This is a genomic window from Candidatus Omnitrophota bacterium (assembly GCA_016929445.1).
Classification (GTDB): Bacteria; Omnitrophota; Gorgyraeia; order JAFGIU01; family JAFGIU01; genus JAFGIU01.
The window spans coordinates 1-57,671 of the sequence record JAFGIU010000055.1; the positions used below are offsets into that span (position 1 = coordinate 1).

Below are 57,671 nucleotides of genomic sequence, written 5' to 3' on the forward strand. Positions count from 1 at the left end.
ACCCAAGGCCGCCTCGTATACCGAATCCATGTAAAGGAAGACGAAAACCTCTTTGTATCCGGCCGCTCCTACGCAGGCGGGGGCTTGGTTCCCAATCTGGAGGGCCAATGGGATCTGATTGCCCATGGAACCCGGGTGCCTTTGGACTCACGCACACGCTGGCTGGACAAGCGCGACTTCCTGATCAAACTGCCCAAAGCGCTGGACGGCGAACTCCAGTTGGAATTCCGGGCGTCTAACAATACCGGTCAAACCCTGCTGACTCTGAACTGGCTGGAAATCCAAAGCGTGCAAGCTTCCAGCGTGCTTGGCTCAGCCTTTGTGACTCCCTCACTTTGGAGAGTCGCCCTCAGCACAGCCGCTTTGCTGGCCCTGCCTTGGCTGCTCTCACCCGTATGGGCGCGGCGCGTACCCTGGGAACTCGGCCTCATTCTGTGGATCGGTTTGCTTTTGCGCTACCAAAATCTCACCCACCTGATCTTCTTGGGTCTGGAAACAGATCCGTGGAAATGGAAGCAGTTCGCGGACCGGATGGACCTCTTCAGTTCCGGCGCGGGATTCTTTTCAAACAGCTTCGGGTATCGCGAACCGCTATTCCCTTTAATTTGCCATCTTTTCTTTCTGGTCTCGGGAAGTTCCGAAACACATATCCGCCTTGTCTCCGCATTGCTGTCCCTGGGTGTGATTGTGTTGAGCTATCCCCTGGCCCGGCGCTTTCTCGGCAGAACCTGGGCCGCAATCATTACCGCTGTGGTGGCGCTCAACCCCACTCTGATTTATGAAAGCGGGCGCGGAAACCGGCTGGAGCTGTTAACCCTGCTCACCCTGGGGCTGGTCTGGATCCTGAGCGCTCCCGGGCCGGCCCGATTCAGAAGAGTTGCCGGCGCCGGGGCCTGGAACGCACTCTCGTCTCTCGCCCTGTTTTCTAACTTGCCTGCAAGCCTGGGCACCACCGCACTGGGGCTCTGGAGGGAAATCTCTTGGCGCAAGGCTGTTCTTTTCTTTACCGGAAGCGCGGCAGTGACGGGACTGCTCCTGAGCCCGCTTGCCTTAGGTCTTTCCCGGAACAACAGCGGGGTGCCCGCCAAATATGTGTATGCCATGGTGAAGTGGGAGCTTAGCGGCGCGCAGCGCTGGCCGTTCTCCAGACAAATCAAGATGAAGAACGCGCCTTTGGAGATGCTTGAAACCTCTTATAGCGACTACGAGAAGAGCATCGAGGAGGATCCCTCTAGAGAAATTTCCTACAAAGACTATGTCTTCGGAATGCACCGTCTGCCCACGGTCCTCGAATATACGGCCAAGGGATTTTTGCTGAGCACTTTGCTCCAAGGGATTTCCATCACGCAAAGCGATTTATTCCGTTGGCAGGTTCAGCCGAGCCCACTCCGGCGATTCGCCATCCTTTGGCCCAAGCTCCTGCATCTGTTTTTCAATCTCCTGGGGCTCTGGGGGCTGGGACTCTGCCTTCTCAGCCCGCAGAGACGCCTCCTGCCTGCGGCGATTCTCCTGTCGCTCTTTCCGATTACCTTTAGCTTGGGCTGGCGCGCCTTCGAGTACCCGCGTTACATCCTGCAGGTTTATCCCCTATACTTGATTTGTACTGCAATTGCCCTGAGCAAAATTTGGAGCCTGCGGCACAGGACAGGTGAATGAAGTTACCTACACTGCTATGGATTCTGATCCCGAGCCTCCTTCTGACTGCCCTTGCCCATGCGGGCAGCCTGCGCAGCAATGAACCGGGTGAGTTAATCGAACCGAGCAAAACTACTGAGCCCGGCGAAGCCGGCGAGTCCGGTGAATCCGCCAAAACAGATGCCCCGGCAGCGGGCATTACTTTGGTCATCGATACCTCCAAACTTAAGGAAGCGAAGAAAACCTACTTTGTGCCGGGAAAAGGCCTCGTACACCCTTCTGTTTATCTGGAATACAAGGAGGCCGAATACCAGGAGCTGCTGACCCAAAACACAGCCCACTTTGCGGCCTTTGGGACCATTGACCGCAGGCTCACCGAATATCAACTTTGGAATGAAGAAGACAAGATGAAAGCGCTTCGAGCCGAAATCGCCGAACAGATCCGTATTTACGACTTGCTCGAGGCAAAATCCGTGCAGGACCGCTCCCAACCCTCCTTGTTGCTCTCTGCTGATGGAGAGGAAGCGGTCATCGCCCCTCCGCCTGAGGTCAAAAAAGTGCCCAAGACCGGAAATGAAGAGTCCCTGGTGTCCACTGAGGACGATCCGTATCCGGAACCTTACAACAAAGAGTGGGATAAGTACTGGAGTTGGTAGAGAGCACAGCAGACTCGCCGGGCGGGCTATCTTTCCAGTTTCTTGAGGTGCTGCCACCAGGTCTGGCTGTCCCAATCCCGGAGGGCGCGGCCGAGCTTCTTGGCTGATTCGGTCTTGAGCAGCGCATAGGGACGCAGCATCCACTCGTCGGCCTTCTTGTAACCGCGATCCACATACTCCTTGCCCTGCAGCATGCATTCCAGAAGATCAGCGTCCCGGGCCACGACCGCCTCGGGGCTATTTTGTTCCTGCAGGTTCTTTTCCCAGGTTTCAAAGTCTGAGGCAAGATCTTCGGGGAGGAGTTCGCGCTGCTCTTTGGCTGCCGCGCGCTCCGCAGACTTGAAATCAATATAACGGTGGCCCACCTTGTGTAAATCATTGATGCGGGATTCGTGTAAATCATTGGTTAAACACATCATCACCGTAGGCAAGAGCTCAACGCCCTCGAGTTTTGCCAGCACAAAGCCGATAAGCGCAGTGCGGAACGAATGCTCGGCCACACTTTCGCCGTCTTTGATGCCCAAAAGCCACCAGCCGCTGCGGCGAACATTCTTGAGCGCACCGGCTTCTGCGAAAAAATTGAGTAAGGAGTCTGTGTTCATTGCGAGTACCTTCTTTATCGTCCTGAGTTTACCGAGTCTAGCCCGAAGCAGGGACGGTTCTCGCCAACCCATTGCACTGCATTAAGTTCCGTGAGAACCGTCCCTTCTGCCCAGTTGCCTGCAGACTTCATAACAGACGATGGCCGCAGCCACCGCCACATTCAAGGAAAGCCCTGCCCCTGCCATGGGGATGCTGAAGCAATAGTCCAAATGCTTTTCCAGACCCGGACGAATGCCCCGGCCTTCCGAGCCAAACACGATGGCCGCGGGTGAGAGAATCCCTGTTTGGTCCAGGCTCTGCCCGCCGGCTGTCGCAGCGCCGCCGATCCAGTACCCGGCCTTCTTTGCCAGTTCCACGCTTTGCACCAAATTGGTCACAAGCGCCACAGGCACATAGTTCTCCCCGCCATTGGCCACCCGCAAAACCGCCTCGGTGACTTCCACTGAATCGTGCTTGGGTAAGACCACGGCAAAACCCCCGAAGCACGCTGTTGTGCGCAGAATCGCGCCCAAGTTTTGCGGATCCGTGATCCGGTCCAAAAACACGAGACAGAGTTTAGGATCCGCGTTGAGCAGCGCCTCATAATCCGCGTACTTGAAGGAGGCCACTTGGGCAAGCACACCCTGGGAATGCACACCCGCCTCCAGCTTCTCAAACTCCCTGACAGGAAGTTCGGAAATCCGGAGCCCTTGGTCCTGTGCCGCTTTTAAAAGCTCCGGCAACTTAGCCCCGGCTCGCACATAAATTTCTTGGAGGGATTGAGGATTGGCTCGAATGCGTTCGAGGATGGGGTTCTTGCCGTAAAGCAACATGGGGGGCCAGTCGTTCCAATGGGGACGGTTCTCGCGTAACTTCAAGTACTGCAAAGAGTAATTGAGAACCGTCCCTGGTTAATGTGTCTTCAGGTGGAGTCGGCCGTCCCGGAGCTCGACCTTGGACTTCAGGTATTCCACAAAATCCGCATGACGCGGGCCATTGCTCGCAAACGTGGGATGGGCGTGATTATAGACCCCATTCATAGAAAAATCCAAGGCACTGCCGTCGTAGGAGGTGAACTCCCCGCCCGCCTCCTGCATCAAAACCAGAGGCGCGCAAGTGTCCCAGTAGTGCACTCCGTGATGATTGAGATAAAGCTCACCTTTCTGGGTTGCCAGCAAAGCCACCTTAATCCCCACGCTGTTGATCGGAGGCAGGACCTCAAAACCCATCTCCCCTACCACGCTTTCCAACAAGGCCTCAGGGAAGCCTGTGGACACGACCAAACGCATGGTGTCCCATTCGCTCCGGTCCGTCACTCTAATCTTACGGCGCTCTCCGTTTTGTATCGCATCACAACCCTGGCCTTTGACAGCTTGGTAAAGGCACTGCTCTACGGGATCAAACACCACACCCAGGACCGGGACGCCGTTTTCGAGCAACCCCACCATCACGCTAAAACCGTGCTCTCCCCGCGCATAGGCACGCGTTCCATCCAAAGGATCGACCACCCAAATATACCTGGACCCTTCGGGCCCGGCCAACCCGGATTCCTCGGTAAGCACCCGGTGATCGGGAAAAGCCGCACTCAAACCATCCCGCAAAATCTGATCCGCGGCAAAATCCGCCACAGTCACAGGCGAGCGATCAGCTTTGATTTGTTTTTCCGGAAGGTCTTCGAGGAGTTCCATGATTCGGCGTCCGGCTTTAAGAGAGAGCCGGCTCGCCACACGGACAAAGGATTGGTAGGGTTCTGAAAATTCCGAGGGACTCATGAAGCCCCGGGCTCCGGGTAAGGCAGGTGCAGTCCGCATTCCTTCTTGTCGTCCGCAACGCTTTGATTAAACCAACGCCAACGCCCGGCGCGGCGCGGCTCCCCCGGGCCGATGGGTGTCGTACAAATCACACAGCCCAGGGATTCATAACGCCAACCGTTCTGCTCCCACTCGAGTAAGGGATGCAAAGGCACATTGTGTTCTTCGAGATAGGCCCGAACCTGAGCCTCGGTCCAATCGGCCAAAGGACACACTTTGAGCAAAGAACGGCTGCCCTCTGGAAAATCCAATGAAATCATTTCCAAGCGCCTGACCCCGGCACGGTGCTCCGACTGATCTGCCCGCAAACCCGTAACCCAGGCATCGAGGGTCGCCAAAGCCTCTAGATTGGGTTCCACCTTGCGCAAACGGCAACAGAGTTCCTGCTTTTCTTTGGAATCAAAGAAGAGATTTTCTCCGTGCCGGGCAATCATCTGATCCAGATTAGCTTTATTCGGAGTGAAACGCTCGATCCGGAGCCCGTATCTCTTTTCCAGGGTCTGAAAATACTCGAGGGTTTCGGGGAAAAGGCGGCCGGTATCCAGGGTGTAGACGCGGGGATGCAAGCCGGCTCCCACGGCCATATCCAGGATGGCGCTTCCGGCCAGTTGGCCGCTGGTGCCGAGGGCCGCACGATCGCCCAAGAGCCCGAAGACCTCAACAAGGAGGTCTTCGGGAGCGGCTTTGGATTCGATTTGCTTGAGTAAAGTCGGGGTCACTTCCATTGTTTAGATAATACCGCGCTCAGCAAGCAACTCAATGACACGGCGCGTGCTCTGCTCCAAACTCTCTTTACCGCTGTCCAAAACAAGCTCGGCGCTCTCAGGCTCCTCATAGGGCGCTGAAATACCCGTAAACTGCGGGATCTCTCCCGCGCGCGCCTTCTTGTACAAACCTTTGGGATCCCGTTCCTCGCAAACCTCCAAAGACGCGTCACAAAATACCTCCAAGAAATCTCCAGCAGGAAGGAGCGCCCGCACCTGGTCCCGGTCTTCTCTATACGGAGAGATAAAAGCCGTAAGCACCACCACATTGGATTGAGCAAAAAGCTTGGCCACCTCCCCGATGCGGCGGATATTTTCCGTGCGGTCCTCAGGCGAAAAACCCAGGTTGCTGTTGAGACCATGCCGGATATTGTCGCCATCCAGCACAAAGGCGTTGATGCCGTTCTCCACTAAAGCCAGCTCCACCTCGCGGGCCACCGTGGACTTGCCCGACCCGGACAGCCCCGTGAACCAGACCACCGCACCCCGCTGGCCCAGTTTTTCAAGCCTCTGTTCTGTGGTGAGATTCCCGTGGTGCCAGCTGATATTCTCACTCACCGGGGAATTCTTGTTTGCGTTCATAAAATTCTCCTTTGATGTAAACGGAAGGCAAAATTTTTATGATTTATCTCATAAGGACGGCTCAAATCCGGTATTCTACCGCAAAGCGCCCGGTTATGATATCCTTTTAGCTCTTTAAGTTCAGAATTCCTGGAGCACGGAGCAATCCTCATGGGTGAAAGTCTCTTTAACAAAGTTTGGAATGCCCACACAGTCCGCGAAATGCCTGACGGGCAAACCCAGCTCTTCATCGGGCTGCACCTCATTCACGAGGTCACCAGTCCCCAGGCCTTTGGCATGCTGCGTCAACTGGATCTGCCCGTGGCTTTTCCGGAGCGCACCTTTGCCACGGTGGACCACATCATCCCCACCGATACCCTGGAACGCCCCTTTCAAGACGCCCTGGCCGAAAACATGATTGTGGCCCTCAAGAAGAATTGCGCCGAGCACGGCATCACCTATTTTGATGTGTCCAGCGGGCTCCAAGGCATTGTGCATGTGGTGGGACCTGAGTTGGGTCTGACCCAGCCGGGTGTAACAGCGGTTTGCGGGGATTCCCACACAGCCACACATGGAGCCTTCGGGGCCATTGCCATGGGGATCGGCACCAGCCAGGTGCGCGATGTGCTGGCCACCCAAACCCTGCGCATGGGCAAACTCAAGGTGCGGCGGATCAATGTCACAGGTTCCTTGAAGCCCGGAGTTTACGCCAAAGATGTCATCCTGCATATTATCCGCATTCTGGGGGTGAATGGCGGGTTGGGACATGCCTATGAATACGGCGGGAACGTGATCGAAAACATGAGCATGGAAGAGCGCATGACCTTATGCAATATGTCTATTGAGGGAGGCGCGCGCGTAGGCTACGTCAACCCGGATGAAACCACCTTTGAATATCTGAAGGGCCGGCGCTACGCTCCCAAGGGCGCGGCCTGGGACAAAGCACTCTCCTATTGGAAGAGCATTGCATCAGATCCGGATGCCGTATACGACGATGTCTTGGAAATCCGCGGTGAAGAGATTCCGCCCACCGTGACTTGGGGCATCAATCCCGGCCAGGCCATTTCGGTTAAGGAGAACGTGCCCAGCGTGAACTCTGCGCCCGAAGCAGAACGCGCCTCAATAGCAGAGGCTCTGGAATACATGAAGCTCAAACCCGGAGCGCCGATTGAGGGTACACCGATCAATGTGGCCTTTATCGGCAGCTGCACGAACGGCCGTATTTCCGACCTCCGCGAGGTTGCCAAGCATGTGCAGGGCCACAAAGTTCTCCAGGGTGTGAAGGCGTTGGTTGTGCCCGGGTCCATGAGTGTGGCCCAGCAGGCCGAAGAAGAAGGGCTGGACAAGATTTTCACAGAGGCCGGATTTGAATGGCGAGAGCCCGGCTGTTCGATGTGCCTGGCAATGAACCCGGACAAGCTCATCGGCGATCAGATCTGCGCTTCCTCCAGTAATCGAAACTTCAAGGGGCGCCAGGGCAGCCCCTCGGGACGCACTCTCTTGATGAGCCCCGTAATGGTGGCCGCCGCGGCGATTCGCGGTGAAGTCGCAGACGCACGTGAAGTCTTTGGGACGGAGTAAAGAAATATGGCATTGGCAAAAATCAAACAACTAAGAGGCACCGGGGTTTATGTGCCCGGCGATGACCTGGATACGGACCGCATTATTCCGGCCCGTTTCATGAAATGCGTGACCTTTGACGGGCTCGGCGAGTACGCGTTCTATGACGCGCGCTTTGATGAGGACGGCAACTCCAAAGGACACCCGCTGGATGCTCCCTCCCACAAAGGGGCCTCTATCTTGATTTCCGGCAAGAATTTTGGCTGCGGCTCTTCGCGAGAGCACGCTCCGCAGTCCCTGTACCACTTTGGGCTGCGTGCGGTCCTTGCCGAATCCTTTGCCGAAATCTTTTTCGGGAATTGCACCACCTTGGGAATCCCCTGCGCAGTCCTGAGCGCTACAGATCGCGAAGCTCTGGCCCAGGCGGTCGACGCAAATCCCAAGCTGGAAATTGAAATTGATTTGGAGAAAAGTGAGGTCCGTTTCGGCGAACGGAAAATGCAATTTAATATGCCGGAATCGGCGCGAGCTGCTTTAGCGGGAGGCCAGTGGGATCCGCTGAGTCAGCTGCTGGAGGCTAAGGAACAAGTCGCAGCCGTAGAATCCGCTCTCCCTTACCGCTTCGCGTAGCGGTCATCCCCGCAACATCTCAATCACTTCCTGATGGATCGCCCCGGCCGTAGCTACGGCACTGTCGGCCTGCACAGGATCTCCACCCTCGTAGTCTGTGATCTTACCGCCCGCACCGCGCACAATCGGAATCAAGGGCTGAATATCCCAGGCATTGACGATGGGATCCACCATGATATCCGCGTATCCCGTGGCCAAAAGATAGTATCCGAAGCAGTCGCCCCAACCTCGGAAAAGCTTTACGCGCTGAACCAGCGAATGAAAGGCTATCGGATCCTTGTGCTGCTCAATGGAGCGCACTGAAGTCGTCAGAAGAGTGGCACGGGAAAGGTGTTCACAAGAACGCACTCTGACCGGAATGCCGTTGAGCGTACACGATTCATCTGTACCCAAAAGGAGCTCGCCCAATACCGGCAAGTGCATGGCACCGGCCAGGGGCACTCCCGCCTCCAGATAACCGATCAAGGTGCCGAATAGCGGAGTCCCGCTGATAAAACTCTTGGTGCCGTCAATGGGATCCAGAATCCACTGGCGTTCAGCGTCAGGCCGGCTGTGACCGTACTCTTCCCCCAGGATCCCGCAGTCCGGGTATTCCTCTTCCAAGACCTTGCGGATCGCAGCCTCGGCCTCGCGGTCAGCGACGGTAACCGGAGACTGATCCTGTTTTTCTTCGAATTCCATAGGCCGGCGAAAGTACCGGGTGATGAGCGGCCCGCTGATTTGAGTGAGCCGGGACATGGTTTTCAGGATAGGAGCCAGATCAGCCATCGGATTCTTTAGCCTCTCCATCCGTCGCCAGACCAAAATCCGTCAGGACCGCCTCATACTTCAGGAGTCCTGCGGAACGGAATTTCAGCGGCAAACGCCGCGCGTCATCGCTTGCCCAAAGGCGAAACTCGTTGGGGTTGCCTGTAAAGGCCAGGGCCTCAAAGTCCCCGGCAGGGACCTCAACATTTTCGGACCCGGAAAATTTCAGGTCAAAGTCCACGGTCGGCAAAAACACATTGAGATTCCAGTCCGGAGCAAAAGACTCGGTCTGCCGCACAAGATAAATCAAACAGATCACGTTGTGCAAGGGACCTGCCCGCTCGATTACCGTGGGCTCGCGGTCCGCGCCCTCCTGGGTCACGGTGACGCGCTTGTTCAGCTGATCGTAGTCCTCAACAATCTTCTTGCGTGCACCCATCTGGCGGATATCGCGGAAAATCTTTACAGGCAGGAAATTGTCGGGGGAAAGATAGATCTCCTCCCGGTCGTCGAAGGTCGCGGTATCCAACGCGACCACGATCTTATGCAGCCTCTGTCCCTCAAAATCAACATTCGGATAAAAGGTCATGACTGCCGAACCGATGCGTACACGCTTCCAATAAATCTTGAAGCGCATCTGTTCCCCTTCCGCAAAGGGAGCCAGAGTCTCCAGCGGCTTCACAAATTGCTCGGGCAGACGAGCCAGCTGAGTCAGCTGGTAAATGCCGAAACCCAAGCAAAGCGCCGCGCCCACGGCAAAGAGGCTGATTAGGAATGAACGGAGGAGTCGCTTCATAAAAGTGGATAACTCAAGTGGAAACAGAAGTTAATTTGTTTATTAATATCCTTACTAACATTGACTCTGTGCCCTTGGGCGCGTATAATTGGTGCTTAGTATAACAAGATTAGTCAGTTAGCGCTACGGCGGGCCCACCCCCTGGGAAAGCATCCATGAACTCATCCAAGGTCGACATTCTCTTTGTGAACCAGCCCTCGCCGGACAAGGACTGGATCATCCGTGATATCAACCGCTCCGGCCGCAAGACGCGGGAACACATGATCTGGCCCCAGACCAATTTAGCCTGGGAAGCCGCAGTCATGCGGGATGCCGGATTCACCGTGCAAATTATTGATTCCGTGGCTTCGCGTCTGAGTTGGGAGGAGCTGGAGCTCCGTGTCCAGGACCTCAAACCCCGCTACGTGGTTGCGAATGTAATCTCCACCACACTCAATAACGACATGCGGCTTTTCTTTTACGCCAAGGCCCAGGGCTCAATCACCATTGCCCACGGCCCCCATATCACGGACAAACCGCTTGAGTCTCTCCGGGACTTCCCCTGCGTGGATTACTGCGTGATGAACGAGGCGGAGGAAGCTCTGCGCGAACTCATTCTGGAAATTGAAAAAGGAACCGGGGATTTGGGCCATATTCTAGGCATTGCCTGGCGGCGCGGAACCGAACCGGTACGGAACGGAAAGCGCCCGTTTATTGCAGACCTGGATTCCCTTCCCTCCCCGGCCTATGAGCTGCTTCCCTTGGACAAATACTATATGCCCTTTTTCGGCAACTATGTCTTTATTGAGGGAGGCCGCGGTTGCCCTTACCGGTGTATCTATTGCAGGCAGACTGTCATGTGGGAAAGCCGCGTGCGCAACCGCAGCGCTGAAATCCTCTTTAAAGAGGTCAAGCAACTCCACGACCTGGGTATGAAGCATGTGATGTTCCACCACGACACCTTTACCGCGGACCGGCGCATGGTGATGCGGCTCTGCGAACTCATTATCGAGAGCGGACTCAAAATCAAGTGGTGCTGTAACACCCATGTGGCGCGGGTGGACGAGGAGTTGGTGGGAATGATGAAGAAGGCCGGATGCTGGATGATCGCGCCGGGTTTTGAGACCGCTGACCAGACAATCCTTGACAATGTCCAAAAGCGGGCCACGGTTGAACAGAATATCCGGGCCGCTCACATGATTCACAATGCGGGCATCGAGGTGTGGGGTTACTTCATGTTCGGCAATCCCGGCGAAACGCACGAAACGATCCGGCGCACCATTGATATGGCCAAGGAACTGCCGATCACCATCGCCAATTTCGCCATTGCCAGTCCTTATCCCGGGACGGAATTCCATCGCCAGGCCGAAGCCAACGGCTGGCTGGTCAAACAAGCGGCCTGGGAAGATTACGATCAGAACTATTCTCCTGTGGTAGACTACGGTCATCTTAAGCCCGAGGATATTTATCAAGCTCTTAAGACTGCAAACCGCGAATTCTTTTTCAGGCCCAAGCCGCTCCTGCGCATTGCCAAGGAAATGAAAAGCTGGCCCATGATTAAGTCGTTATTCGGAATTACGCTGAGTTATCTCAAGTTGTTCTTGGGCAAGGAAACTGTCCAGAAGAAAGTACGCGAGCGCGCCGCTTAGCTGGCGGATAGACCAAGGGACATATCTCCGAAGGAGATCTGTCCCTTAATGAGAGAACCACAAATGTCTGATCTGTCTCATGTAAAGCGCATTGACATCGGTTGCGGCCTCCCGGACCAGAAGTACCCCGAGTGCTTTGGGATGGACGTTAATCCCAAATACAATCCCGACCTATTGCACAACTGCGATGACGGCGTCCCCTTTGCAGACAACCAACTCAGTTTTATCAATAGTGACAACTCCCTGGAACACGTCAAAAATCCCTACTTTGTCCTCAAGGAATGCTACCGCTGCCTCGAACCCGGCGGCACCATGCGCCTGGTAGTTCCCAACTGCCAGTGGTTCCCTCTCGTGCTACTCAACTTGGTGATCGATCTGGACTGGTTCTGGCACAAGTGGATGAATCTGTCCTTCAAAAAGGAGCGCGGCATTCACTGGACGCTCTATACGCCCTTCCTCATCACCAAAGTCGTCAAGGATGTGGGGTTTAAAGTGGAGAGCCGGAAGGGATTCCTGTATTCCAAGGAAATTGAGCTCTTCCTGCGCAAGTAGCTTATAGGGAGGTTCTTACGGCCCGTGGAGTTCAGCAGACGCTAAGAACCGTCCCTGACTCAGCCTGCAAGTCAAACCGCAAGGCCAAGATTCTTCAGCACAACTTCAACAGATCCCGACTTATTCAACGAGTAGAAATGCAGGCCCGGGCATCCAAAATCGAGGAGACCTTGCGCCTGTTCGGTGGCAAGTTCGATTCCGTATTCCGTGGCAGCCGCCTCATCCTCCTTGAGTCTCTCGAGCCGGGCTGAGACCTTGTCCGGAATCGTGGATTTACAGATAGCTGTGAATCGCTGCACTTGATCCCGGGAAAGAATGGGCAAAATCCCAGGGACAATCGGCACTTTAATGCCGGCCTTGCGCGCGGCATCGTGGAATTCATAAAAGTGGGCGTTATCAAAAAAAAGTTGGGTCACAATCACGCTGGCTCCGGCATCGACCTTTTTCTTAAGATAGGCAATATCGCTCCGGCGGTCCGGGGACTCCGGGTGGAGCTCCGGAAAACCGGCTACGGCGATGGAAAAGTAATGATAGCTCGCAGCAGCCTCAACCAAATCCGCAGCATAGTGAAACCCATCCGCATGCGCACTAAACTCCTTTTCACCTTTGGGAGGATCCCCGCGCAAAGCCATGATATTGGGAATCTCCTTGTCTCTGAGAAACTCCAGGTTCGAATGAATCTCCTCTTTGGACTGGCCCACCACAGTCAGATGACATACGGTCTCTAAAGCCAGGCGATTCTTCAGTTGATCCACCAGATCCAGCGTAAGGTCCCGCGTGCTCCCCGCAGCGCCATAGGTAACAGAAAAGAAGGCCGGGTCAAAAAGACGCAAACGATCCACCTGCTTCCACAAAGCCTCCAGGCCCTGAGGCGTTTTTGGGGGGAAAAGTTCAATGGAGATATCGGGTTTATTGGATTGGTAAAGCTGTTCGAGCTTCATCGCCCTGGCTACTCCGCAGCAGGTTCTTCATCGGCGCCGTAAAGAGATTCCATGAATCCTACCAGCCACTTATGCACATTGTTGCGGCGAATCTCGGAGCGCAAAAGGGTCATGCGTTTAGATTGTTCTTCCGGATCCATAGTGAGGGCCTGATACAAGGCCTCCGCCGTACCCTCCAAGTGATACGGATTGACCGCCAACGCACCCTTAGACAAAGCATCGGCCGCACCGGTGAACTCACTCAAAACAAGCACACCCCGGTTATCCACACGGGCAGCGCAGTATTCCTTGGCCACGAGATTCATGCCATCGCGCAACGGTGTTACCAGGCAAACTTCGCAAGCCAGGTAATGGGCCAAGAGCTCCTCACGATCCAAAGCGCGAAACATGTAGTGGATAGGCACCCAGCCGTGGCGGGCAAACCTGCCGTTAATGCGCCCGGCCAAACCCTCCAGCAAACCCTTTAGATTCTGGTAGCCCGGCACACGGGTACGGCTGGGCACAACCACTTGCAAGAGGGACACTTTACCGTGCAGCTCCGGATGCTGTTCGAGCATCTTCTCAAAAGCATGGTATCTTTCGGGAATGCCCTTTGTGTAATCCAGGCGATCAAGACCCAGAATAAGTTTGCTCGCACTCACTTCCTGCCGGATCTTTTCCGCCCATTCTTTGATCTTGGGTGTGTCTGCGGCATCATTAAACTCCGCAAAATCAATACTGATAGGGTTGTGCCAAGCCCGTGTGATGCGTCCGGCATGGCGAATAATCCGTTGCCTGCCCTTGCGTGTAATCTCAGATCCCGGAACCAGGGCGCCCACACAACGCCGGAAGTTACGCCGGTCCCTCAGAGTCTGGAAGCCGACCACGGAATAGTCCAAGAGAGCGCTCATCAGTTCACGCTTCCACGGCAGACGCGCTATTAAGTCCTGGGAAGGAAACGGAGTGTGGAGAAAAAAACCGATAGGCTGCGTCACTCCAAGTTGTCTCAATTGCCGGCCCACCAAGAGCAGTTGGTAATCGTGAATCCAGACCACATCGTCCGGCCTCAGAGACTCTGCAATCGTTTCGGCAAAATGGCGATTGGCATTGACATACGCATCCCAGGCGTCGCTTTCAAACTTGCACTGCCCCAGCAAATCGTGAAAGAGAGGCCAAAGTGTTTCGTTGGAAAATCCGCGATAAAATTTGCTGGCCTCATCCGGGCTCAGCAAGACCGGACGAATATCGTAGGTTTGTTTCTGGCTGTACTCCTTGAGCAAAGCTTCTACTGGAGCCCCCTCCTCCTCCACACCTGACCAACCAATCCAGAGCCCGCGGTTTGCGGACATGACAGGCACAAGAGCTGTAACCAAACCTCCGGAGCCGGACCGGATCTCCCAGGATTCCCCTTCGCGGGTCACCACAATCGGTAAACGATTCGAGACCACAACAAGCCGCTTCTCTAAAGTTGTCATCGTTTTGCCTCACAGGCTTCCAGCCATTTTCCCAAAAATTCCAGCAGCTCTTCCGGCGGTTTGACCCATAAATCCGCCCGGGTTTCTCTGAATTCAGGCCGGACCAACACACAGAGCCCGCGTTCACCCAGAGCTTGAAAGGCATCTTCGTCCGTCTTGTCGTCGCCAAGGTAGGCCACCGGATCTTTCCCGTCGATCTCCTGCAGGATTGCCTCCACGGCCGTGCCCTTGTTGCGCCCTGCAGCCCGGATCTCCAAGCCGCCGTCAAATTCGTGGAATTCCAGGGGCCACTTCTTGGCCGCTTCAATACACTGCTGCCGGACTCGATCCATCTGAAGATGAAAACCGGTCCCCTCGCGGCCTCTCCAATGAAAGGCAATACTATAGGGTTTGATTTCCAAAGCCTCGCCCAGGCCCTCCCCCTCGGCCCAGGCCTGCATTTCCCCAAGTCCCAACTGCATTTCCACATCCAGATTCGGACGAAGGAGTTCGCCGGTGGATAACATCCTCTCCCAACCGTGACAACCCCAGATCTCCGGATGAGGTACCACGCCCAAAAGGGCGATAACTTCCGAAACCGGCCGGCCGCTTACGAGGACCGTGCGGCATTTAGGACTCTGGACCAACGGACGCAGCAGCTTCGCCACTCCTGGATAGGGCTTGGCTTCATTGCGTTTGACCACAAAGGGCGCCAGTGTACCGTCGTAGTCCAGGAGCAAAGCGCAGCGTTCGGCTTGGGCGAGCTCATTCCAGAAAAATGGGAGTTGGATGGTTTTGTCCAGAATTTCCATAGAATTTATGCTTACATGAAGATCGGCTATAGTTTACGACAAACGAGCATATTCTGCACCCACAGCCTTTATGCAAGGACCACGCGTCTTTTTTCTGTGTACAGGGAATTCCTGGCGGAGCCGGATGGCCGAGGCAGGCGTGGATATTTCCGGGCAGCAGTCCAAGAACGTGAAGGACTTGCTGATGAGGAAAAACAACTCGACTGCTGCCGGCGTATGCGGTCAGGGACGGTTCTCGCTTGCTCATTACGCTGCAATGAGTTACGTGAGAACCGTCCCCTTTGTCGACACAGTCTGGTCGTTCTTTCCGTCTTAGGCGACCGCTGCAGCCACGCGACCTACGAGATCAGCCCCGGGCTTGAGAGTCTTTGCGCCTTCTTTCCAATTGGCTGGGCAAGCTTCCTCAGGATGCTTGGCCAAATACGTGTTGGCCTTGATCTTGCGCAGGAGTTCCTGGGCATTCCGGCCCACATTGAAGAAATTCACTTCTGATCCCGTGAGTTTCCCTTCAGGACTGATGATAAAGGTACCGCGATAGGCCAATCCCGCGGATTCATCCCACACACCAAAAAGGCGTGAAACATTGCCGGTTGGATCAGCAGCCATGGGATACTTCACTTTTTCAAGCAATTTCTCCTCACGCTGCCAAGCCAAGTGCACGAATTTGGTGTCTGTAGAGACGGAAATGATCTCCGCACCGGCTTTCTGGGCCTCGTCGTAGATGCTAGCCACATCTGCCAACTCAGTCGGGCAAACAAAAGTATAGTCCGCAGGATAGAACACGAGAATGGTCCACTTGCCGGCTTTCTTTTGTTGCTCCAAGGAGATTTCACCGAAGCTACCACTCTTCGGGTCATAAATCTCCATTTTGAAATCGGGAACTTCATGACCTATTCTTGCTTGCTCTCCACACATGTACTTTCCTCCTCGGTTTAAGCCTTGTTGTTTGTATTCGACTTGCGGTCTTGCCTGCAATCAGGGCAAAGGCCCATAAAGGAAATACTGTAATCAAAAATCGAAAAACCCTTCTTACTAACCTGAGGCAGTGACGGCAGATCCAACTCCATCTCTGAAATATCCAGCACACTGTCACATGCTGTGCACACCAGATGATGATGCCTGCGGGTATTGGGGTCGAATCGCACCACGCCCCCCGGGTGGGCAATCTTACGGGCTACGCCCATTTTCACCAAAATATCCAACACCCGGTAGACCGTAGCACGGGAGATTTCCGGAAAGTGAGCCTGAACGCTCGCCACCAACTGTTCAGCCGTGGGATGGTCTGTGTGGCCTGCCAATTCCTCGAAAACCGTTCTGCGCTGGAGTGTGAGCGGGTAGCCCTGTTCACGGCACGCGGCCTCAAAGAATTGCACCCGGTTGTGGATTTCTATTTGGGATATCATCTTGTTTAAGATTTTATCTCATCTAGGACTAATTGTCAACCCCCATTTTTTCGTGCGTGGTGCCAGGCACTGGTGCCAGGCACCGGTGTCAGGCACCGTGTGATCGGTGCCTGCAAGTGTGCTATTCTATTTGCGTTATGGAATTATCCCAAGTATGCGGAATGCGGTTCGACCTTCTGATTGTAGGCGGAGGAATCAGCGGAGCGGGAATAGCACGCGACGCTTCTCTCCGCAGTATCCGGGCCCTGCTCTTGGATAAGGGGGACTTCGGCAGCGGCACTTCCTGCCGTACCACTAAACTCGTTCACGGCGGGCTGCGCTATTTGGAGCACGGGCAGTTCAGCCTGGTGCGCCAATGCCTGGCGGAACGCCAGACTCTCCTGCGCATCGCACCCCACTTGGTCCGCCCGCTGCCCTTTCTCGTCCCGCTCGGCCCATCTCTCAGGCGTCCCACCTGGATGGTTCGCACAGGGGTCACGCTTTACAAAATACTCGCCGGCCAAAATCGCATTGATTCCCCTCCTCATCTCAGTCAAAGCGAGCTAACCACAAAAATACCTCTGCTATCCGGGCAGGGATTTGGCGGGGCCGCTTCTTATGCTGATGCACAGATGGACGACTACCGTCTTTGTCTCGAAAATGTGCTTTCGTCTTTGCGACAGGGTGCCTTGGCGCTCAATCATGTGGAGGCCTTCAAGGCACACCGTGAAACCAAGGGTTGGCGCATCCAGGTCAGGGATTGTCTGACCGGGGAACAGGCCGAAATCCACACGCGCTGCGTAATCAACGCCACCGGCCCCTGGTCGGACCGCACCGAACAAGCCTTGCTCCAAAGCACTAAGAATGAGATCGAACCCACGCGGGGAGCCCACCTCCTTTTGTCTAAACAAATCTCGGATTCCGCATTGCTGTTTCTCAGCAGTGATCACCGGGTTATTTTTCTGATCCCTTGGCGGGACGGTACCTTGGTCGGAACCACAGAAGACCCCTTCAAAGGGGATTTGGATTCTTTGGAGACCGAGGAAAGGGAGATACGATTTCTCTTGAACGAGGTTCAGAGACAGATGGGTCCGGAGAGCGTGCGACTTGAAGATGTCGCCGGGTCTTTTGTCGGTGTTCGCCCGCTTGTGGGATCTCTGCAGAACCGGTCGGCCTTTGTGAGCCGCGACCACCATCTGCAACTGAGCGCGCCTGCGTGGCTCAGGGTCACCGGAGGCAAATACACTACTTACCGGCTTATGGCTCAACAAGCCGTTGACATAATTGAGAAGGAACTGCGCGGCCGGATCTCCCCATGCAAGACTGCGGAACTCCCGCTTCAGGAATCATCGGAATCCGGCCAAAGCATAGAGCAGCGTGTCCAAACAGCTGTTCGCGCCGAAGCCGCGCGCACGGTCTCAGACGTCTTCCGGCGGATGGGCCACGGCCTGCTGCTCCCATCTGCGGAATTACAAAACACAATTCTCAACACTGCAAGCACTGCCTTGGGCCTCTCCGCGGATTCCACCGGACAACAGATGGAGGAGTACCGCAATGCCTTGGCCCGCCAGAGTCGCGCTTTGGAGCGCCTCAAGGAAAGGGAACTCTGATGCGTTATGCCGGATGGGGAATCCTGTTCGCTCTTCTAGCCGGTCTGATTACCTGGGGAAACTTCCGCGCCCGCAACCTGCCCGACTCTGAGCAATTTGAATATCAATACGTGCAGATCCACAACCCCTTCTTTGTGCGCGAGCAAAACGCAGAGGGCGAATGGATTTATCGCAATGCACGCCCGCGTTCAGTACCCAGCACATTTCCCGCCGTCAAATCCCAAAACGAGCGCCGCATATTTGTTGTGGGCGGCTCCGTGGCACGCTGGCTGGAGACAAAGCGTTTTGAAGAACTGCTGAAGGAATCGCACCCTACCCTGCAATTCCGCATCATTAACTGCGGAATGACTTCCTATGACAGTTACCGCGAATCCCTTGTTCAGAAGGAACTTTTGCATTACGAACCGGATCTTATCATTCTGTTCTCGGGTAACAATGAATTTTTCAACCCCGTACGCCTCAACCTTATTCTTTATCGCCTCAACAAGGCTCTCTCGACATTTGCTTCCTACACCGCAGCCCAGGAAATGTATTTCAAACTCAAAACCAAACTTAAGCTCCCCTCTCATTTCGGCGATCCGAACACTCTCAGAAGTTTTGAACGAAATATTAACCGTATGTTGCGGGGAGCCTATTTGCGCGGTGTGCCCATGGCTGTATGCACTTTGCCCACTAATTTCCGGGACTGCCCTCCCCGGGGCAACCTCCCTCTGTACAAGATGGATTTTGTTGAAGCATGGCTCTATCAATCAAAAGGCGAGTTGCTGAGGGCCTCCAAGCTCTGGGAGGCCTATGTGAAGAGATATCCGGACAGCGCGCACGGGTATTTTCAATTGGCGCGGAGTCAGGAAGAGCTCGGACTCCAAACCTCAGCCAATTCCTCCTACATTGAGGCAGTGCGCCTGGATAGCCGGGGCCGCTGCACGCCCGAAAAAAATGAAATGCTCCGGCGCCTTGCACAGGAGCAACACCAGATTCTGGTGGACTTGGAAGACTGGTTCGGGGACCGCACGCCCACAGGCCTTCCTGGCGGGGAATCGCTTTCAGACGAATGCCACTGGTGGCCGGACCTGGGCCCGCAGATCTGCGAGCAAGTCTTGGGGGCTGTTAAGAGGCACGATCTGAGCTTCTCCAACCCGGTTTTGGAGGAGAAGTGGTACCAAGACAAAAGTCTTCCCCCTGAACGATCACCGGAAGAAATCCGCCGTGAACGCGCGGTGGTTCTGGCCGGCACATCGGCCGCACACGGGGCAGACAAAAATTCCGAACGCGGAATCTTTGCACTGCTCCGGGCCCACGCACTGGATCCCGATGTTGTCACCAAGGAGCGCCTGGAAATTTGGATACCTTACATGAGAAATTCCGGACTCTCCGAAGAACGCTTGCAGAACATCAAGCAGGCCCTCCCCTGGTACGCAGGTGAAGCATACCGGCGCACAGGGAATTTCAATGAGGCCCAACGCCGCCTGCTCGAGGCCCTTGCCGCGGACCCCATGAATGCACGTATCCACTTTTCCCTGGCGCTCCTTTGCTATACAAATGGCGACAAACCAGGCACACGCCGCGCGCTCGAGACTTATTCCGCAGCAGACGCAAAACACCCTTCGGCAGAAGCTTATTTCAGACTATTGGAGGAAGTTTTGGGTCCTATTTCGAACCCAGACGCTGAGTCAGAGTCGCAGCCTGAGGCGAGACAGCAACCCGATTCCTCAGAGCCCGCTGGCGCATCACAAGTTGATTCTTCACCGTAACAATCCGCGGATCATCTGCACCATAGGCCGCTTCAAAGATCTTAAGAATCCTCGCGTAAAGGCGTTCTGCATCCTGGAATTCTCCTTGAGCCAAATAGCATTCAGCCAACAGACCTAAGCTTACAGCCACATTCGGGTGATCCGGCCCAGAGGAACGCGCCATGATCCCGATGGCCCTCTCCAAAAGCAGTTCAGCATCCTCATGGCGGTGTTGCTTCTGATACAGATCCGCCAGGATGTTGAGCGAGGCAGCCACCACAGGATGGTCCTTGCCGTAAACCTGCTCTTCCAGCAACAAGGCTTTTGTGCGATAGATTTCAGATTGCCTGTATTCTCCGGCATTATAGTGAACCCGTGCGATTTCATTGAGGGTATCCAGCGTGGTGTGCCCGGAAGCAGGGCCGGCATAGTTGGAGGAACTGAGCGCAAAGCGGCGCCCTTTGGCCAGTGGCTGCGGGGTATCCGCCGCGTCTAGACTAGGGATCCACAGCAACAGGCCGGTTAAAAAAAGTGTCAAAATCGAGATTTCTCGGATACGCGTCATCTTGATCAGTTTAGCAGCTTGGATGCCAAGCTGCTTGCGGCGCCGGGTCTTAGGGCTCACCTGGCTCGCCGGACGCTAAGACCTGTCCCTGACTCTCACCCTATTGATAAACAAAAGTCGTGGTATCCTGCGCCGGGTCATAACCGCTCAGGGTGGCAGTCACCGTGGCCGTGTAGGTCCCTTCTTCGGCTCGGTAGCCCAGGTACCGGGTAGTCTTGTAAAGACCCGTAGACCGGCTCGTATAAGAAGAGTACATCCCTGCCAGGCTTCCATCCGGCTGGTAAACGCTCAATACCACACGCGCTCGAACCGGAGCCCCGTCCTCAATCGCAGTCACGACATAAGTAATGGCACGCGATGCAAACACGCTCTGGGGATTTCCATAGCGGTCTGTCGTCATAAGGCTCACACTCAATCCGCTGCCCGGCAGCGCCGGAGACTCAGGGACCTCGCCCTCTTCCACCGTCACCTTCAGACTATCCGAGCCGGTCTCTCCTTGATAGTCCTCCACAAGAAGAGTCACTGTGTGAACACCCACACTCATATTCACGTCGTCCACGGAACGCTGCGAAAGCAGCGCAGATCCTTCGGTCCAACGGTAGGATCGAATACTCCCGTCCGTATCATAGGAGCCGGAACCATCCAAACGCACACGCTCCGATCCGCTGCGGTCCGCATCCTGCACGGTGATATCCGCGCCCGCTCGCGCCACAGGGGGCTGATTCACGGAGGATATCGTGGCGGTCGTTGCGGAGGAATCAGAAACATCGATGCTATCACTCACCACCAAGCTCACGGCGTACTTCCCGCCATCCTCGTAAACATGACTCGGAGTGGGACCATTCCCCTGATCTCCATCCCCAAAAGTCCAGGTGTAAGAAAGATCGTCATTATCCGGATCATAAGAGTCTGCGCCGTTAAAGAGAACCGCTTCCCCTGCCAATCCCGAATAAGGGCCCCCGGCTTTGGCCACCGGCACTCTATTGTCCACGGGCTCGACCCCCTGCAAAGCGGCGGCAGCGTCCAAGAGCCCGAAACCCGTTTCTTCATCCCAACCCGGCTCCTCCAAATCTTGTGCCGTGCTGCGCAAAATCTGGCGCACCTCCTCAGGTTTCAAAGACGGATTCTGAGCGAGCAGCAAAGCCGCCACCCCCGAAACGTGCGGCGCAGCCATGGACGTGCCATAGTAAAAATAAAGTCCTACGCTTGTGGGGCTGCCATTCCGAATGGTCTGCTGCAGCACCGCATCGATATAACCATTACGGTCCCGATCCACCGTATCCCCGCCCGGCGCCAAAAGGTCCAGCGCAGCCCCATAATTTGAGTACCACGCCCGCTCATTCGCAGAGTTGCTCGCCCCCACTGCAATCACCTCGGGAAAACCAGCCGGCAAGCCCACCGATCCCGAAGAATCATTCCCCGCCGAGGCCACCAGAATCACTCCCTTATTCGCGGCATAAGAAACAGCATCCTGCACCGCAGGCAAATCGGAAATCTTCATTTCCGAGGGAAACCCCAAGCTCATATTGATAATGTCCGCGCCGTTGTCTACCGCAAAGTAAATCGCTTCAATGAGCTCCACTGAGGTTCCATAACCGTCTTTATCAAAAACCTTGAGAGGCATAAGCTCGGCCTCCGGAGCCACGCCGGCCACTCCGTACCGGTTGTTAGTGGTCTGAGCAATTGTTCCCGCCACGTGCGAACCGTGCCCGTGATCATCATTGGCGTGGGTGTCGCCCTCCATAAAGTCATAACCCTGCACAAACTGCGTTTGGGCGAAATCCGGCAGCCTCACAAAACGGTCCGTACCCGGGGGGTCGTAGTCCTCATAGGCACAACCGCTGTCCACCACCGCAACCACAACACCTTGGCCGCGGGACTCCTCCCAGGCAGATTCCATTCCTATCTGATCAAAATTCCACTGGTAAGAGTAGTGCGTGTCATCGGGAACAAAATGCGGAAAGACAAAATAATTGGGTTGAACATATTCAACGCGGCTGTCGGCCGAAAGGCGCGCGCGCATCCTTTCGCGCAAACGGCTGGATTTGACACGCACTCTCCTTAATCGATTCCGGAGGCGGCTGCGAATCTCCGAGACCCCGTGCTTTTGGAAAAGCTCTCTTACGGCGTCTTCCGGCACCCCGGGCCGGCATTTAATCAAAAGCTCATCCGCCACCATCTGGCCGCCCCGGTGGAAAGCCGGGGACTGCAGAATGGTTTCCCCCTCAGAAGAAACAGCAAAGGAGGCGGGAACGATGCTGCAGACAAGGAAGGAAAGTACCAGGAATAGGAAAAGCGGACGAAAGACAGACATTGAGCGCATCGGCAAGATCCTCGGTTTTGGTCTCGTCAAAAGAACTGCCCAACTGCGCGCCCCCGCACACAGTTGGGCATGATACCAGAGGCTAGCCGGGGACACAATGTGTCAGTTTACCCGGCTTTATTGTGTCCCCGTCAAAACGTCGTCGCGCCCTCAGAGGCGGAGCGGACGGTCCGCGCAAATTTGGCCAGGGCCCCGCGCGCGGCTTTTGGCGCAGGCGCTTTCCAAGCAGCCCGCCGACGTTCCAGCTCAGCCTCGTCCACAGCCAGCTCCAGGCGTTGTCCGTCCCCGTCAATGGTCACCTGGTCGCCTTCCTCTACCAAAGCAATGGGGCCGCCGACCTGGGACTCCGGGCAGACATGGCCCACAACCAAGCCATGGGTCCCGCCCGAAAACCGCCCATCCGTGATCAATCCAATTTTCTCGCCCAGACCCTGACCCACCAGCGCCGCTGTAACGGAAAGCATCTCGCGCATGCCCGGGCCACCCACTGGGCCCTCCCCGCGCAGCACCACCACATCGCCCTCCACGATCTTGCGGGCCTTCACCGCTTCAAACGCAGCTTCTTCGCCTTCAAAAACCCGGGCCGGGCCCGTGATCCGGCGCTTCTTCAGGCCCGCCACCTTGCACACGGCCCCTTCGGGCGCCAAGTTGCCGCGCAAAATCACAATATGCCCGCTCTTAAACATGGGTTTGTCCATGGGCAGCACCACCTTCTGCTGGCGTTCATAAATACTGCGCACGGTTCGGAGGTTTTCCGCCAAGCTCGCGCCCGTGCAAGTCAAACAGTCGCCGTGCAGCATGCCCGCATCCAGCAGCGCCTTGAGCACTGCAGGCGTGCCCCCAACCCGGTGCAGGTCGTACATCACGTACTTGCCGCCTGGCTTGAGATCCGCCAGATGCGGGACCTTTTGCCCAATCCGGTCAAAATCGTCCAAACTCCACTCCACCTCGGCCTCACGCGCAATAGCCATCAGATGAAGCACGGCATTGGTTGATCCGCCCAGGGCCAGAACCAGCGTGTATGCATTTTCCAAAGATTTGCGCGTGATGATGTCACGCGGACGGATATTCTTTTCGACCAGACGCACCAGCGCCATCCCCGACAAATACGACTCCCGCTCCTTAGCCGCGGAAACTGCCGGATTGCTCGCATTAAAGGGAAGAGCCATACCCATGGCCTCAATGGCTGAAGCCATGGTGTTGGCCGTGTACATCCCGCCGCATGAACCGTGTCCCGGACAGGCATTGACTTCTACCTGGTGTACCCCCGCCTCGTCCAAGGTACCGGCCTGGTACTTGCCCACAGCTTCGAAGATAGAAACAATATCAATGTCTTCCCCGCTGGCACCCACGCCAGGCAAGGTGCTCCCGCCATAAACCAATATCCCCGGGATATTCATACGCGCCATGGCCATCACACAACCCGGCATATTCTTGTCACAGCCGGCAAATCCCAGAACCCCATCGTGATTCATACCGCCTGAAACAATTTCCAGGCTATCGGCAATGGTCTCACGGGAAACCATACTGTAACGCATGCCCTGGTGGCCCATCATGATGCCGTCCGAGGCTGTGGGCGCTCCATAAATCTGGCCCACCCCGCCGGCCGCGCGAATCCCCTCCAGCCCTTTACGGGCGAGGCGATCCAAATGCGCATTACACGGGGTGATATCGCTAAACATCGAGGCAACCCCGATCATGGGGCGTGTGAAATCGTCATCGTGGAATCCCACTGCACGGAGCATGGCGCGATTCGGGGCACGCCCGATGCCCTCTGTGGTCAAACGGCTCTTTTTGTTATCGTTCTTCGACATACTGGCCTCCTTAATAGAAAGATGACACCCGATTCGTTTAAGAGTTTGAGACTGTGCCTTGCTGAAGTCAAGGACTAGAGGAGTTTGAGCACAAAAATCACAAGCTGCGCAGCCACCAACATCAGGATAAGGGCCACAGGATACGCTGCCGCATAGCTCACCACAGGCAGCCCGGAATCGGTCTTGCTTTTGATGGCCCCAAGAGCCGGGGTGGAAGTCATCCCTCCACAAATCCCTCCCAAGGTCCGCAAGAGATCCATCTTCAGGAAATAGGTGCTGAAAATAAAGCCCGCAATCATGGGCACCAGAGTGACGACCGCGCCGACAAGGAAAAGCTGAACACCGTGTACTCCAACGACTTGCATAAACGATCCTCCGGCCCGCACTCCGGCATTGGCCAGGAAGAAGACAAGCCCGAGCTCCATCAAAAGCATCCGTGCTGCAAAAGGCATCCGCCCGACCACCCTGCCGACGCGGCCGAAGTGTCCCAGCAAGAGGGCCACAAAAAGCACCCCGCCCGAAAGACCAAAAGTGAAATTGCGCGCACCGGCAATGGAAATCGGCAAAAGTCCCAGGACCACACCCAGAAGCAAGCCAACGAACAAGGAGACCAGGTCGGTCTCCTGCAGGGCTCGGGCCTTATGACCGCACTCTGCAGCCACCTGCTTGATGCCTTCCGGATCCCCGACCACACGAATCACGTCCTGCAGATCGATTTTGTTCTCCATGCGCGGGACAAACTCCACTTCGTTGCGCTTGATCCGGGTTATGGTCACGCCAAAGCGCTTCAGAAGCTGCAGTTCCCCAAGCATTTTGCCTGCAAATTCCCGGTTGGTGACCACAAGTTCCATCACATCGTAATCGCGGGAATCCTGGACATGGGGCAGATCCACCTTCTTACCCAAAAACTCGATCACCCCGGCAAGCTCCTTTTCCCGGCCAACCACACGCAAAACCTGCCCCTTTTCAAAACACGTATCGTACTGCACCGGAACCAGTTGCTCTCCCATAAGCCTCCGGCTGATCCGGCAATGCGTATTGGCAATAAAAGCGCACTCCTCAATGCTCTTGCCCACAATGGATTCATTCGTCACTTCAACAAGCACCGCTTGGATGCTCTTCCCGCTCTTGCCCGCATCCTCCAATGTGGCGGCAAGCTGATCAAGGTCTTTGCCCAACAAACGAGGAAGAAGTTGAACAAAAAGCACCACGCCGATTACTCCGAAGGGATAAGCAATACCGTATCCCACCGAAACATTGGTGCCCAAGTCCTTGAGCGTGTCCATGGCCGCGGCTAAAGCCGGAGTACTCGTCAAACTGCCGGCCAAAATGCCTACGGCCAAATCTGCCGGCACTTTAAAGAGCCAGGCCATCCAAACCGTGCAAAGAGAAGCCGCCGATACAATAAGAATCGACAGCTTGGCCAAGTTTGCACCCTGTTTCCGGAAAGCCGCAAAAAAGCTGGGTCCTGCGCTGATACCCACACAATAGATAAACAAAATGAGACCCAAGGTCCCCACACCCGCAGGAATAGTGAAGTGAAAGTGTCCAAAAAGAAGGGCTGTAAAAAGCACGCCCGAGTTCCCCAAAGAGACCCCCCAGACCCTGACATTCCCAAGAAGAAGACCCAGGGCCAAAATCCCGAAAAGCGCAATAAACTGGTTGTCGAAAAGAGTCTTCAGAAAAGAAGACTTAATTTCCTGAGTGGGCGTTCCGGGTTGCGCCTTCTCAACCACATCAAAAACCCGGTCCGGCGGATACACTGTGGAGATAGCGCCTTTTTCTACCTTCTGAATCACGGGGCTCAATGTACATTGCTGCACATAGCCCCCGAACTGAACAAAGGAGATCGATCCCAGCGGAGTCTCGAAGGTTTCTTCCCTCAAGACCTTAGTCAGAGGCTTCTGGGAGCTGGACGAAAGCTGCAATGCCTCCCCGGCAATCATCAAGGAGGAATAGGCCTGCACATTGTGATACTGGGGATAGACCACAGCGAGCCCGGCCTTGTACTTATTGAGGAAGCGCTCAGTAAAGCGGCCCACCTCCAAGCTGGGTGCGTCATCCTGCCAGGGATTAAGCAAGAAAACCTCCGCCCCGCTCTGCGTGGCAAAAGTCCGGAATGCCGGGGTCAGAAATCCTGCCAGAAATCCCACAACCGTGCCTTTACCCTGCATAAAACTCGTCAGTTGCCGGCAATCCTCAACTTCGCGGCTAATCATAATCACTATGGGCGACTTCTTTCCGGCTAAAACACTCATTGCCGTGCCCAGATTCCCCTGGGTATATTCCAGAACGTGGGGCCGCACCTGATTGACCACAAAAGCCTCCTCTAAGGCCGCCTTGGCAGAGTCCGCAAAGGAGGACCGCTCAACGACTATGGTCACATTCAGTGCTTTGCCATCTTCCCGGCCGAGATGACTCACAAAATCCACGAGTCTTCCTGCAAGAATTCCCGACGGTGTAGCCACGCGAAAGACATTCGCCGCGCCGCTGCGGGTGAGGTTGTCCTGAGTTGCCGAGGGCAGAATAAGCGGCACACCGGAAACCCGCAGATGCTGAATAACCTCCTCGGATTCATCGCTGCTGTAGGGCCCCACAATGAGCTCGGGCTCCCACTTGAGCACCTCGGAGTCGAGAAACCCGGCGATGGAGCCTGAACAGGATCCAATATCAAAATAACGGACTTCCACCTTCAGGTTCTGCCGCGCAAGATCGACCCTGGCCAACTCATATCCCTGCATCTGCAAGTTCCCATAGGACGCAAAAGGTCCATTCTGAGGAACCAACACGGCAATCTTGCCGGCAGACTCTTCAGCCAAAGCATTGGAACATGCAGTGGTCAAAAAGATTGAGATAAGTAGGAGTTTTTTAAGCACTACGGCGCTTCACTAATGCCTTTGAGACGATCGCGTTGCACGATCGTGGTGGATCCCCTCGAGGATTCCACCACTCCCTGCTTCTTCAGGTGACTCAACACACGGATCGTCGTCTCAACCGTTGTGTTGGTCATGGAGGCCAACTCTTGCTTGGTTAACGGAATTGTCTCCCCGAACTTATCCGACAAGACCAGCAGCGTATAGGCCAGACGCTGCTCTACCGGGTCCCCGGCAATACAGCCCTTCTGTTCCATACGCCGGAGACGTCCGCAAAAATTCTCCAATACATCTTGGAGGAAGCGCGGATTCCGATCAAGAAGAGCCTTGAAGGCTTCCCGGGGAATCCGCACCACCACCGAATCCACTGCTGCCACAGCATCCAATGCAAAGGGCTTCCCGTCCAAGGCCGGCAAACAACAAAACAGCTCATTCTTGGTCATCAAACAAAGAGTCACCGCGTGCCCATTGTCCATGAACTTCTTCATGTGCACACGGCCCTCTTTGACAAGATGCAGCGCATCCGCAGGTTCGCCCGCAAAAAACACGGTCTCACCTTTAGCAAAAAAGCGCTCCCGGGAAGCCGAAGCAAGTTGCTCACGTTCCTCCGGGGAAAGGGACTGCAGTATATCTACTGTAGCAAGGTATCGTTCCATATTCGTATCGCAATCCTGCTTATTCTTGTTCCCGCAGAATGATCCGGGAATCCAGAGCCAGCACACCTTCTCCTTCCGCAAAGGCTACCAAAGGATTGATGTCCAGTTCTGCGATTTCATCGAGCTCCACCGCCAGTTGGGACACGCGCTTTAGAGCATCCTCAATCGAGGCAATATCAGCCTTGGCGTCTCCGCGATAGCCTTCCAGAAGCTTGTGGGCTTTGATGGACTCCACCATGCGGGTCGCACCGTGTATCCGGATGGGTGCCAAGCGGAAGGTCACGTCCTTGAAGACTTCGACAAAGGTTCCGCCCAGACCGAACATCACCATGGGGCCGAAACGCTCGTCCCGCTTCATCCCGATAATAACCTCACATCCCTTGGACATAGGCTGCACAGTGACACCGGCGATATCGGCATCTGGGCAATTTTGCTTCACAGCACTCATCATCTTCCCATGGGCCAGTGCCAGGTGATCGGCATCTTCGATATTGAGGGCCACGCCGCCCACATCCTTCTTGTGCAAGATGTCCTTTGAACTGATCTTGATAACCACGGGATAGCCGCATTTCTGGGCCGCAGCCTTGGCGGCATCCAGGTTGGGAGCCAGTACGGACTGTACCACCGGAATTCCGTAGGCGCGGAGGACATCACCGGCCTCCACTTCCAGGAGGTACTTCCGGCCCTGCTTGCGCGCTTGCGCAATAATGTCCAAAGCCTTTTGCTTGTCCACTTCGTAGTTCTGCACTCCGGTGCGCGGCCGCGTCAGCCAGCGTTTCGAGTAATTAGACATGGCCGCCAAAGCATGACAGGCCTCCTCCGGGAACTGGTACCGAGGAATCCCGTGCTCCTCGAGCTTCTTGACGCCCGCAGACACGTCGTGAGCACCCATAAAACACGCAATCACAGGCTTGTGGTGTTTTTTGGATTCTCTGCCAATGGCGTCCCCGATTGCTTCGGTATCCGTCATGGCCTGAGGTGTCAGAATCACGACCGAACCGTCCACATTGGGATCCTGAAACACCGCGCTCAGAGCGTGCTCATAGCGGTCGCTCTGGGCATCCCCAATCACGTCCACCGGATTGTGAAAGTTCGCTGTAGGCGGGAGCCACTTCTTGAGTTCCTCGACCGTACTCGGCTCCAGAGCAGCCAATTCCAAACCACGGCGCACACAGGCATCCGTGGCCATAATACCCGGGCCTCCTGCGTTCGTGATGATTGCCACGCGGTTGCTCTTAGGCAAAGGCTGCTTGTCAAATGCCACGCCGTAGCCAAAAAGCTCCTTTACAGAGTCCACCCGCATGACCCCGGACTGAGCGAAAATGGCGTCGTAAACCTCATCCTGGCCGGCCAAAGAACCGGTATGGGAGGAAGCTGCCTTGGCGCCTGCACTGGTGCGGCCGGATTTGATAGCCAGGATCGGCTTGGGCGTATCGAGCTCTCCGGTAATCTCGCGCGCGATTTCTATAAATCCGCGTCCATCCGCCAAGTCCTCCAAATACAGAAGGATGACCTTGGTCTTAGGGTCATCCTTGAGGTAACGCAATAAATCATTCTCTTTGAGGTCTGCCTTGTTTCCCATACTGATAAATTTAGAGAAACCAATGCCCTCGGCGCGGGCAAAGTCCAGAACAGCTGTGCAGATGGCGCCGCTCTGGGACACAAAGGCAATGGATCCGTTCAAGGGCATGTGCGTAGCAAAGCTGGCGTTGAGGCGCACGTCGGTATCACCGTTGATCACACCCAGACAGTTGGGGCCGATTAAAGGGATCCCGTACTTGCGGGCCACTGCCACGGTTTCCTGCTCAAGCCGCTTGCCTTCCTCACCGACCTCTTTGAAGCCGGCACTGATGATAATGGCGGACTTCACACCCTTCTTGCCACACTCTTCCATGACTGCGGGAGCTACCTTGCTCGGGACAATGATCGTCGCCAAATCCACGGCTTCGGGGATCGCAGAAACGGATTCAAAACTGGGGACCCCCAGCACATCCTTGGCCTTAGGATTCACAGGATAAATCTTTCCCTGGAACGGGGCTTCAAGCAGGTTCTGCAACACAGCCTGCCCCACACTGCCTGCCTTGGTGGATGCTCCGATCACCGCAATAGACTTGGGTGAAAAGAGCGGCTCTAACGACGACATAAGTCCCTCCCTTTTAACATTACTCAAATTATCTTTCACTAACATCGGTAGCTCTCTCCTTATTCGAACTAGCTATTAGATTTAACAGATCAATGGAGCTAATGATACCTTTAAGTTTCCGGTTTTTGGTCACGATTACCCGGTGAATATGCTTATCCACCATCAGCCTGGCCACAGAACCCACCGGCGTTGTTTCCGCAACCTCGAAAACCGATGGAGTCATAACGTCTGAAACACGCGTGTAGTCCGGCTCCTCAATCTGAAATCCCTCATCCACAAGAGAGGATCTCTGGGTCTGAAGATGGTAACCCGGGACCCGCAAGCCGGCGCTTCCACGGTCATGGCGCACCAAATCCGTCTCAGAGATGACGCCCACCAGGCCGCCGCGCTCATCCACGACCGGGGCGCCCGTGATGTGGTTCTCTGTAAACAGGGCCGCCACCTGCCTGAGGGTCCAGGCAGGACCCACGGTGAGGACATCGGTTTGCATAATATCCCTGGCTCGATTTTCTACGGAAATTTCAGAACTTATTGGTTTCATTGGACTTTCAGCATTTGATCCGCTAAGACCGCGCCACAGGCGTATTGCCTGGAGTATGGGGCATGTCATAATATAAATCCAATGAATCATCCTCAAATATAATATTAGAAAATCTAATGATACGATCCTTACGCATTTACACAGATCTGGTGGAGACCCAGAGCTTTACCGAGGCCGCGCACCGCAACTATCTTACCCAGTCTGCGGTGAGCCAGCACCTCAAGGCTTTGGAGGAACGCCTGGGGCATAAGCTCGTGGAGCGGGGCCGGCGCCGCGTCAAGATGACGGCAGCCGGAACCCTGGTCTATGAGGCAAGCAAGGAAATCCTCCGGCGCTACGAAGAAATGGAACGCGCGCTCAAGCGCCCCTTTGGGGAGGTTTCAGGACCGCTCAAGGTGGGCACCATCTATTCAGTGGGACTGCACGAACTCCCGTCCTATATCGCCTCTTACCTGGAGAATTTTCCCGAAGTGGACCTGCAGCTGATCTACCTGAAAGCCAACGAAGTTTACGACGCCGTTGCCACGGACCGCGTAGACCTCGGCATTGTGGCCTACCCTAAAATCCTGCCTCAATTCGAGACCCTAATGTTCAAGAAGGACGAGTTAGTGTTGATCATGAACCGGAAGCATCGCTGGCGTAAACGCAAGAAAGTTTCATTAAAGGATTTGAGTGAGGAGCCTTACGAGGCGCTGCAGGTGGACATGCCGACTCGCAGGGCCTTGGACGCCCTGTTTCGAGAGGAGGGTATCCGCCCGCCTGTTCTCCACGAGTTCGACAATATCGAGGTGCTGAAGAAAGCGGTGGAAGTAGGGCCCGGGGTTTCGATCGTTCCCCGGGCCACCGTAAGTTCTGAGGTGCAAGCCGGCACTCTTATTGTGGTGGAGCTCACCGAAGGACCCTTTGAGCGGCCTCTGGGGGTGTTGCACCGCAAGCGCGCCGAACTTTCCTTGCCCGCACAAGAGTTTGTGCAGATCTTGCTGAAACCCTAGGCTGCGCATTCTCCCGCGCCCATGCCCTCCAAAGAGAAGTCCGTTTCCGCACCCCAGTCCCGGTGCATAGAAGGATCCTCTTCATAGGACGGCAAGGTGGTGAACTCCTCCAGTTTCTCTTTCCAGAAGTCCTTGCCCACCCGCTCGACAAAACGGTTGAAGGACTCGTCTTCGGCCTCGCGCTCCTGGCGGAAGAGTTCCAGAATACGCTGCACGGCCCCGGGTACGCGCCGCGCAGGGAAACGCATCGTCGGTTTCCCAAAAATGGCCACACCTTCACCGGTTTGGCCCCCAAGCAACATCTGGAAATGCGGCACCAGGCGGCCGTCGATCTTTCGGGAGCCACCGAGGAACCCGATATTCGCTATGTGGTGCTGGCCGCAGGAATTCGGACAACCGCTTACCTTAATGCGAATGGTGTCCAGGTCTTCGCCCTGCAAACCGGATCTTTCCAGGGCCTGTTCAAGGGCCCGGGCTAAACCGCGGCTGGCTGCAATCCCCAGTTGGCAAGTTTCAGCCCCCGGACAAGAAGTAACGTCCAGAAGCCTCTCTGCCTCGGTGTCTGCAAGGCCTGCGCTTACCAAGGCTTCGTACAAGGCACCGAGATGCTCTTTCCGAATCCAGCGCAGCACCAAGTTCTGGCTAATCGCCGTGCGCAGGCGGCCACCGCAAAACCGCCGCACGATTTGTGCCAACTGCCTTGCCTGCTTTGAATTGATATCCCCCAGATGCAAACGGATCAGCACCATGGAGTAGCCGTCCTGTTTTTGGGGCACCACATTGGTCTGCAGCCAACGATAAAAGACCGGAGTATCGGGAGTGAGCTCTGGGATTTCCTTTGCAGCAGAAGGAGCCTGCTCTTCCGGGGCTTCCGCGATAGCAGCGAATTTCGAGACATCCAAAGATGCTCGCTCTTTAAACACTTCTGCGCGAAAGGCCTCGTCTCCCATCTTTTTGACGAGAAACTTCAGGCGGGCGGCCGCGCGATTCTTTCGTTCCCCTAAGCGGTCATGCACCCTCACGACTGCCTCACAGGTTCGCAGAAGGTCGGACACCGGAGTGAAGGGTTCCAGAAGGACGGCCTGACGGGGCACAGTGCCGAGCCCGCCGCCGCAGTACAACCGAAAACCGCGCACCGCCTTGCCATTCACATCTTGAATAGCCGCAACTCCACCGATATCGTGAATCGACGTGCGCGCATGGTCCGCGGGGCTGCCCTCAAATGCCATCTTAAACTTGCGCGGCAGCTTTTGACTGGCAGGATGCCGCAAAAAATGATGGGTCACCGCTTCCACATACGGAGTCACATCAAAGAGCTCGTTGGGGTCAGTGCCTGCGTAGGGGGAACCCGTCACATTGCGCACACTGTTGCCGCAAGCTTCGCGGGTGGTTAGTCCGGCGCGCGCCAGAGCCGCAGTGACCTGGGGAATTTCCTTTACGGGAATCCAATAGAGTTGCACATCTTGGCGGGTCGTTATGTGGCTGATGCCTTTGGAGTATTTGTCGGCCACGTCTGCCAAGACCTCGAGCTGATCTGCATTCAAAAGCCCTCCCGGCACCTTCACGCGTAACATCTGGATATCGGAGAGACCGCGAATGCCGTAAGTCCCCTGCATGAGGCGCCGCGCTTTAAACTCATCCGGGGTAATCTCACCCAGAAAATACTGTTCGATCATTTTCCGGAGTTCCTCGATTTCAGATTTCTCGAGCTCCGGTAAGCCTTGAAGCACTTCCTCCAAACGTTTCTCCAGCAAATTTTCTGCCATTAAGGCCTCCCAATTCCCATTTCACACAAACTCATCTGTTGTATCAACTCCTCGGCAGCCTTTTCCGCATGCCCCACGCAATCCGGCACACCTCCGCCCCGGTAGGCGCTGCCTGTCAAAACCAATCCAGGGTGCAAAGCCGCAAGCTTCTCGATGCGGTCCACCCGCTCCAAATGTCCCACGTGGTACTGAGGCATGGATCCGGGCCAACGCGCCACGCGCGTCATTAAGGGTTGGGCTTTGAGACCCAGAATCTCCTTGAGCTCGGCACAGACGAGGCTCACCATCTCCTTGTCATCGAGATCACAGATCCCTTCGTCCCCGGCGCCCCCGAGATAGGCCCTCAGCAGTGCTTGGCCTGCGGGAGCGCGGCCCTCAAACTTTATACTGGAAAAACTCACTCCCACCAGGCGCTTTCCTTCCACACGCGGGATGACAAACCCGAAGCCATCCAAGGGATGGGCGATATCGTTTCGATCGAAAACCAGGTTAACGGTCGCCACCGAAGCGTACGGAATACCTTCGAGTTCCGCGGAAAGCGCGGTATCCAGCGGGGCGAGGAGTTCAGCCGCGCGCACGGAAGGCACGGCCAGGCAAACGGCATCCGCTTCGAACTCCTCTCCGGTATCCGTTGCCGCAATCCAGCGCTCTTGGGTGTTCCGGCGCAAGGACTGCACGCGCGTCCCGGTTCTGAAATCCGCGCTCGGAAGGCGCTGCACCAGAGTCTTGACCAAAAGATCCAAACCGTTTCTGAGAGAGACAAACATGCTGTAACGCGGGCCGCTCGCTTCCTTTGTCTGATCCTGCTGGGCCTTACCCCTGGCTGCAAGGGCGCGGATCAAACTGCCGTGCTCCTGTTCCATTTGCTCCAAGTGCGGGAAGGTCGCGCGCAGGCTCAGTTTTTCCGGATCCGCGGAATAGATGCCCGCAATCATGGGTTGGGCAATGCGCTTGAGCGCTCCAGAGCCTAAACGCCGGCGCACAAAAGAGGCCACGCTCTCGTCCTTATGCTTTTGGCGCTTGGAGCGGCGCGGGATAAAGAGATCGCAACCCATACGCAGTTTGCTAAGCCAGCCGACAAAGGGCAAACGAATGAGCGTCTTTATTTCCGTGGGGGCTAACAGATAGAAACCTTTGGGCACAGGCTGGAGACGGCCCCGGTTCAGAATAAAGCTGCGCTGGTTCTCAGGATTAGTTTGCAGAAGCTCCCCGCGCAGACTCAGACGCCGGCACAATTCCAGGGCCTGGGGTTTGATCGAAATAAAAGAATCCGGCCCGGCCTCCATGAGCAGACCCTTTTCCCGAAAGCTTTGGATTACCCCGCCGAGCTGACCGCGCTCCTCCAAAAGAGTAATCTTGAGTGGAAGCCCGGATTGCCGGCTCAGTTCATCCAGGCGATGGGCAAAGGCCAGCCCCGAAATCCCACCCCCGATGATTAAGATATGTGTACTCATAATTCATCCCGGTGCCAGGCACCGGTGCCTGGCACCAGTGCCTGACACCGTGTTTAGAGTTTTCTGATGAAGATCATAGTTCACGTAAACTCGTTAGTTTAACACCTTCACGCCATCTGTCCACCGAAACTGGAGTCAGATCCCTGCCGCAGGGAGGTAATTGCAGGAGGGGTCCTCGGCCAAAGGATCTCCCTTCAGGGCATAGGCCCGAGCGCGGGAACCGCCGCACAGAGAGCGGTACTCACAAACGCCACAACGGCCTTTCAGAAGGTCAGGGTCTCTCAACTGCTTAAACAATGGTGAGTTACGATAGATCTCCGCGAGACCCGTTTCCCGGATATGGCCCGCACTCAGGGGCAAAAAGCCGCTGGGGAACACTTCCCCCTCGCTGGAGATAAATAGATGCCCTTTGCCGGCATTGACTGCGCTCGGAGCCCTTCCCATAGAACCCCCGGGACCCAGGGCACGCCGCAACTCCGCCGGCAGGTCCACGCCTTCGCGCACAACCTGGGCAGGGTCCAGGCCCGCTTCCTTCAGCTTGCGCGCTGTGGTGTAGCGATGGAAATGCGGGGCTTCGGTGATCTTCACGATAAACGGCGCACGCGCGGCCAGCTCATAAAGACCCGCAAAGACCGCTTCAACTTCATCGGCTGTCAAATCCTCTTGCTCTGTTCCTCGTCCCACCTGCACCAAAAAAAAGACCTCCCAAAAGACAATGCCCAGACCCTCCACCATTTCCATTAAGGAATCCAGATACATCCCATTGCAGCGACTGAGAACACTGTTGATTTGTAGAGGCAGGCCACACTCACGCGCCCACTGCGCAGCCTGAAGTGTTATTGCAAAAGTCCCCGGAACCTGGCGGAATCCGTCGTGTGCTTCCGCTGTAGGAGCGTCCAGGCTCAGGGCCATCTGATCCAACCCCGCTTCCTTGAGCGCAAAAACTTTTTCGCGCGTAAGGGATTCCGTGGCCGCAGGAATCGTTCCCACACGCAGACCCAGGTCCTTTCCCAAACGAATCAAGTCCAAGAGATCCGAGCGCTTCATGGGATCGCCGCCGCTGAACACCAAAACCGGCGTCCCCATCTCAGCCACTTGGCGCACCAGGTTCCGGCCTTCTTTCACACTGAGCTCACCCGGCAAGGGATCGGGCTGGGCCTCAGCCCGGCAATGTACACAGGCTAAGTCGCAGGCTTGGGTGGTTTCCCAGATCGCGATAAACGGTGTTTCGTTGTAATCCAGGGGCTTATGCATTTTGCTCGGCCTTGGGGACGGACCTCACGCAACTCGTTGGGACCCAACGGCTCAGCGAGAACCGTCCCTGGTTTCTAGCTAAAGTATCGGAAGCGATTAAAATCATACAGAGAGACCTTTGCCCTAAGGGGCTGGCGCAACTCCATTCGGAAAGTCTCCACCGCGGACTTCACCGCTTCGCTACGGCTCTTCAGCACATCCGGGGATAAATACACAATGTCCCGCTCTTCCAAAGGCAGGGTCCTCAACAAAGCCACGGTGTCAGTCCGGTGCTCCGCACTAAACTCCCCGGGTTCCATGCCCACCAAGACAGTCAGCGCACACTGAAACCCCGCCTCTTTCAGACCATACACTGCATCAACAAAGCGCTTAAGCTTTGCATCCTTGCCCCAGAATTTGCGTAATGGAGCATGCTTTGTTTCAAGTCCCAGCGTCACACAGGACAAACCTGCTTCGAACAGACGGCGATAATCCTTAACGCGCCGGTCCGGCGCATGCTCCGGCTCATAAAATGTTGCGATGCCGCGCGGCCACGGCCCAAAGATCTCGTGCACCTGGCCAAGCACTTCCAGTAAGCGCGTTTGAGGAATCGAGAAAGCACTGGCTGATCCCAAAAACACACCGTTTCTTGCCGGCAATCCCTTGCCCCAAATGCGCCTTCACCGGCTCTGGAAGTGTCACCATACGATAGTCTCCCGCCTCAAGCGCCGCTCGTCCCGGTGTGGCAGTCTGCACAGCGCTATTCACTCACACCCAAAATGCGGAATTTCCGCAAGCCAAGGCCGATAATCACGAGCTGGCTCAACACAAAAAGTACAAGCCAGACAAAGGCCCGGTTCATGAAGCCATAGGAGTGAAGCCCCACGCCCAGCATATTGACACCAAACCACGAAAAGCTGGTGATCACATTGCCGAAAACGCACATGACCATCAAGCCCTGCTCGCGAATAAACCGTCCCTTGAGGGCATGCAAAATAATCGCATTCCACAAGACAATGAGCAGCGCCCCGTTCTCCTTGGGATCCCAGCCCCAGAAACGGCCCCAAGACTGGTCCGCCCAGATTCCTCCCAGCACCGTTCCCACAAAGCTGAACAGGAGGCCGAAACACACGACCCCAAAGACCATTCGGAAGAGCTCGGCTTTGAGTGCCGGGGGGAAGTTACGAGTAAACACTCCTTTCAAAATGTAGAAGATAGCCAGGGCTCCGGCGAGCAAAGTCGCGCTATAACCCATGGTAACCGTCACCACATGGGTAGACAGCCAAAAATTGGAATCCAAAACCGCCTGCATCATCTCCAAAGTATCGCCTTGCAGGGAGAGATGATGAGCAATAATTAATGTAACAAAACCAATGGCCGAACAAACCAGATTCCCGATCCGGTTTCTGAAGAACCCCTCCAGTCCAATTCCCAATAAAATGGAAGCCCATCCCACGAATACCGCAGAGGAGTAAAGATTCGTCACCGGAGGCCGTCCTTGAAGAACCATTCTTGAAATCAAACCCACTGTATGCACGCTGAAGGCCAGAAGCAATAGGTAATAACTCGTGCGGGAAAGCGTTTGGGGCCACAACAACCAAGACAGAATCACCAGCAAAAAGCAAATCACGTACAGAACCAGGCTCTGGTAAAACGGTTGGAAACGGTTGAATACCACTTCGTAGCCTGCACGCCTGCTAATCCGTTCGGAGCGCCGGCTGTGGAAGTGATCCAACTCTTCGATCGCCCGGTTAAACTCACCCGCGTCTCCGGCTGCAAACGCGTCAAAAGCCTTGGCGTACAGAAGGAGGACCGGATGGAACTCCCCTGTTTCCACAGATGCATCCAGTCCTGCGCCTAAAGACAGCCATCCATGGGGATCCTCGCCCTGCATTGGCGGCAAGACAGACATGTAAGACATGCGATCAACAAACTTCATCTCCATCCGCTCCACCTCAACATATTGATTCAGAGACTCTTCGATACTTTGATCCGGGCTCTTGAGAAAAAACGTGTGGCGAAGGCGGGAATACAGATTGAGACGGCCGTCCAGTTGGACAATAGAACGCTGATACGCAGACCATATCTTCTGGTCATATTGCCGGGCACGCCCGGCTTGATAAGCAATCTGGTCTATGAAGGGCTTGAAATCGTTGTATGAGAAGTACTTTCTCTTAAAGTCCTGGACACCCAGCAGTACTTTGACATCAGGATTATGGAGCCGGAACACGGGGTCTGAATCTGCCTCCGGCCCCCGGGACGCAACCCGCAGCAGCCACTCCGCAGCACTCATTCTTGTGCCCTCATTGCGAAAGAACTGCTTTCCCCGAATCAAAATCAATGCGTTTCTGGCCACGGAATCCATAGGCTTGATACGGCCATTGTGCAAAACCGGCAATCTGCCGAAGCCCTGAATATCAAATTCACTCCGGCTCCCCGGCTTGAGGGCGGCTGCAAGATAAAGCGCGAATAAAACAACAATCGCGGTTGGGAGAAATCTCTTCAAAGCGGCCTCCTCTTGGCAAAGCCCGCCAAAACTTGCATGAAATGGACCGAGAGACCCAGGGAAATCAAGAGACATGCGATATAGGGAAAAAGCCAACCGGGATTTTCCACCACCTGCAGGATCGACAAAGTGTTGTTCTTGCCGTAGCTGGACTGATAGTAAGTCTTGCCCCTGTATCGCAACGGATTGTTCATATAGATAAGCACTTCGCGCTCTTCGCCTTGAGAGGGGTCCTCCAAAAGGACTAGGCTCGAGAAATTCTTCGGAATGGAGGTGCCTGGGTAAGAATCATGGCTAAAATCCTTGAGGGTAAGTGTATATTCATTGTAATAGCGTTTTGGCCGGAGATAAATCTGATAGTCTGAACCGGCATAGCTCAACTGTTGAGGCGATCCCAATAGCCGCGAAACCAACCAAGTGCCCAGGGATTTTCCCCCGGCGATAAACTCAACGAAAGCGGTTTCATTGTTGTCTGCATCATCGCTTTGAAACGGCGGCACGGGTTGCACCTGAATTTGCGTCCCGATCCCCCGGTTCACCTCAGGAAGATTTCCAAACCTGTTCGCAGGGCTCTCTCCCATGGCCAATTTGGCGTTGGGAAGAAAGGCCCTAATATGCACCTCAAAGGGCAGCAAATCCTGCGTGATTCGCCCTTGTTTTCTGAGAATGTGATAAGGGATACTCACCACCCGGTCCAAACCGGGCGCGGAAGTATTGATCACAGCCAGCTCCACATAATGAAAACTCTCGGAGTATTGCTTGGTCTGCCCCTCCTCGATCGACATATAGCTCTCAGTGGCCATAAAGGTGCTCACCCCTCCGCCCACCATCAAGACCAGGAGGCCCGAATGAGTCAACCATAATCCCAAATACTTCAGCCGCAGCGGATACCGTGTATAGAGGACAGTAATGAGATTGACGGATAGGAGTGCTGTGAGCAGCCCGCCTCCGGGCAAAACCGGAATCTTGAGATGATGAACCGGCAGGTAAACAAAAAGGCTTTCGAAGTACTTCTTCTGCGCAGCGAAAATTCCCAAATTAACCTGATCCAGGGTCCCGATAAAAACTAAGGCCATCAACAGACACAAGCAGACCAGGGTCAAGGACAAGGATGAAAAGAATTTGATGAAAAGCTTCATCATCATTCAAATCCGAAGCTTTGCAAGAAGGCCTTCAGACTCTCCTTTTCAGACAAAACGAGTTCCGCTTCACCACTCAACTTGAAGAAATACTGTTGTCCCTGGTGGGGAACTATGGCCACAAAGATAGCTTGCTTTTGCCTGTCAACGGCCGGGGCTGCTTCGCTCACCACTTCCACCAAAGTGGCGCTATGTCCCCGAAATTCAAAGGCTTGTATCTGATCCCGCAACCCAGACTCATCCACCGGATCCAAGCCGATTTGCCCGCGCCACCGGTTCACGTTAGCCAAGAGACCGCCGGCCTCACCTGCCAACACAATAACTGACACATCGGCCTCCGCGCCTCCTGTCCCGGCAATCCTAAAACTAGCCAAGCGCATACCGGAAGCCGGAAGTTCCTGCCAGCGGTCCGGGGTCTCCCACCGGGGACGCGCAGAGGGAGGGAAAATGCCCGCGGCAGCCTGCACCGGCGGCATTGCGCTTTCCTCTTTGGGGATCGCATAGGCCTCCACAGCAACATGCGGGCGATTCAAGTAAAGACCAAAGATAGCGCCCGCCAAGAGAATCAAAATCAGAAGCAAACCAAGATCAGGACGTTTCATGATAGAAATCAACTGTAGGGAAGAATTTTGCGTTTGGCAAGAACCGGCTCAGACGAGTTCGCGGCCGAACTGGGCCGCAAAGACCTTGCGCATGAGCTTGAGTTTGAGTTCACCCAACCAAAAGCGGTTGGGATTATCCTGAAGCCACCGGCACTCCTCCGGCAACATCACCAAAGACACATGGATATTAGGAGCCACACCAATGGGATATCCCTTTTCCATGCACGCTGAATAGACGCGGCTGAAAATGGGGATCATGTCTTCAGTTTCAGGAGGAGGGACCTTCTCATAAGAGGTTCCTTTGAGAGGACGGAACACACAGACGGTAGGGATGGCGCCGACCTGGGTAATCCAATTGACGGCCTTGATGGAGTCTTCCACAGGTTCGAGACCGGCGATGATTTCACCGTTCGTGACCCAGGGTTCAAAACCGCGTCCCGTGGGCTTTACCTGCTGGGCGCAATACTCCACGGCTTCCAAGTAGCGATCGAGCCCGTAAACCCGGGCCTTGCCCGGGCACACTTCCTCGAATTTCTCCCGGTTCATGAGTTCAAAACAAAAGGACACGCGATTCACCCCAATACGCCGGAGCTCCTGATAGCGTTTGAGGTCATGGTGCGGAGGTGTTTGAATGCCGATGAGCACCCCTGTTTCCTCCTTCACCCTCTTGATATAGGGCTCGAGGATGTCCAGATACGTGTCGCCCTCGTAGTGCCCGGTGTTGAAATCCACATAGGTAATTCCGGATTCCTTGCGGGCCGTCTTAACGACTTCCACGACTTCGTCCACGGACTTCTCGTCAGAGTCATCCTGTCCCAAATTAAGACCCACGGAACAGAACTTGCATTCCTGCTTGGGATTTGTAAGCCAGTGTTCGCAGACCTTTGCAGGATAAATCCCCAGATAGGTGCCTTGCAGAGAACCTATGCTGGACATCGGCTTTCCGGTAGCCGTCTTTTGGGAATACCAGCTCGGGCCGGGCGCCAAGCGAATAGGCGCAATGGGGCCGATTTCGTCATGGTGAATCATAAATTCACCTTCATCAAAACGGAGGAAATAGGGAGATTGCCTGGTGAAGTCTTCGCTGACCGGGATATTGGTCCAGAGACCGTGAGGAAGAATCGCTTCCAGGCCCGAGCCCAGGCCCGCGCGCATACGCAAAATCTTACGCCCGCCCTGGTCTTCTATCAGACTCGGGTCGTCCAGGCGCATTCCTTTACAGTAAAGATCGAGCTTGAGCAGCCCCGGATTGGTGCGGACATCGTAGTTCATAATGGAAAGTATACCAGAAAACCAAAATGTCATCGCAAGCACAGTGAAGTGATCTGTACGGAACAAAGATCCCTTCGCTACGCTCGGGATGACATCATAACTTCAGGGGACACATCTCACGCGGAGATGTGTCCCCTGGCGCAAAACTAACTACAGCCGGAAGTACTCCCGCAATTCAGACACTTATAGCAAGAGCCGTTGCGCACCATAATGCTCCCGCATTCGCTGCAGGGCGGCGCATCGGCCTGAGCCAAGAAGATCCTCTTTTCGCTCTCCTCCAAACTGGATGCAGAAAGAGTGGAGGTGCTGCCCCCGGTCATATTCTGGGTAACCGAAGCCACAGCTGCCTCGGCCTTGGCCTCTATCGCCGGATCCACCGGAGTTTGCGGAGCGTCAGTATCCAAGGGAAATTTGTACCCCAGATAGCGGAAAACATAGTCCATGATGGACTTGGCAAAACGAATCTGCGGATTGTTGGTCACACCCGAAGGTTCAAACCGCGTATGCGTAAACTTATTCACCAAGACTTCCAGAGGCACACCGTACTGCAGGGCCAGAGAGACCGCCGTGGCAAAACAATCCACCAAACCCGAGATAGTAGAGCCCTCCTTGGACATCTTGATGAAGACCTCACCCGGCCGGTTTTCCTCATAAGTCCCGACAGTAATATATCCCTCGTGCCCTCCCACACTGAACTTGTGCGTAATGGCCGGACGCTCATCCGGCAATCGGCGGCGGCGCGCAAAACGAAGGGCCTGTTTCTCTTCCTCCTTCTTCTTATCCAAGCCTGTGTTCAAAGGTTGGGTGCGTTTGGAATTATCGCGATAGATCGCCACTGCCTTCAGACCCTGCCGCCATGCTTCGATATACGTCTCCATGATTTCATCGACTGTGGCTTCCTGCGGCATGTTCACGGTCTTGGAGATTGCGCCGCTGATAAAGGGCTGGGTGGCCCCCATCATACGGACATGCCCCATATAGTGGATACTGCGATTCCCGTTCTCAGGCTTGAAAGCGCAATCAAATACAGGCAGGTGCTCATCCAGCAAGCCGGGCGCCCCCTCAATGGTCCCGTGCTCGTCTATGTATTCGATGATCTCGCCGACTTCCTTTTCGCTATAACCCAACTTCTTGAGAGCGCGCGGCACTGTGTGGTTCACGATCTTCAGCAATCCACCACCCACCAATTTCTTGTACTTGACCAGGGCAATATCCGGCTCCACGCCCGTGGTGTCACAATCCATCATAAAAGCGATGGTTCCTGTGGGCGCCAATACGGTCACCTGCGCATTGCGATAACCGTGTTTCTCACCAAGCTTCAGGGCCTCCTCCCAAACCAGCTTCACTTCCTTGAAAAGACCTTCAGGGATATTGCTTGTTTCCAAGTCTTCGGCCGCTTTCTGGTGCATGGCAATCACACTCAGCATGGGCTGACGGTTGATGCGATAGTGAGGAAAAGGGCCCATGCTTTCCGCAATTTCCGCAGACACGCGATAGGCCTCACCCGTCATCAGCGCGGTCAACGCTCCCGCATACTCCCGGCCTGCGTCGCTGTCATAAGCCAAACCCTGAGCCATCAAAAGCGCTCCCAGGTTCGCATAACCCAAACCCAGTGTCCGGTAATCGTGGCTGCGTTGCGCAATGCGCGGGCGAGGATAACTCGCGTTATCCACGACGATCTCCTGGGCCAGAATGGAAATCCGCACTGCATCCCTAAAGCCCTTGCAATCAAACACACCTTCATCATCAATGAACTTCAATAGGTTCAATGAAGCGAGATTGCAGGCCGTGTCGTCCAAGAACATGTACTCACTGCAGGGATTGGAGGCGTTAATGCGGCCGCTATTCGGGCAGGTATGCCAAGTGTTCACTGTGGTATCGAACTGCAATCCCGGATCGCCGCAAATATGTGTGGCCTCGGAGATCTGACGCAACAGATCCCGCGCCGGGAAAGTTTCAATGGTTTCACGCGTCTTAACCGCACGCGTACTCCATTTCCGGTCATCCACTGCCGCATGCATGAACTCATCCGGCACGCGCACGGAATTGTTGGAATTCTGGAAAAAAACCGAATTATAAGCCTCACCGCTAAAGCTTCCGTCATAACCGGCATCGATCAGCGCCCAGGCCTTCTTTTCTTCTTCCACTTTGCAGGCCACAAAATCCCGAATATCGGGGTGCTCTGCATTAAGGATCACCATTTTGGCAGCACGCCGCGTTTTGCCGCCGGACTTGATGACACCAGCAAAGGCATCAAAACCGCGCATAAAAGAAACCGGTCCGGAAGCCTTGCCGCCGCCCGCCACGGATTCACGGCTGGAGCGCAACGGAGACAGATTGGTTCCGGAACCCGAACCCCACTTAAAAAGCATGCCCTCGGTCTTGGCCAAATCGAGAATACTGCTCATGGAATCTTCAATGGAATTGATGAAGCAGGCCGAACACTGCGGGTGCTCTTCCACACCCACATTGAACCAAACCGGAGAATTGAAGGAAAGCTTCTGGAAAAGGAGGAGGTGCGTCAGCTCGGCGTCAAAGGCCTCTTGATCTTCAGGGCCGGCAAAGTACTCCTGTTTGATTCCCCACTCCACAATCTGTTTGACCACACGCGAAATCAGCTGGCGGATGCTGGTCTCGCGATCCTCGCTGTCGGGTTTGCCGCGGAAGTATTTGGAGGAGACTACGTTTGTGGCGAGCTGAGACCAGAAATCAGGGACATCAATGTCCGTTTGTTCGAAAATAACTTCGCCCTTGTCATTTTGTATGAGGGCTGTGCGCTTCTCCCATTGGACCTCGTCAAAAGGACTCACCCCAGGGGTCGTAAACCGGCGTTCGACCCGTATCCCCTTGTTTTCCTGCAGCTCCTCGACCTGTGCCTTGCCCGGGCCCAAATCCTCAAGTTTTTCCTGATTCTTGGCCTCCTTCACCGCCATATGCCCCCCCTTTCCAAATTACTATATTTAGGTGATATTGATTACGCGACCTCTACATATAGTACTTTTGGGTACTATTGAATATGATGTATATCATGTTCCAAAAGAAAATCCAAGCACTTCTTGAGCCGTGGGATTCAGGAGTGATTCTTGCAACGTCCGAAGATATTGAGGCTGTGACTGATAGGTTCAAAACCGTATTTTTGGCAGACCCCGTCCTGGAGCCGTTCGATCTCCTCATTGACGAATTCGATCACGGCTCCGCACTCGGTACAAATCAAATGCTCGTGGTGAATACGGCCGTGCATCACCTCGTAACGGCTATGCCGGCCCGAACCCTCCAGCACCTTCCGGATCAATCCGCTTTCCACTAATAGAGGCAGCGTGCGGTAGATCGTGTCCCGTGAGATGCGCAAATCTTTCTCCCTGGCGCGCAGCAAGAGATACTCCGCGTCAAAGTCAAAATGCCGGTCATAGCCGGGCAAAGTCTTGAGAATCTCGCGCCGCTCCCGGGTGAACTTTAGGCCCTTGCCCAAAACATATTTCCGGAAGATCTCTTCCTTTTCTTCCAGGCTCTTAGGGGACTTGGGAGTGGTCTTTGGCATGGCGGTTTTCAGTATAGCGGTCCCTGTCCGGGGACACAATCTGTCGGTTAGACTGAGACATTGTGTCCCCGCAGACTAACCGGGTTCTGCCTCACGCAAATGACGTTTGATATAGCTCAGAAGCTTTCCCAAATCAAAGGGCTTAATAAAATAGTCCGTGGCCTTGAGTTTTTCCGCCTCAAAGATTGCCGGGGTCTCCCCCTTGGCCGTAAGCATAACCACCGGAATCTCTGCCGTATGTTCGCGATTGCGCAGGCGGCTGAGCATGGCAAAACCGTCCATACGCGGCATGCGCACATCGAGAATGATCAGATCCGGAGACTCATTCAAAGCCCGCGCCAAACCCTCCTGCCCGTCCCGCGCCGCAATCACTTGGTAATTGTGGGCCTCAAGAACCTCCCGGATACTCTGGCGCAGCTCCGGCTCGTCGTCCACGATAAGAATTTTGGCCTGAGGCGGCGTGTCTTTAGGCTTTTCCATTGGGGGGCTATTGTACTCCAAAGCATCGATGCACACATCTCCCATGAAGGTGTCAGGCACCACAGTCCGTCATTGCGACCCTGAGCTTGTCGAAGGGGAAGCAAACTTTGCGGAGCGGGTGCCTGACACCCGGGAATACGCAAATCAGGGACGGTTCTCGCCAACCCATTGTGAGACATGAGGTTTTGTGAGAACCGTCCCCTTTCCGCTTACCCCGGTCTCCGCCGAGGGTCCTCCAACAGGTCCCGGACCTCAAAGTCCTGGGCGCCCAGCTCGCAGGCCAGGCCGATGAGCTCGGGACACTGCTCGTACTCCTCCCACAGCAGCGCCTCCCTCAGGTACAGCAATGCCGTGAGCTTGAGCGGGTTCTTCTTCACATAACGGACCGGGGTGTTCTGGTGCTTGTTTTGTAGTGTTTTGTTCATGCTTCTCTCCTTTTGTTGTTTGTGTCTGGTAAGCGAACTGTTGCCAAATCGTCCAAAGACAAGGCCTTTCCGAACGACCACGGAGGAGTACTGGGAGTACTTCGCACAAGGAATCGAAGGAAACAACGCAGTATTTGGGCGATTTCGCAACTGTCCCCAACAAAAAACCCGCTGCCGGGCGCGGGCCCAACAGCGGGTTCGGAACTCGATTCTCTATTCAGTTGATGCTAGAAGATCTCCTCCTTCGAACCCGCAGCAGGGCCGGTAATCCAGGCATGGCGCTGGATAAGCTCAAGGCACATGGGCGCAAAAAGCCCCTTCACCGTGCTATTTTTTACGGCGTTAGGGATTCCTGCGCTGTGGGTTCGAAACATTTCTAACATAGTCTGACAAATATACCTTTCAGCAGGGTCGAAGTCAAGGGGGGACAGGCCTCGCATAACCCCTTGCGGCACAAGGGGTCCGCGAGAACCGTCCCTGGTACTAGACCAGCTCTATCGAGCCACGGCCTCCTTGCCGGTTGCGCCGGTAAAGGTCATCTCGCTCGTCTTCACGTGCAGATCGTGCTGCGGGAACGGAATACTGATGCCCTGCTTGTCGAATTCCATCTTCACCGCCTCGGTAATCCCAAACCAAGTACCCCAGTAATCCGCCCCATTGACCCAGGGCCGCACCGCAAAGTTGACGCTGCTGTCTGCCAATTCCTTCACCGCAATCGTCGGTTCCGGATCTTTCAGAACGGTCGGATAGGAACTCACAACCTGCATCAGAACCTTCTTGGCCTTAGGAATATCATCGCCATAGGAGATGCCAAAGACCATATCCACGCGGCGGGTTTCATTGCCGCTAAAGTTGGTAATGTTGCCGCCCATAATCCCGGAATTCGGAACAATGATCTTTCGATTGTCCGGGGAAGCCAGAATTGTGCAAAAAATTTGGATCTCCTTGACCGTGCCCATGGCGCCGCCGGCTTCGATAAAATCACCGGCCTTAAAGGGCTTGAAGAGCACGATCAGCACTCCCGCAGCAAAATTACTCAAGGAGCCTTGTAGCGCCAGGCCGACTGCCAAACCCGCAGCACCCAATACAGCAATAAAGGAAGTGGTCTGCACCCCCAGCTTGCCGATGGCGGCAATGATCACAAAAACCATCAAAGCCACATAGGCCAAGTGCTGCACAAAGCTCACAAGGGCCGCATCCACCTTGGCCTTGGTCATGAGTTTGGCCGTTACATCCGACACCCATCGGGCCACCCATTTACCCACGACAAAAATGACGATTGCAGCCAAGACATTGAGGCCGTAAAGCGTGACCAGTTCGTTGATTTTGCTTCCGACTTCCTCCATGATTCTCTCCTTTGTTGATTTGTCCGAAAAATGGTGAGTGCCGACTATTATACGAAACTGAGCAGGCCGCGCAACTCCGGTGCAACTCCGGTGTCAGGCACGGGTGTCAGGCACCGGTGTCAGGCACGGGTGCCTGGCACCGCATGCTATAATGCGTCATTCATCATGGCAGAAAAGTCCGTCTCCAACGGGGCCTCTTTCCCCAACTCTCACACTGGCTATCAGTTCGGTGCGTTCAAGGGCGTCTACACGCCCAGCTTGCTCACCATCCTCGGCGTCATTATGTACCTGCGCTTCGGCTGGGTGCTGGGCAATGTGGGCCTGTTTCTCACCTTAGTCATTGTGACCCTCTCCACCTCCATTACCCTGCTCACCGCATTGTCGATCTCTGCACTCGCGTCCAACATGCAGGTGAAAGGCGGGGGCGCCTACTACATCCTGTCCCGCTCCTTGGGGCTGGAAGCGGGAGCCGCAGTGGGTTGGCCGCTCTTCCTGGCGCAGGCTCTGGGGATTTCCTTCTATATAGCGGGTTTTGCAGAATCCGTTGTCAGTCTCTGCCCCTTCTTGCCCTTTAAGCTCTTCGGGATCGCAGTACTCACCGTACTCACCTTGCTGGCAATCCGTTCGGCCAATCTGGCATTGCGCCTGCAGTTCTTGATCCTGACGCTTATCGCACTTTCATTGGCCTCTTTTTTCTTGGGAGCCCCGCCGCAAAATATCGAAGTCCTCCGTCCTGAGTCTCCGGTCTCCAAGCTCCCCTTCTGGACTGTTTTCGCAGTCTTCTTCCCCGCAGTCACAGGCATTGAAGCAGGCCTGGCCATGTCCGGAGACTTAAAAGACCCCGCCAAGGCTTTGCCCCGAGGCACACTGGGCGCTGTCATCACCAGTTACTTCGTCTATATGGCCATTCCATTTTTCCTGGCAAGAATCATCCGTGACGAAAATGTTTTGCTTGCTAACCCCATGATCATGCGGGAAATCGCACGCTGGGGGAATATCGTTCTGGCCGGTCTTTGGGGGGCCACTCTTTCCAGCGCTCTCGGCGCTTTGCTGGGCGCCCCGCGTACTCTCCAAGCCATGGCTAAGGACGGCGTGGCTCCGCGCTTCTTTAGCAAGGGTTTCGGAGCGGGCAAAGACCCGCGATTCGCAGTGGCTGCTGCCTTTCTGATTGGCGTGGGAGGACTGCTCTCGGGAGGCCTCAATGTCATTGCCCCTGTGCTCTCCATGTTCTTTCTAACGTCTTATGGCCTGCTCAATCTGAGTGCCGGTTTTGAGGAGTTCATCGCCAGTCCTGCTTGGCGGCCTAAGTTCCGGGTACACTGGGGCGTTTCCCTTATGGGTGCTTTTCTCTGCTTTTCCATGATGTTCATGATCAATGCCGGGGCCACCTTTATGGCCGTTTTCGCCTGTGCCGGTCTGTATGTCTTGATGCGCAAGCAACGGCTGCATGCCACCTGGCACGATATTCGCCAGGGTATCCTCATGCTGGCAGCGCGCTCCTCAATCTACTCCTTGGCCCGCCACTCACCCGACAAACGCACCTGGCGCCCCAATATTCTGGTTTTGAGCGGCTCTCCCACCATGCGATGGTATTTGATTGCCTTGGCCGATGCCATCTCGCACGGCAAGGGTTTTCTCACTGTAGCCACAATCCTTTCCGGCCCTGAACCGGATGCAGAACGAGTTTCCAGCGTGCGCAAGTCTATCGAGGAATTCCTCAAGAAACGCCAAATTCCGTCTCTTGTCAAAATCCATTCGGCCGAAAACGTTCTTCAAGGCGCGCAAGAGCTCATTCGAACCTACGGTTTCGGCCCTCTTGTGCCGAACACTGTCTTGCTGGGAGAAACTGAAAAACACGAGCAGGTGGAGGAATTTGTGCGTCTGATACGCCTGGCGCACCGCTCCAAACGCAACCTGGTCATTGTGCGGGAAAACGATGAGCCCATGGAATTGCCGCGGGACAGCCGTATTGATATTTGGTGGGGAGGCCGGACAAACGACAACGCCCATCTGATGCTCGCCTTGGGTTATCTCCTGCAAAACAGCCCCGAATGGACCGGTTCACGCCTTAACATCAAAACCATTGCCGATGAAGAACAAGACAAGGAAGAGGTACGGCAGGGTCTTCTCAAGTTCCTCGAAGAAAGTCGATTGGACGTGGAGGTGGAGGTTTACACACACCAGGGACGCAGCGTTTTTGAGGTGATCGGGGAAGCGTCCTCCGGGGCAAGCCTGGTCTTTCTGGGCATGCGCGCTCCGGAAGAGGGCGAAGAGACACAGTCTTACGAGGACTATTACCGGAAGCTGATGAAACTTACCGACGGTTATCCTGCCACGGCCATGGTGATGGCGGCCGAAGATATTCGCTTCGGCGAGATCTTCACGTCCGAAACCTAGAACTTCTTCTTATATTCCACATTGACCCGGTCCACAGGAATACCTCCGGTGGACTCGGTCTGCAATTCATCAGTCAAAGCGGACTGCCCCTTAACGTCCTTCTCCACATTCACGGAAATGGTCTCCGTCACATTCACCCCCGCCTCCACTGTATGCTTTGTTGTGCGGTCAACACCCGTGCCCTCTTCCTGATACTGATAGCCCATATTGGCGCGTTCTCCGAACTCGGTCTTCACCCCCGCGCCTTTGCCTTTCTCATCATACCGGACATTGAAGTCCACAATTCCCAAGCTCTCCAGCAGCTGTTGGGCCTTTCCGCCAAAGAGAAAGAAATCGATGAAGTCTGCCGCCAAATTCGCTGAAACCGGTTGCCCCTCAGCCACAGTCTCCACCCCCTGCCAATCCTTACCTGTCGCCAACAGGAGCAGCAATCGATGTTGGGGAAGACCTGAATCCGAACTCACCTTGAGCTTCAGGTCTTCAATCCCGCCCTGGATCTTGATATCAATAGGCGTGGCCCTGATGCGTGTATGTCCGCGCAGGTCCAAGTACGGTTTGAGCGGGTCCCCGGAAAACCGCACATGACTCTCCAGCACCTGCACCCGGAGATGCTCCACATGGACCTCCCCACCGGACAAACGCAGATCCCCTTCGACCTGCGGCGCGCCGCCCCAAAGCTCGCTCAACTGCAGACTCACATCCCCGGGCACATCCACGAGTTCCAGATTCTTCCTCGACAGACGCCCCACTCGGAGACTGCCCTGGAGCACCGGCCGCTTCAAGTCCCCGGTCAATAAGAAGTCCACGTCATTCACCATGCCTCTCAGATCCTGCCATCCGGGATGCACCGGCAAAACCTCCATCAGTCCCTGCACGGAGGCCCCCTTTGAATACAGGCTCAGACGCAAGCCGTCAGCCCCCTGCCCCCCGCCGATAAGAATGGGGTCAGATCCCGGCCAGCGCAACTGGCCGTCGAGTAGGTGAAACTCCAACTTCCCCAAGCCCAAAGGGAAGGAAGGTTTGAAGGTCATCTTCTTGATACGGAGTTGGCTGTCTTCAGGAAAGGTATCCAGATTGCGGGCTAAAAGACCGTGGATCACATACCCCTGCCGGGGATCCCCCTCGATCTTTCCCACCTCCAGATGTTCGGAAGGAAAATAGCGGGCCAGACCCACTTCTACGAGCGGCTCCAAACCCACCCCGCTGACAATTGAGAAGGCAATGCTGACCAAGCTCACGGCAAACAGCGCCGCCAACGCAAAGAGCAGCGTCTTGAGGAGAGGGCCTGACTTCATCCTAGAATCTCAGTTTGGCTTGGGTCTGAAGGATTTGATTACTGCTCCAGTGTTCTCCTGAAAGCAGGCTCTGCACACCCCACGAGGCTGTTAACAGCCAGTTTTTACCTGCCGGAACAGTTGTCCCTAAGAAAAAGCGGTTCTGGTTCAGCTTGTCGGCCGGGAAATCGTAAAAGATTTCGTCGTTGATGAAGGCACTGATCTCAAGCCCCCGGATCTTCAGAGGGTGACTCACCTGAAACCGGCCCCTATAACGATAATTGATATCCTCCGGATCCTGCTCGCGAATCCGCATCTCCAGCCGGCTGCGGTTTTCCAAACCCCAATCCCCCAGGCTCACGCGCGGGTAAATCTCCACACTGGGGCGGTGCTCCCAGCTCCAATCATCCCCGGTGCCCCGGTTCTGTATATAGGAGTAGTTGGCTGACACAAAACAGTTCGGATGGAGCTTCCAGAGATTCTTCGTCTTGAATTCGGTGTAGTGGAGTTTGGAGATATCGTCCCGGAATCGGACGATCTGCAGAAACTCACTGCTGAATTTGCCCTTCTGGCAGACAGGAAGGACCGTGTCCTGCCAAAACTGCCAATCATCCCTTGCCCACGCATCGGAGCCAGAGCAAATTAAAATGCCGCAAAGACCCAACAAAAGACTGCCTCTTAGTAAAAGTTTCATCCTGTATCCTTTCCATTCCCGATATTATAGGGCAAGGCAGCGTTGACAGGTTTTTTTGCCCGCAAAATGCGCGCCGCAGGAAGTTGTACGATTCATTGCCACTTTGTTCTAAAATGCTCAGAGTGAAACGGTTCCACTTCTTTCCCACCAGCTTTGACCTCAAGCTCGGGTGCGTGGCATCCGGGTTGTGGTGCCTGCTGCTCTGGAAGGATTTCCCGCAAAACGGCGCCCGCGCCGACCTTCTGCTCTTCAGCCTTTTTTTGCTGGCCTATTTGATTTTCTTTTCTTTCTTGAGCTGGCTCAGCCGCCTTCTGATCCAGGTCCTGGTGGCCCTGCGCCGGGTGGAAAGCGGCCGGCAATCCTGGCGCATCCAACGCATTTTCGCCATTGCCGTCAGCCTCTGCCTCTGCGGGCACATCGCCCTGGGTCCGGTTATCCCGGCCCGATGGATGCTCTTCGCCGCTTTGGCAAGCGCATGCCTCCTGATCGGGGGCCTAATCTGGTACTGGCCCGCGCGCATTTCCGAACGTCTCAGCGCCCTAAGCAGACTGAGTTCGGTCACACTGCTCTTTATCCCGCTTCTCGTGGGCACCGCCTTTGCAGTACCCCGCTCCCTCCTGCCTGCGCTGAGTTCCGCCATCATTTCCAAGACCTCAGACCCACAGAAAGAACCGGCTCAAAAGATGCCGGGGCTCTCCGTAAAGTTTATCGGCATAGACGGCCTGGACATGGGAGTGATTGATATGTTGATCGGCCTGGGCCGTCTCCCCACTTTTGAGAAACTCAAGAAATACGGGGTAAGCGGAACCCTCGCCACCGTGTCCCCGCATTCCCCGGTTGTGTGGACTTCATTGGCCACGGGCATGCCGGAATCCGTGCATAAGGTCTCGGACTACACCACGGACTATTACCGAAATACGAGTTGGAGTGTGCTCAAGAGCCGCTTTGATTTTCTGGGTGATTACTTGAACGACTGGAAGAATATCCGCGAACAAAGAGCCACCAGCTCCAATGAACGCCAATGCAAAGCGCTTTGGGAAATCCTGAGCGAATACGGTAAAAGTTCCCTGGCCATTAACTGGTGGCTTTCCTACCCGGCCGAACCCGTCAAAGGCAAGGTTATTTCGAATTACGCATTGCCGTGGGGAGGCTTTGAACTGCACGACCTGGAACCCCTGTCCACCATGCCGCACCTCTCCCACCCGCCTGCACTACAGGCAGAGGTCCTGGGAGAAGTCCATCACTTCTTGCGCAATCGAAATATCAAAGGACTCGCCAGGAGTATCTCCCAACTCGAAGGAGCCAAGTTCTTCACGCTCCGGGACGAGTTGGTCTTCCGGCTTTACCGCCGTTATGACAATCCCGACTTAGCCCTCGCAACCATGTACCTGCAAAGTGTGGACACAAACTCGCACATCTTCAGTCATATGGCCTTTGGTCCGGACATCAATTACATGCGGCCCATGAAGCTCTCCAACGAAGATGCCACCAAGGGATGGGAAGCCTTGGTGGCCAAGAGTTACGAGCGGATGGACCAATATCTGGCCAAACTGCTCCAGAATCTCAAACAAAACGAATGCCTTCTCATGGTCTCCGACCACGGCTGGGAGTACAACGGCCGGGGACACCTGAACGCCCCGCCAGGAGTGGTCTTTGCGTTCGGCAAACCTTTCAAGTCCGGATTTATTCTGGAAAAAGCCCATGTCCTCAATATTTTTCCGACCATTGCATATTTGCTGGATCTGCCCTTGAGCCGGGAACTCCCTGCTCCGCCTCTTTTGGAGGCCATTGATCCCCAGTTCCAGTTGGTTCACCTGCCCGCTTATGTGGACTCCTATGAGCGGCGCGGGGCGCGAATCGCAACCAGCACCAACCTGGACAACGAAGAGCACTTGGAGCGGCTCAAATCTTTGGGCTATTTGCAGTAATGAAAAGAGAAAATCTCAGAAAACTTCTCTGCACCACCCTGGCACTGGCTACGGCCTTTGGGTTGGCCTTTTGGTTCAGGACCTACATGCCTCGCGCACTCAACGCGTCCGTTCCTGCGCAAGTGGCGCAAAATGCCCACATCGAAGTTCTCTCGGCACTCAAGTCCCAGATCCGGAATGCCGCCCAAGCAGAACTCGAAAGCCTTCCAGAAACCCAGCGCGCGCAGGTTGTCGAAGAACGCGCCCGGGAACTCATTCAACAGGATCGAAGACGCTACGAAGATCTGGTCCAAAAAACCGCCGTGAAGATGATCCGCGGAGGTGATACCGGTTACTCCCGCAACTACCTCATGGGCGCTGACTCATACCACTATCTGGGCCTGACCCGGAATCTGCTGCAGACCGGGCACATCTCAGACAAGATCCAAGACGGCCGGTTCTTCAGCCCTCTTCAACTGGCGCCCCACGGGGCCTGGCAACCCATCAACCTGCATCCTTATCTCGGTGCCTTATGGCACAAACTCCTCGGAGGCGGCCAGGGCCCCTTAGAACTCATGCAGAGACTCTGTTCTTTCCCGCTTTTTCTTTGCTTCATCCTGTGCATTGTCTTCTTTGTGTTGTGTTCTGCGGTCCGGACAGGAATCTTCCCCGCATTCCTGGGCTGCCTCACCCTGGTGCTTTCTCCGATTTCAATTTATCGCGGGGCCTATGGCTGGTATGACACGGATTTTTACAATCTGATCTTTCCCATCCTGGTCCTGACTCTCTTCTTGCTGGGGAGCAACCGCCGCATCCATCTGCGCTTGAGCTCGGTTTTGGCGGGACTGTTCACCGCCCTGTATGCACTTTTCTGGGAAGGCTGGCTCTTCTTGCCTTGCTTTATCCTCCTGGCCGGGCTGCTGCCCCTATTGCTGCAAAGATTCCGGCCCGATTCGGGAATGCCCGAGTGCGGCCGGTTTTTGGTCTTCTATCTGGGAAGCGCGCTGCTCTTTTCGATCGCGTTCCTGAGCCCCTTGGGTTGGATCCGGTCCGTGGGACAGAACCTGGGCTTTCTCGGAGACTCCGGAGAAACTCAATCGCATCTCTGGCCCAGTGTCTTCCTCATTATCGGGGAAATGACCCCTTTAACACTGCCGGAGCTCGTCCGCCATGTAGGGCATTGGGGTGTGGCCCTAATCGGCATCGCGGGATGGATGCTTTGGGGAAGAGCCGCTTGGAGCGCTCAAGGCCGGCGACGGCTTGCAGAATGGATTTTGTTTACCCTCATGGGATGGGGGCTGATCCTGCTCTCGCTTAAAATCGAACGTTTTGCGCTCCTCCTCCTGATCCCCTTAAGCATTTGGGTGGCCGTGGGCGCAGAGCACCTGACCGGACTGAGCGCCACCTTCTTATCCCTCCTGCATTCCAAATGGATCCAACGACTCGCCGTCCCGCTGAGCATGCTGCTGGTCCTCCTGCTGCTCGTGCCCGGACAGCTTGCGGCAGCCCATACCGCGGCCATGCACACCAAGCCCGTCATGAACGACCTTTGGTACAAGGTATTGAGAGAGATCCGGGAAAAGACCCCGGAAGATTCCATTATTGTGACCTGGTGGCCTCCGGGTCACTTTGTTCGCTCCCTCGCGGAACGCCGCGTGTTCGCGGACGGTCAAACCCTGTACATCCCGGCCTATTACTGGCTGGCCCGCGTTTTCATGGCCCAAACGGAAGCCGAGGCATGCGGAATACTGCGCATGCTCGCCAACGGCGGACCTCAAACCATCGAATTCCTGACCGGGCATGGCATCGAAATTCCCGAAGCCATTGATTTGCTCAATAAAGTGCTGCCTCTCGAGAGACCGCAGGCAGCACGGCGGCTGGCTAAACAATTTAACCAAACCGACCGGCAGAAATTCTTGGACCTCACGCACGGCAAAGGGCCGTTGCCGCCCACTTATGTACTGCTCTTCAACAGCATGGTGGAAAAAAATCAGTCTATGGCCCTGATGGCGCGCTGGGATTTTCACAAAGCCTTTGAGCTCTGGCCGCAGCCCTCGGACACGCCTTCTCTCCTGTCCAATAGGGCCGGCTACTTGAAGACAGTCTCGGAGATTTCGGGCCCTGCATACCAGTTCAGCCCCCCGATCACCGTATCCAAGGTCCAGGAGGATACCCTCTTGAAAAGGACAAAAGCCGGCAAGCTATCCACCCTGTTCTCAGGTGAGGGAGCCCAACGCAAAGCAGTGATTGCAGATCCCCGCCTTATCCGGTCCCTGCTCTTCCGGCTGTACTACCAAGAGGAAAATTCGTTGAAGAGTTTCCAGAAGCTCATCCATACCGCCAACGCTCTCGCCGAAACAGAAATCCTGGTCTTTAGGGTGAACTGGGAGGCGCAAGGAAGTTCTTCGCCTTAACATAGTCCGGGTCGATTTGGAGAGCCCGCTCAAAGGCCGCCTTGGCCTGAGCGGGTTTGTCCAGTTTGAGGAAAATTAGGCCGAGATTGTAATGGGCCTTGGCATGATTCGGATCCAAACGCAGAACCTCCTCATAACAGAGGGCAGCCTCCTCGTATCTCCCCTGATGAAAGAAAACATTGCCCAAATTGTTGTAGGCCCTGGCATAGTCCGGGTCCAGACGTATGGCCTCTTGATAGGCCTCGATCGCCTCCTGCAGTTGGCCCATGTTTGCAAAGGCCGCTCCTAGATTGTGTTGTGCCTCGGCATAGCCGGGCCGGTAACGCAACGCCTCCCGGTAGGCCGCAACCGCCGCTGCGGGCCGGTCCATCCGCATCAAAGTCAGCCCCAGGTTATTGTGCGCTTCAGCCAAAGCCGGATTCAGTCCGAGAGCCGTGCGATACGCTGTTTCAGCCTCGGAAAGCCGGCTCAGAAAGTAGAGCGCGGTTCCGCGATTGTTGTGAGCCTCGGCCAACAGAGGATCCAAGTCCACAGCCAAGTCAATCTGAGCCAACGAATCACCCGGACGCCCCAATTTCAACAAGGCATGTCCCAAGTTGTTATGAGCGAGCGCGTAGGTGGGCCGTAACGTAATCGCCTCGATGTACTGTTGGACAGCGGCCTTCACCTGTCCGCGTTTCATCAGCGCCTCACCCAGGTTGTTATGAGCACGCGCGTTTTCCGGTCTCTTGGCCACGGTATCCGACCAAATAGACAAGTCGCTGCGGTAATCCGAGTTACGCTCCAAGGTCATGGACGCCAGGCCCAAAGCCCACACACTGATTCCCAAAAGCAAGAGCTTCTTTCTCAAAGAATGCGATCGCACCAATTCCCCAATCAAGAGATCCAGGAAAAGCACGCATCCCGCAAGCGCGGGGGCCAAGGCCAAATACATGCGGTGTTCCGCTGCTAAGTCGGCGATGGGAATAAAACTGGAGCTCACTGAAAGCAAGAGCAGAAAGCCCGCACCCAGGAATCCCAAGGCAGGGCTCGTGAACAGGGCCCATACAACAACCAGCAAGAAGCCCGCAAAGGAGAGCACATAGGGCCAATGCCCGCTGAGGGATTGGGCCAAAGGCCACGCATAATCGAAAACCAAAGGCCGGGGCCACACCACCAGCTGCCCGTAATGAGACAAAACCTCTGTTTGGGTGAGCGCATAGAGCGATGCACTGATGCCTGGCACATCAAAGCCCATGGAAGGCTTGTCCACTGCCGGACTCAAGGCCAACAGGAGAAGCGGCACGGTCCACAGAATGAGAAACATACCGTAAAAACGCCGCCTGTGCTCCCAGACCTCCCGCCAGCTAAAGCTGAGAAAGACGCGATCGTACAGCAGAGCCAAGAGCGGAGCAGAGAGCACGACAGGCTTCGAAAGCCCCCCCAGGAACACGGCAGCTAAGGCCAATCCATGCCAGGCCCTGGCCCTGCGCTCACTTTGAGCCCCA

Annotated in this window: 48 protein-coding genes (1 of these 48 running past the window's edge); 12 read left to right on the forward strand and 36 right to left on the reverse strand. The window is 55.3% G+C overall.

Translation table 11 applies throughout. The annotated features are described in order from the left end of the window. A partial coding sequence (locus JW937_04495; GenBank protein MBN1586670.1) for a glycosyltransferase family 39 protein occupies positions 1-1,656 on the forward strand: 1,656 nt, incomplete at its 5' end. Continuing rightward, positions 1,653-2,291, forward strand: coding sequence for a hypothetical protein (locus JW937_04500; GenBank protein MBN1586671.1), 639 nt, complete (start codon positions 1,653-1,655; stop codon positions 2,289-2,291). The genes JW937_04495 and JW937_04500, both read left to right, overlap by 4 nt. 26 nt (positions 2,292-2,317) lie before the next feature. On the opposite strand, the gene JW937_04505 is transcribed toward JW937_04500, so the two are convergent. The 5 genes from JW937_04505 to cysC form a co-directional block, all read right to left on the reverse strand. Continuing rightward, entirely contained in the window at positions 2,318-2,893 is a 576-nt protein-coding gene (locus tag JW937_04505; GenBank protein MBN1586672.1) for an HD domain-containing protein, read from the reverse strand. An 81-nt stretch (positions 2,894-2,974) separates the two neighbouring features. Then, complete coding sequence (rlmB, locus tag JW937_04510) at positions 2,975-3,760, reverse strand: 23S rRNA (guanosine(2251)-2'-O)-methyltransferase RlmB (GenBank protein ID MBN1586673.1); 786 nt, start codon at positions 3,758-3,760, stop codon at positions 2,975-2,977. A 24-nt stretch (positions 3,761-3,784) separates the two neighbouring features. Beyond that, positions 3,785-4,645 carry a 3'(2'),5'-bisphosphate nucleotidase CysQ gene (locus tag JW937_04515; protein ID MBN1586674.1) on the reverse strand — a complete coding sequence of 287 codons (861 nt, stop codon included), beginning with the start codon at positions 4,643-4,645 and terminating at the stop codon, positions 3,785-3,787. Beyond that, positions 4,642-5,403, reverse strand: coding sequence for a phosphoadenylyl-sulfate reductase (locus JW937_04520; GenBank protein MBN1586675.1), 762 nt, complete (start codon positions 5,401-5,403; stop codon positions 4,642-4,644). The genes JW937_04515 and JW937_04520 overlap by 4 nt, the downstream gene beginning before the upstream one ends. A gap of 9 nt (positions 5,404-5,412) precedes the next feature. Beyond that, positions 5,413-6,030 carry an adenylyl-sulfate kinase gene (gene cysC, locus JW937_04525; protein MBN1586676.1) on the reverse strand — a complete coding sequence of 206 codons (618 nt, stop codon included), beginning with the start codon at positions 6,028-6,030 and terminating at the stop codon, positions 5,413-5,415. A 150-nt stretch (positions 6,031-6,180) separates the two neighbouring features. Here cysC and leuC point away from each other — a divergent pair, with 150 nt between their 5' ends. Together leuC and leuD are read left to right on the forward strand one after the other, a co-directional pair. Next, positions 6,181-7,590, forward strand: a complete 1,410-nt coding sequence (gene leuC / locus JW937_04530) for a 3-isopropylmalate dehydratase large subunit (GenBank protein MBN1586677.1) — start codon at positions 6,181-6,183, stop codon at positions 7,588-7,590. 6 nt (positions 7,591-7,596) lie between these two features. After that, positions 7,597-8,199 carry a 3-isopropylmalate dehydratase small subunit gene (gene leuD / locus JW937_04535; protein MBN1586678.1) on the forward strand — a complete coding sequence of 201 codons (603 nt, stop codon included), beginning with the start codon at positions 7,597-7,599 and terminating at the stop codon, positions 8,197-8,199. 3 nt (positions 8,200-8,202) lie between these two features. On the opposite strand, the gene hisN is transcribed toward leuD, so the two are convergent. Then, entirely contained in the window at positions 8,203-8,967 is a 765-nt protein-coding gene (gene hisN, locus JW937_04540; protein ID MBN1586679.1) for a histidinol-phosphatase, read from the reverse strand. Next, positions 8,960-9,742 (reverse strand): DUF3108 domain-containing protein, encoded by a 783-nt coding sequence (locus JW937_04545; protein ID MBN1586680.1) that lies wholly within the window; start codon positions 9,740-9,742, stop codon positions 8,960-8,962. Before JW937_04545 ends, hisN begins: the two co-directional genes overlap by 8 nt. A 155-nt stretch (positions 9,743-9,897) precedes the next feature. Between JW937_04545 and JW937_04550 the strand changes: the two genes are divergently transcribed. Then, complete coding sequence (locus tag JW937_04550) at positions 9,898-11,370, forward strand: radical SAM protein (GenBank protein ID MBN1586681.1); 1,473 nt, start codon at positions 9,898-9,900, stop codon at positions 11,368-11,370. A gap of 48 nt (positions 11,371-11,418) precedes the next feature. After that, complete coding sequence (locus JW937_04555; GenBank protein MBN1586682.1) at positions 11,419-11,922, forward strand: methyltransferase domain-containing protein; 504 nt, start codon at positions 11,419-11,421, stop codon at positions 11,920-11,922. A gap of 71 nt (positions 11,923-11,993) precedes the next feature. Here the strand turns inward: JW937_04555 and metF are convergent, their stop codons facing one another. The 5 genes from metF to JW937_04580 all read right to left on the reverse strand — a co-directional run bounded on the left by metF (position 11,994) and on the right by JW937_04580 (position 16,511). Beyond that, positions 11,994-12,863 (reverse strand): methylenetetrahydrofolate reductase [NAD(P)H], encoded by an 870-nt coding sequence (gene metF / locus JW937_04560; protein ID MBN1586683.1) that lies wholly within the window; start codon positions 12,861-12,863, stop codon positions 11,994-11,996. An 8-nt stretch (positions 12,864-12,871) separates the two neighbouring features. Further along, on the reverse strand, positions 12,872-14,317 hold the full coding sequence (locus tag JW937_04565) for a trehalose-6-phosphate synthase (GenBank protein MBN1586684.1): 1,446 nt from the start codon (positions 14,315-14,317) through the stop codon (positions 12,872-12,874). Further along, complete coding sequence (gene otsB / locus JW937_04570) at positions 14,314-15,108, reverse strand: trehalose-phosphatase (GenBank protein ID MBN1586685.1); 795 nt, start codon at positions 15,106-15,108, stop codon at positions 14,314-14,316. The genes JW937_04565 and otsB overlap by 4 nt, the downstream gene beginning before the upstream one ends. 312 nt (positions 15,109-15,420) lie before the next feature. After that, positions 15,421-16,023 (reverse strand): redoxin domain-containing protein, encoded by a 603-nt coding sequence (locus tag JW937_04575; GenBank protein MBN1586686.1) that lies wholly within the window; start codon positions 16,021-16,023, stop codon positions 15,421-15,423. Positions 16,024-16,040: 17 nt separating this feature from the next. Further along, a complete protein-coding gene (locus JW937_04580) occupies positions 16,041-16,511 on the reverse strand; it encodes a transcriptional repressor (protein MBN1586687.1) in 471 nt (156 codons plus the stop codon). 161 nt (positions 16,512-16,672) lie between these two features. Here JW937_04580 and JW937_04585 point away from each other — a divergent pair, with 161 nt between their 5' ends. Together JW937_04585 and JW937_04590 are read left to right on the forward strand one after the other, a co-directional pair. Beyond that, a complete protein-coding gene (locus tag JW937_04585; GenBank protein ID MBN1586688.1) occupies positions 16,673-18,100 on the forward strand; it encodes a glycerol-3-phosphate dehydrogenase/oxidase in 1,428 nt (475 codons plus the stop codon). After that, entirely contained in the window at positions 18,100-19,851 is a 1,752-nt protein-coding gene (locus JW937_04590) for a tetratricopeptide repeat protein (GenBank protein MBN1586689.1), read from the forward strand. The genes JW937_04585 and JW937_04590 overlap by 1 nt, the downstream gene beginning before the upstream one ends. Here the strand turns inward: JW937_04590 and JW937_04595 are convergent. From JW937_04595 to JW937_04625, 7 genes are all read right to left on the reverse strand, one after another. Further along, complete coding sequence (locus JW937_04595) at positions 19,748-20,455, reverse strand: tetratricopeptide repeat protein (GenBank protein MBN1586690.1); 708 nt, start codon at positions 20,453-20,455, stop codon at positions 19,748-19,750. The genes JW937_04590 and JW937_04595 overlap by 104 nt on opposite strands. 40 nt (positions 20,456-20,495) lie before the next feature. Further along, positions 20,496-22,718, reverse strand: coding sequence for a S8 family serine peptidase (locus JW937_04600; protein ID MBN1586691.1), 2,223 nt, complete (start codon positions 22,716-22,718; stop codon positions 20,496-20,498). Between the two features lie 131 nt (positions 22,719-22,849). Further along, positions 22,850-24,532 carry a dihydroxy-acid dehydratase gene (ilvD, locus tag JW937_04605; protein ID MBN1586692.1) on the reverse strand — a complete coding sequence of 561 codons (1,683 nt, stop codon included), beginning with the start codon at positions 24,530-24,532 and terminating at the stop codon, positions 22,850-22,852. A 74-nt stretch (positions 24,533-24,606) separates the two neighbouring features. Next, positions 24,607-26,478 (reverse strand): YidE/YbjL duplication, encoded by a 1,872-nt coding sequence (locus tag JW937_04610; GenBank protein MBN1586693.1) that lies wholly within the window; start codon positions 26,476-26,478, stop codon positions 24,607-24,609. A gap of 929 nt (positions 26,479-27,407) precedes the next feature. Further along, on the reverse strand, positions 27,408-28,061 hold the full coding sequence (locus tag JW937_04615; protein ID MBN1586694.1) for a Crp/Fnr family transcriptional regulator: 654 nt from the start codon (positions 28,059-28,061) through the stop codon (positions 27,408-27,410). A 19-nt stretch (positions 28,062-28,080) separates the two neighbouring features. Beyond that, the gene (locus tag JW937_04620) at positions 28,081-30,204 is read right to left on the reverse strand and encodes an acetate--CoA ligase (protein MBN1586695.1); all 2,124 of its coding nucleotides are present in this window, start codon (positions 30,202-30,204) and stop codon (positions 28,081-28,083) included. Positions 30,205-30,232: 28 nt separating this feature from the next. Continuing rightward, positions 30,233-30,745, reverse strand: coding sequence for a CBS domain-containing protein (locus JW937_04625; protein MBN1586696.1), 513 nt, complete (start codon positions 30,743-30,745; stop codon positions 30,233-30,235). 116 nt (positions 30,746-30,861) lie between these two features. Here JW937_04625 and JW937_04630 point away from each other — a divergent pair, with 116 nt between their 5' ends. Then, positions 30,862-31,737, forward strand: coding sequence for a LysR family transcriptional regulator (locus JW937_04630; GenBank protein ID MBN1586697.1), 876 nt, complete (start codon positions 30,862-30,864; stop codon positions 31,735-31,737). Here JW937_04630 and JW937_04635 read toward each other — a convergent pair. The 14 genes from JW937_04635 to JW937_04700 form a co-directional block, all read right to left on the reverse strand. Further along, positions 31,734-33,503, reverse strand: a complete 1,770-nt coding sequence (locus tag JW937_04635; GenBank protein MBN1586698.1) for a nitrite/sulfite reductase — start codon at positions 33,501-33,503, stop codon at positions 31,734-31,736. The two genes, JW937_04630 and JW937_04635, sit on opposite strands and share 4 nt — an antisense overlap. Beyond that, a complete protein-coding gene (hemG, locus tag JW937_04640) occupies positions 33,503-34,957 on the reverse strand; it encodes a protoporphyrinogen oxidase (protein MBN1586699.1) in 1,455 nt (484 codons plus the stop codon). The genes JW937_04635 and hemG overlap by 1 nt, the downstream gene beginning before the upstream one ends. A 135-nt stretch (positions 34,958-35,092) precedes the next feature. Beyond that, on the reverse strand, positions 35,093-36,211 hold the full coding sequence (locus JW937_04645) for a TIGR04053 family radical SAM/SPASM domain-containing protein (protein MBN1586700.1): 1,119 nt from the start codon (positions 36,209-36,211) through the stop codon (positions 35,093-35,095). Positions 36,212-36,285: 74 nt separating this feature from the next. After that, positions 36,286-36,849: a hypothetical protein gene (locus JW937_04650; protein MBN1586701.1), complete on the reverse strand. Its 564-nt coding sequence runs from the start codon at positions 36,847-36,849 to the stop codon at positions 36,286-36,288. A 101-nt stretch (positions 36,850-36,950) separates the two neighbouring features. After that, positions 36,951-38,696, reverse strand: coding sequence for a cytochrome c biogenesis protein CcsA (gene ccsA / locus JW937_04655; GenBank protein MBN1586702.1), 1,746 nt, complete (start codon positions 38,694-38,696; stop codon positions 36,951-36,953). Then, entirely contained in the window at positions 38,693-39,841 is a 1,149-nt protein-coding gene (locus JW937_04660; protein MBN1586703.1) for a cytochrome c biogenesis protein ResB, read from the reverse strand. The genes ccsA and JW937_04660 overlap by 4 nt, the downstream gene beginning before the upstream one ends. After that, complete coding sequence (locus tag JW937_04665; GenBank protein MBN1586704.1) at positions 39,838-40,437, reverse strand: hypothetical protein; 600 nt, start codon at positions 40,435-40,437, stop codon at positions 39,838-39,840. Before JW937_04665 ends, JW937_04660 begins: the two co-directional genes overlap by 4 nt. A 48-nt stretch (positions 40,438-40,485) precedes the next feature. Beyond that, positions 40,486-41,709 carry a radical SAM protein gene (locus JW937_04670; protein ID MBN1586705.1) on the reverse strand — a complete coding sequence of 408 codons (1,224 nt, stop codon included), beginning with the start codon at positions 41,707-41,709 and terminating at the stop codon, positions 40,486-40,488. A 146-nt stretch (positions 41,710-41,855) separates the two neighbouring features. Further along, a complete protein-coding gene (locus tag JW937_04675) occupies positions 41,856-44,642 on the reverse strand; it encodes a vitamin B12-dependent ribonucleotide reductase (protein MBN1586706.1) in 2,787 nt (928 codons plus the stop codon). A gap of 137 nt (positions 44,643-44,779) precedes the next feature. Then, positions 44,780-45,247 (reverse strand): transcriptional repressor, encoded by a 468-nt coding sequence (locus tag JW937_04680; protein MBN1586707.1) that lies wholly within the window; start codon positions 45,245-45,247, stop codon positions 44,780-44,782. A 75-nt stretch (positions 45,248-45,322) separates the two neighbouring features. Continuing rightward, the gene (locus JW937_04685; protein ID MBN1586708.1) at positions 45,323-45,790 is read right to left on the reverse strand and encodes a response regulator; all 468 of its coding nucleotides are present in this window, start codon (positions 45,788-45,790) and stop codon (positions 45,323-45,325) included. A 146-nt stretch (positions 45,791-45,936) separates the two neighbouring features. Then, entirely contained in the window at positions 45,937-46,152 is a 216-nt protein-coding gene (locus JW937_04690) for a hypothetical protein (protein ID MBN1586709.1), read from the reverse strand. A gap of 227 nt (positions 46,153-46,379) precedes the next feature. Next, positions 46,380-46,526, reverse strand: a complete 147-nt coding sequence (locus JW937_04695; GenBank protein ID MBN1586710.1) for a hypothetical protein — start codon at positions 46,524-46,526, stop codon at positions 46,380-46,382. A 120-nt stretch (positions 46,527-46,646) separates the two neighbouring features. Continuing rightward, positions 46,647-47,498, reverse strand: coding sequence for a mechanosensitive ion channel (locus JW937_04700; protein ID MBN1586711.1), 852 nt, complete (start codon positions 47,496-47,498; stop codon positions 46,647-46,649). Positions 47,499-47,663: 165 nt separating this feature from the next. Between JW937_04700 and JW937_04705 the strand changes: the two genes are divergently transcribed. Beyond that, positions 47,664-49,895, forward strand: a complete 2,232-nt coding sequence (locus JW937_04705) for an amino acid permease (protein MBN1586712.1) — start codon at positions 47,664-47,666, stop codon at positions 49,893-49,895. On the opposite strand, the gene JW937_04710 is transcribed toward JW937_04705, so the two are convergent. Together JW937_04710 and JW937_04715 are read right to left on the reverse strand one after the other, a co-directional pair. Beyond that, complete coding sequence (locus JW937_04710) at positions 49,892-51,190, reverse strand: translocation/assembly module TamB domain-containing protein (GenBank protein MBN1586713.1); 1,299 nt, start codon at positions 51,188-51,190, stop codon at positions 49,892-49,894. The genes JW937_04705 and JW937_04710 overlap by 4 nt on opposite strands. Before the next feature lies 1 nt (position 51,191). Beyond that, positions 51,192-51,863, reverse strand: a complete 672-nt coding sequence (locus JW937_04715; protein MBN1586714.1) for a DUF2490 domain-containing protein — start codon at positions 51,861-51,863, stop codon at positions 51,192-51,194. A 122-nt stretch (positions 51,864-51,985) separates the two neighbouring features. Between JW937_04715 and JW937_04720 the strand changes: the two genes are divergently transcribed. Together JW937_04720 and JW937_04725 are read left to right on the forward strand one after the other, a co-directional pair. Continuing rightward, entirely contained in the window at positions 51,986-53,791 is a 1,806-nt protein-coding gene (locus JW937_04720) for an alkaline phosphatase family protein (protein MBN1586715.1), read from the forward strand. Next, a complete protein-coding gene (locus JW937_04725; protein ID MBN1586716.1) occupies positions 53,791-56,184 on the forward strand; it encodes a hypothetical protein in 2,394 nt (797 codons plus the stop codon). Before JW937_04720 ends, JW937_04725 begins: the two co-directional genes overlap by 1 nt. Here the strand turns inward: JW937_04725 and JW937_04730 are convergent. Then, positions 56,144-57,671, reverse strand: partial view of a tetratricopeptide repeat protein gene (locus tag JW937_04730; GenBank protein MBN1586717.1) — the 3' portion only. 491 nt of this gene lie beyond the right edge of the window; only the last 1,528 of its 2,019 coding nucleotides appear in the window; the start codon falls outside the window, past its right edge — the gene reads right to left on this strand; it ends in the stop codon at positions 56,144-56,146. The two genes, JW937_04725 and JW937_04730, sit on opposite strands and share 41 nt — an antisense overlap.

Bases quoted from the DNA above. Each gene is read 5' to 3' on its own strand.
- JW937_04715 (MBN1586714.1), bottom strand. From the start codon at position 51,863: ATGAAACTTTTACTAAGAGGCAGTCTTTTGTTGGGTCTTTGCGGCATT.
- hisN (MBN1586679.1), bottom strand. From the start codon at position 8,967: ATGGCTGATCTGGCTCCTATCCTGAAAACCATGTCCCGGCTCACTCAA.
- JW937_04660 (MBN1586703.1), bottom strand. From the start codon at position 39,841: ATGATGATGAAGCTTTTCATCAAATTCTTTTCATCCTTGTCCTTGACC.
- JW937_04700 (MBN1586711.1), bottom strand. From the start codon at position 47,498: ATGGAGGAAGTCGGAAGCAAAATCAACGAACTGGTCACGCTTTACGGC.
- JW937_04710 (MBN1586713.1), bottom strand. From the start codon at position 51,190: ATGAAGTCAGGCCCTCTCCTCAAGACGCTGCTCTTTGCGTTGGCGGCG.
- JW937_04575 (MBN1586686.1), bottom strand. From the start codon at position 16,023: ATGTGTGGAGAGCAAGCAAGAATAGGTCATGAAGTTCCCGATTTCAAA.
- JW937_04665 (MBN1586704.1), bottom strand. From the start codon at position 40,437: ATGAAACGTCCTGATCTTGGTTTGCTTCTGATTTTGATTCTCTTGGCG.
- hemG (MBN1586699.1), bottom strand. From the start codon at position 34,957: ATGAGTACACATATCTTAATCATCGGGGGTGGGATTTCGGGGCTGGCC.
- metF (MBN1586683.1), bottom strand. From the start codon at position 12,863: ATGAAGCTCGAACAGCTTTACCAATCCAATAAACCCGATATCTCCATT.
- JW937_04515 (MBN1586674.1), bottom strand. From the start codon at position 4,645: ATGAGTCCCTCGGAATTTTCAGAACCCTACCAATCCTTTGTCCGTGTG.
- ilvD (MBN1586692.1), bottom strand. From the start codon at position 24,532: ATGTCGAAGAACGATAACAAAAAGAGCCGTTTGACCACAGAGGGCATC.
- JW937_04590 (MBN1586689.1), top strand. From the start codon at position 18,100: ATGCGTTATGCCGGATGGGGAATCCTGTTCGCTCTTCTAGCCGGTCTG.
- JW937_04675 (MBN1586706.1), bottom strand. From the start codon at position 44,642: ATGGCGGTGAAGGAGGCCAAGAATCAGGAAAAACTTGAGGATTTGGGC.
- JW937_04550 (MBN1586681.1), top strand. From the start codon at position 9,898: ATGAACTCATCCAAGGTCGACATTCTCTTTGTGAACCAGCCCTCGCCG.
- JW937_04620 (MBN1586695.1), bottom strand. From the start codon at position 30,204: ATGTCGTCGTTAGAGCCGCTCTTTTCACCCAAGTCTATTGCGGTGATC.
- cysC (MBN1586676.1), bottom strand. From the start codon at position 6,030: ATGAACGCAAACAAGAATTCCCCGGTGAGTGAGAATATCAGCTGGCAC.
- JW937_04585 (MBN1586688.1), top strand. From the start codon at position 16,673: ATGCGGTTCGACCTTCTGATTGTAGGCGGAGGAATCAGCGGAGCGGGA.
- JW937_04565 (MBN1586684.1), bottom strand. From the start codon at position 14,317: ATGACAACTTTAGAGAAGCGGCTTGTTGTGGTCTCGAATCGTTTACCG.
- JW937_04690 (MBN1586709.1), bottom strand. From the start codon at position 46,152: ATGAACAAAACACTACAAAACAAGCACCAGAACACCCCGGTCCGTTAT.
- JW937_04615 (MBN1586694.1), bottom strand. From the start codon at position 28,061: ATGGAACGATACCTTGCTACAGTAGATATACTGCAGTCCCTTTCCCCG.
- leuD (MBN1586678.1), top strand. From the start codon at position 7,597: ATGGCATTGGCAAAAATCAAACAACTAAGAGGCACCGGGGTTTATGTG.
- JW937_04610 (MBN1586693.1), bottom strand. From the start codon at position 26,478: ATGATTGCCGGGGAGGCATTGCAGCTTTCGTCCAGCTCCCAGAAGCCT.
- JW937_04600 (MBN1586691.1), bottom strand. From the start codon at position 22,718: ATGCGCTCAATGTCTGTCTTTCGTCCGCTTTTCCTATTCCTGGTACTT.
- JW937_04725 (MBN1586716.1), top strand. From the start codon at position 53,791: ATGAAAAGAGAAAATCTCAGAAAACTTCTCTGCACCACCCTGGCACTG.
- JW937_04630 (MBN1586697.1), top strand. From the start codon at position 30,862: ATGATACGATCCTTACGCATTTACACAGATCTGGTGGAGACCCAGAGC.
- JW937_04545 (MBN1586680.1), bottom strand. From the start codon at position 9,742: ATGAAGCGACTCCTCCGTTCATTCCTAATCAGCCTCTTTGCCGTGGGC.
- JW937_04580 (MBN1586687.1), bottom strand. From the start codon at position 16,511: ATGATATCCCAAATAGAAATCCACAACCGGGTGCAATTCTTTGAGGCC.
- JW937_04500 (MBN1586671.1), top strand. From the start codon at position 1,653: ATGAAGTTACCTACACTGCTATGGATTCTGATCCCGAGCCTCCTTCTG.
- JW937_04705 (MBN1586712.1), top strand. From the start codon at position 47,664: ATGGCAGAAAAGTCCGTCTCCAACGGGGCCTCTTTCCCCAACTCTCAC.
- JW937_04670 (MBN1586705.1), bottom strand. From the start codon at position 41,709: ATGAACTACGATGTCCGCACCAATCCGGGGCTGCTCAAGCTCGATCTT.
- JW937_04555 (MBN1586682.1), top strand. From the start codon at position 11,419: ATGAGAGAACCACAAATGTCTGATCTGTCTCATGTAAAGCGCATTGAC.
- JW937_04635 (MBN1586698.1), bottom strand. From the start codon at position 33,503: ATGGCAGAAAATTTGCTGGAGAAACGTTTGGAGGAAGTGCTTCAAGGC.
- JW937_04695 (MBN1586710.1), bottom strand. From the start codon at position 46,526: ATGTTTCGAACCCACAGCGCAGGAATCCCTAACGCCGTAAAAAATAGC.
- leuC (MBN1586677.1), top strand. From the start codon at position 6,181: ATGGGTGAAAGTCTCTTTAACAAAGTTTGGAATGCCCACACAGTCCGC.
- JW937_04625 (MBN1586696.1), bottom strand. From the start codon at position 30,745: ATGAAACCAATAAGTTCTGAAATTTCCGTAGAAAATCGAGCCAGGGAT.
- JW937_04680 (MBN1586707.1), bottom strand. From the start codon at position 45,247: ATGCCAAAGACCACTCCCAAGTCCCCTAAGAGCCTGGAAGAAAAGGAA.
- JW937_04645 (MBN1586700.1), bottom strand. From the start codon at position 36,211: ATGCATAAGCCCCTGGATTACAACGAAACACCGTTTATCGCGATCTGG.
- JW937_04505 (MBN1586672.1), bottom strand. From the start codon at position 2,893: ATGAACACAGACTCCTTACTCAATTTTTTCGCAGAAGCCGGTGCGCTC.
- otsB (MBN1586685.1), bottom strand. From the start codon at position 15,108: ATGGAAATTCTGGACAAAACCATCCAACTCCCATTTTTCTGGAATGAG.